The sequence below is a fragment of the Halomonas sp. ML-15 genome, from assembly GCF_014779595.1.
Taxonomy (GTDB): Bacteria; Pseudomonadota; Gammaproteobacteria; order Pseudomonadales; family Halomonadaceae; genus Franzmannia.
In genome coordinates this window covers 1664462-1722132 of record NZ_JACXZT010000019.1, presented here as the reverse complement: position 1 = coordinate 1722132, position 57671 = coordinate 1664462, and the positions used below count along the sequence as shown (strand labels likewise).

Genomic DNA, 57671 nt, shown 5'->3' with positions numbered 1-57671 from the left:
TGCTCGCGAAACTCGAGGAGGATCCCCGGCAGGTCGGCGGTGCGCTCGCGCATCTCGTCAATAATGCGCTGAGCCGGACGGCGCTGCTGCCAGTCGATAAACTGGAAGCTCAGTTGGCCGATCACGTCGGGACCCAGCTGCTCGTTGGCCATCGCGAAGGAGCGCGCATAGAGCGCCTGGACCTCGCTCATGCCGGCCAGCCGGCGTTCCACGCGGCGCACCACGGCATCCTTCTCCAGCGCCGAGAGATCACCGCGGGCGCGCACCAGGACCTGGGCGCTGTCGGGCTCGACGCTGGGAAAGAACTCGACGCCGTGGTTGAAGCGCGCATAGCCGGTGTAGACCAGCGCCATGATGCCCAGCGCGGCGAGCAGGGTGATGCCGGGGCGTGCCAGCAGCCAGCCCAGGGTGCGACGGTAGGCGCGCCCGCCGCGGCTGATGCTGGGGGCGCGTGGCTCGCCGTCGCCGGCCGGCTGGCCGCGGCTGATCACGCTGCCCAGGGTGGGCAGGAAGATCAGCGCCATGGCCAGGGAGGCGAGCAGGCACAGGATCACCGTGGCTGGCAGGTACTTCATGAACTCGCCGACCACCCCAGGCCAGAACATCAGCGGCAGAAACACCGCCAGGGTGGTGGCGGTCGACGCGATCACCGGCCAGGCCATGCGCGAGGCCGCCCCGGCCCAGGCTTCTGACGGCGACTGGCCGGCGGAGAGGTTACGGTCGGCCAGTTCGCTGACCACGATGGCGCCGTCGACCAGCATGCCGGCGACCAGGATTAGCGCGAACAGCACCACGATATTGAGGGTATAGCCCACTGCCCAGATCAGCAGAATGCCGGTCAGGAAGGCGCCAGGAATGGTCAGGCCGACCATCAGCGCGGCGCGCAGCCCCATCACGGCGAGAATTACGATCAGCACCAGCACCACGGCGGTGAGCACGTTGTTGAGCAGCTCCGAGAGCATATCGTCGACGGTCTCGGATTCGTCCATGATGGTGGTGATCTCAAGCCCGTCCGGCAGCAGCGGCCCGGCCTCCTCGAACAGCTGGCGCACGGCGTCCACGGTGGCAATGATATTGGCCCCGGCGCGCTTGGAGATCTCCAGCACCAGCGCCGGCTGGTCGTTGATGCGCGCGAAGCCCTCCGGGTCCTTGAAGGTGGGGCGGATATGCGCCACATCGCCGAAGGTGACCACCCGATCCTCCTCGACCTTGACCGGCATCCCCATCACATCCTCGAGGCGCTCGATCACCCCGGGCACCTTGAGTGCCATGCGTCCGGCGCCGGTGTCCAGGCTGCCGGCGGCGACCAGACGGTTGTTGCGCGAGACCATGTTGAACAGGCTGTCGAAGTCGACGCCATAGCTGTCGAGCACCAGCGGATCGACGACGATCTCCAGCAGATCTTCGCGCTCGCCGCCGATATCCACTTCGAGCACCTCGGGGATCCCTTGGATCTCCTCCTTGAGCTGGCGCGCCACCGCCAGTCGCTGGGTCTCTTCCAGGGGCCCGGAGAGACCGATCGAGAGCACCGGGAAGAGCGCCACGTTGACCTCCATGACCCGGGGCTCATCGGCTTCATCGGGCAGCGAGCTGCGCGCGATGTCGACACGCTCGCGAACGTCGGCCAGCGCCTGGTTGGCGTCGAACCCGGCATCGAACTCCAGCGTCACCGAGGCGTGGCCCTCGCTGGACTGGGAGGTCATCTTGCGCACCCCGACAATCGAGCGCAGCTCCTGCTCCATGGGGCGCACCAGCAGCCGTTCGCCGTCCTCGGGGCTGACCCCTTCCAGACTCAGCGACACATAGATCATCGGGATCGCGACGTCGGGGTTGGCCTCCTTGGGAATCGCCTGGTAGGCCGCGCTGCCGGCCAGCAGCAGGAATACCAGCAGCAGCAGGGTGGTGCGCGACCGCTGCAGGGCCGCCTCGATCAGACGTCGCATCAGTTCACCGCAGCGCCGCTGTCGGGCGCCTCCGGCAGGCCGTCGCCGTCAAGCAAGGCGTCGTCCTCGGCGGGCACCGGCTCGACCCGTTCACCGTCTGAGACGAAGCCGCCGCCGAGGGTGATCAGCGTGACGCTGTCAGGCAGGTCGGTCACCCAGGCCTCACGGCTGTCGGCAGCCAGCAAGCGCACCGAGTGGATGACCACGCGGTCATCATCGTCAACGGCGTAGACGCCCAATTGACCCTCGGTGTCGAGTACCAGCAGGGCAGGGGATAGCCGATGGGCGGACTGCTCGGCGCGGGTGATGATCAGGCTGGCACTGGCGCCGGCCAGGCGCCGCCGCTCGGGGTTATCGACGCGCGCTTCTACCGCGAAGCTGCGTGTGCCCTCATCGGCGCGGCTGGCCACGTAGCTGAGTTCGCCGTCAAGGGTGCTGCCGTCGAGCAGCCGCACGCTCACCGGCAGACCCGGCTCGAGGTCGAGGGCATCGCGCTGTGCGATATTCGCCGTGGCGCGCAGCCGAGAGTCGTCGACCAGCCGGGCATAGACCTCGCCCACCTGCAGCGTAGCGCCGGCATCGACATTGAGCTGATCGAGGGTGCCGGCGAACGGTGCCTTGGGCCGGGTGTGCTCTAGCGCTTGGCGCAGCTGCTCCACCTCGGCCACGGCGCCGGCCACTGCGCCAGCCAGGCGCAGCTGCTCGGTGCGTGAGACCAGATCGCGTTGGCGTAGCTGATCGGCGCCGGCCAGTTCGGCCCGGGCCAGCTCCAGATCGGCTTCGGCGCGGGCGAGCTGGGAGGGTAGATCTTCGCGAGCAAGCTCGAGCAGGGTCTGGCCGGCCTCGACGCGTTCGCCCTGGGCCACCGGCAGCGCATCGATCTGGCCTTCGCGGCGTGCGCGCAGCTCAATGTCCTGCCAGGCGCTAAGCTGGCCTTGAGCCGTGAGCCGCGGCGAGAATCGCTGCGCGTTGCTGTGCTGCACCTCGACCCGGGTCAGCGTCACATCACGGGCCGGTTCGGCCTCCGGGGCTTCGGCGCTGAAGCGCTGCAGGTCACCGAACAGCATCCACAGCAGCAGTGCCAGGCCGCAGGCCAGGGCCAGCAGAATCGAAGGGGAGGGGCGCCGCACGACCATGGGCCTTCCTTGGTGAATCGAATAGGGAGAGGACAATGCTAATCAAGCGCAGCCTAGCATAGCGTAAAAGCCATCACTTAAACGACATTCCCCGGCCGAGGCCGGGGAACAAGAGTGTAACGGTGGGCGGGTTACATCAGCGAGCTGGCCGCCGGTCGCTCGAGGTCGGTGAGCGGGATCTCACCGGTCAGCAGGTCGCGTTCAAAGGCTTCCTTGTCGACGTTGAAGCCGAGGAATTCCTGAGCCAGGTACATGTCCTTTTCGGCATTGCCCAGGCAACTGGTTCCCCCTGGCGACGGTGTCATATTGAAGACGATACCGGTGCCCGGGTTGATCTTGGCTTCGCCCATCACCAGCTTCTTCTGCTCCTTGTCGATCAGCTGCGGGCGCACGCCGCCGAAGCCCTTGGCGAAGCTGACTTCTTTGACAGTGAGGCTGGGGACGATCTTCTGCACGTCCTTGAGAAACAGCCGCTCGCGCAGGAAGGGCACCTCGAACAGGAAGTTCTTGAAGATATAGCGACGGATATCGCGCACCTTCATCAGATCCCACAGGGCCTTGACGACGTTGCGGTCGAGTCGCAGCACCTTGACGAATTCGAAGAAGGTCTTGCCGTTGTAGCGCTCCAGCAGCGGCAGCATCAAGGCGGTGGGGCCGAAGCGCGTCTTGTTCTCGACCAGCACGTCGGGGTCGCCGTGTACCGCGGCGAACGGCAGGTTCTCGTTTTGCACGGTGTAGACCTTGCCGTTGAGCACCTTGGGTGTGAAGTAGAAGGAGCCGGCCATGGGCAGGCACGACTTGTCCAGTCCGTACCCCATCTTGTGAGCGAACAGCAGCGAGTGGCCGCCGGCGCTGACCACCACGTAGCGCGCCTTGAGGGTGCCCTTGTTGGGCGTCTTGATCTTGAACAGATCACCGTCCTGCTGAATATCTTCCACCGCGGTCGAGAGGTGCACGTCGTAGGCCATGCCCTTCTCGTCGGCATTCTTGCGCCCCTCTTCGACGAACGCCTCCGAGAGGGTGGTGTAGTTCACCGCGCTGTATTCGTCGGTGGAGCCCATCGCCACGATGGGCTGCTCGGAGGGACGTCCCTCGACCAGCTTCGGTTCCAGCTCGGCGATGTCGTCACGCTCGAGCAGACGCATCTGCGGGAACAGCTCCTTGAACTTGGTGAAGCGGTTGCGAAGGAAGTCGCACTCGGTGTCGCCGACGCCGAGGACCATCTTGGGATACTTGTAGACGATCTTGTCACGCACGTCGGGGGCCAGCTTGGTGGCGAAGTTGACTACCATGCCCGCGGTGCGCTTGGTCACCTTGGCCTTGTCGAGGGTGTAGTTGGTCTCGATGTCACCGCAGTGGATCGTCTGACTGTTGTTGCGGCCGTGAGAATTGACGATTGCCACGTGATCGTACTTCTCGACCAGGCCGATGGCCTTGAGGTCGGTGTAGCGAGCCAGTTCATATAGAAGGGCGGTGCCGGATACGCCGCCTCCCACGATCAGGACATCATAGGTCGGTGTGGACATGGGGGCTCTCGCTTGCCTGGTGCGGAACGAATCCTTCGGCGGTGACCGAAGGCCCTGGCCGGTGGCGATGATCGATCGTCGCCGGCTCGACGTCATGCAGATATGGGCATTATAGACGCTTTGTCGACAAATAAAATCCATGCCAAAGCTCGACTTTATGCTCATCACCTTGGCCATAAGGAATATCTTGGGTCTGGGTTTTAGTGAAAATCCAATAAAATTCAGTAGGTTAAATAACATTGCGCCGCACCAAATAAATGGTGCGGCGCAATATTATACGTTGGTCGTAGATGTGGGCGGCGCAACTGCGCCTGGCTCAGCGCAGGCTCATTATGCGCCAGTTACGCGACTCGGCGACCTGGCGCAGGGTGTCATCGGGGTCGACTGCCACCGGGTGGTCGACCTGTTCCAGCAGCGACAAGTCATTGTGCGAGTCGCTGTAGAACCAGGCGTCGTCCAGCGTCAGGTCCTTGTCGGCGAGCCACGCCTCGAGGCGCTCGACCTTGCCTTCACGGTAGCTGGGTGTGCCCGATACGCGGCCGGTATAGCGGCCATCGACGATCTCGGGCTCCACCGCGATCAGATGGTCGACCCCAAGGCGTTCGGCGATCGGGCCGGTAATGAAGCGGTTGGTAGCGGTGATGATCAGCAGGGTGTCGCCGCGGCTACGGTGCCGCGCCAGCAGCTCTTCGCCCTTGGCCAGGATGTTGGGTTCGATCTTGCTGGCCATGAATTGCTGATGCCATGCAGCAAGCTGTTCGGGTGTATTGTCGGACAGCGGCTTGAGGGCGACCTCGAGGAAGGCATGGATATCCAGGGTGCCGGCGTCGTAGTCGCGCATGAAGCGCTCGTTGGCCTCGCGATAGCTGACTGGATCCACGGCGCCCTGCTCGAGCAGGAATTCGCCCCAAGCGTGATCGCTGTCGATACCCAACAGGGTGTTGTCGAGATCAAAGATGGCCAGGCTCAAGACGCGCTCCTAGGGTGGGGGTGAGAAAAACAGCCGCTGATTATTGCAGAGTTGGCTGCCGGGCAACAATGCCAAGCGCGGCAAGTGTATTGATGGGCTTTCCGGCTTTGTGGAAGAATGGCTGCAATAGTGGATTTATAAGGTGACGTCCGTGATCGACGCTGACGGCTTCCGCCCCAACGTTGGCATCATCATTGCCAACCGCGAGGGCCAGCTGCTTTGGGCGCGTCGGGTGGGCCAGAATGCGTGGCAGTTTCCCCAGGGAGGCATCAAGGCTGACGAGACACCACAACAGGCGCTGTATCGCGAGCTCGAAGAAGAGATCGGCTTGACGGCTGCCGATGTCGACGTGCTGGCCTGTACCCGGGGGTGGCTGCGCTATCGTCTGCCACGACGCATGATAAGAACGCATTCGCGGCCGGTATGTATCGGTCAGAAACAGAAGTGGTTTTTGCTGCAGATCCGCTGTCAGGATAGCCAGATCTGCGTGGATACGACCGCCAAGCCGGAATTCGATGGCTGGCGTTGGGTCAGCTACTGGTACCCTCTGGGTCAGGTAGTGCCCTTCAAGCGGGAGGTCTATCGCCGCGCGCTGCGCGAGCTGGCTCCTCGCGCGCAGCGGTTGGCGCTGGGTGACGATTGAACCCTGCCAGCGGCACGACACTCAGGCCCTGCGGGGCCCTATAAGAAGAACGCTTATGCTCGATGTCCTTCGCCGCATCGTCCAAGAGGTCAATAGCGCTCGCACGCTGGAGGCCGCGCTGTCGACCATGGTGCGCCGCATTCGCAAGGCGATGCGCACCGATGTGTGCTCATTCTATCTGTTCGATACCGCCCAGCAACGCCTGGTGCTCAACGATACCATTGGCCTGCACAGTCGCGCCGTGGGCCAGGTGTCGATGCGCCTTGGCGAAGGGTTGGTGGGGCTGGTGGGGCAGCGTGAGGAGCCCCTCAATCTCGAGGATGCGCCTAGCCATCCGCTGTTCCGCTACTTCGAGGAGACCGGCGAGGAGCGCTATTCGAGCTTTCTCGGCGTGCCGATCATTCACCAGCGGCGCATGCTTGGCGTGCTGGTGGTTCAGCAGCAGGACAAACGCCGTTTTGACGAGGGCGATGAAGCCTTTCTGGTGACCATGGCCGCGCAGTTGGCCGGGGTGCTGGCCCATGCGCTGGCCACCGGTGGGCTATCGCGATCCAGTCGCGGCGACGGTCAGGCGATGTTCACCGGGGTGGCGACTTCGCCGGGGATGGTCATCGGTGAGGTGCTGGTGATTGCGCCGCCGGCCGACCTCGACAGCGTGCCTGATCTGATCCCCACCGACGTCGACTATGAGATCCAGCGTCTCAAGGGGGCCATCTATCGGGTGCGCGACGAGATTCGCGCCGCCGGTGAGCGTCTTGCCAGCCGTATCAGTGCCCAGGAGCTGGCGCTGTTCGAGGTCTATCAGGAGATGCTCAGCGAGGCGGCGCTGGGCCAGGAGGTCGAGAAGCGTATCCGCGAGGGGCAGTGGGCTCCCGGCGCCCTGGCCGATGTGGTGCGCCGCCACGTGCAGTATCTCGAACGGGTCGACGACAACTACCTGCGCGAGCGAGCCGCGGACATCCGTGATCTGGGGCGGCGGGTGCTCGCCCACCTGCAGGAGGAGATGCCGAAGACCCCGGACACCTTTGCCGAACGCACCGTACTGGTCGGCGATGAGATCAGCGTGGCGACGCTGGGTGAAGTGCCCCGGGACAAGCTCGCCGGGCTGGTCTCGGTACGCGGCTCCAGTACCTCCCATGTGGCGATCATCGCACGGGCCATGGGCATTCCTGCCGTGCTGGGCATGGTCGACCTGCCGCTGCCGCGCCTGAATGGCACCAAGGTGGTGCTCGACGGCCATCGCGGCCGGCTGTTCGTTCGCCCTACCGCGGATATCGAGAGCCACTACCGCTCGCTGATCGCCGAGGAGGAGGCGCTGTCCGCGGTGCTCGAGCACGAGCAGGATCTGCCCAGCGAAACCCCCGATGGCCATGCCATGCCGCTGATGGTCAATACCGGCCTGGCGGTGGACGCTGTGGCTTCTCTCAAGCCGCGTATCAGCGGGGTGGGGCTGTACCGCACCGAAGTGCCGTTCATGATCACCGAGCGCTTTCCCGGCGAACAGGAACAGGTTCGCCTGTATCGTGATCAGCTCGAGAGCTTTGCCCCGCTGCCGGTGGTAATGCGCACCCTGGATATCGGTGGCGACAAGGATCTACCGTACTTTCCCATCGACGAAGCCAACCCCTTTCTCGGCTGGCGCGGCATACGCGTGACGCTGGATCACCCCGAGGTGCTGATGGTGCAGCTGCGCGCCATGCTCAAGGCGTCCGAGGGGCTCGACAATCTGCAGGTGCTGCTGCCGATGGTGACCAACGTCGACGAGGTCGATGATGCACTGCGGCTGCTCGACCGCGCCCTGGAAGAGATTGCCGAAGAGGGGGTCAGCGTGCCGCGGCCCAAGGTGGGGGTGATGCTCGAAGTACCGGCCACGCTCTATCAGCTCGCGGCACTGGCGGAGCGGGTCGATTTCTTCTCGGTGGGCAGCAACGATCTGACCCAATACCTGCTGGCCGTGGACCGCAACAACCCGCGGGTTGCCGAGCTCTACGACGCCTGCCATCCGGCGGTGCTCGTGGCGCTGGATCGTCTCGCCAAGGAGTCGGCGCTGCTGCAGATGCCGGTATCGCTGTGCGGTGAGCTGGCCGGTGACCCGGCCGGAGCGCTGCTGCTGATGGGGATGGGCTTCAATGCGCTGTCGATGAACGCGCCGAGCCTGCCGCGGGTGCGGGCGGCGATCCGCCGGGTGCCGCTGTCGGCGGCGCAGTCGCTGGTCAGCGAGACGCTGACGCTGGAGTCACCGGCCAAGGTGCGCGCGCACCTCGCCACGCGGTTGGGCGAGTGGCAGCTGGCGCATCTGCTCCCGCCGCGGGATTAGGCTGAGCGCCCAGCGCTACGCGTCCAGTATCAGGCGTTCGGCTGTCTCGCCGGCGGGGACTCCGCCAGGCCCAAAGCGTCGTTCGGTGATGTCGATGCGTCCGTCGGCGTGCCAGCTAAGCCAGCAGGTGGCGCGGGTGCCATACTCGTCGCCGATGATGAAGGGTGGCGACAGGAAGCGCTCCAGTGTCTCGCCGATACCGGTATCTGGAAGGCGGGAAGGGTCGCGGATCTGATGCTGCTCGGCCATGGCGGTCAGGGCGTCTTCTGGCCAGCGGCCGCCGTCGAGGCTGGTGGCGAGTCCGGCCTTGGCGAGTCGCAGTTTGGGCCAGGGTGTCTCGAGGTCGGCGTTGGAGAGCCCGTATTGCCCCGGTGAGAGCGGTTGTAGCGCGAGGCGCTGATGGCCTCGGTGGAGGTGCCACAGTCGTTGGCTGTCTCCGGCCAGCAGATTGAAGCCGCCATAGCGCCACGCTTCGCCCTCTGCGAGCCCGGCGAGCCAACCCGGTAGATCGTTACAGAGCAGCGCCTGGCGAACCAGTTCGCCACGGCTTGGCGGGTTACCCTTGAGCTGAATGCGTGGGTCGCGAACATTGGTGATGGCCGCCATGCGTCCGCCGCGGTGCAGCGCCAGCCAGCTGCCGCCAGCCACCAGATCGCGCCCGCCGAGAATGGCAGGCACATCGCGCCAGTAGGCCAGGGGCGCTGTGGGTCGCGCATGCTGCTCGTCGCGATTGGCGACAAGCCGCAGGGGCACCGGGGTGCCGGGCTGGAAGGCGAAGACGATCAGGCACATCGCACTACCATACCGCGCCGACAAGGCGTAACAAAGCGCGCCGTAGCGCGTCATGACAGGCGGCGTGCATTTTCGTACTATTTAGACCCATCGACGATTCACAGGGATGAGAATGCGAGTCGACAAAGCCTCCGATAGTCTCTGGCAGCGGGTGATCTGGCCGACGCTCTGGCCGCTGTTGCTGACCCAGCTAGGATTGATGCTGCTGTGCTTGCTGGCGTGGCTGCTGATCTGGCAAATGGATGGCCAGGATGCAACCGCCTGGCTCAACCTTAGCTGGCTGCTGCTGGCCCTGGGCGTAGGCACCAGCCTCAGCGTGGCTACTTTCCTGCTGATGCTGCGGCAGCGCCTGCAGCAGTGGGAGAATGCCCTCAGCGTGCCGTATGAGCGCCTCGAGCGCCTGCTGGGCATCATTCACGGCGACCTGCCGGTCTGGTTGAAGAGTGAGCGCGTGCTGCCTCTGGGAGGTGCTGAAGAGGGGCCCGTGCATCGGTTGCAGCGCCTGCTCGACGCCCTCGAGGACTTGATGGAGCGTGTTGCCGAGCGGCCGCGCTTCGCGACCATGCTGAATCGGCTGACGATCCCGACGTTCATCACTCGCGAGGATAAGCTGGTCGAGGCCAACGGCGCTTTCGAGCAGCTCGTGGGGCGCAGCCTGAACGAGCTGCGTGGCCTGGAGCTCAACTATCTGATCCGCGTGGATACCGGCGTCGAACCTGGCAGCCAGAGCGCCGATGTGGTTCGCATCAATGGCATTCGCGGTGGCTACCGCACCTTCCGACTGCTGTCGCTGAACGACGGCCATGGTCACTGCATGGGGTTGCTGGAGGATGTCGTCGACCAGCAGCAGCAAATGGCCCAACTGATGCTGTCGCGGGATCGAGCGCGGGAAGAGTCGCGGCTCAAGACCCACTACCTGCAGGTATTGCAGAAAGAACTCACCGGGCTGATGCAGACGCTGCAGTCTCAGCGAGAGCCGGTCCCTCAGCTTCTCGAGGGGCTTGCCGACCTGGAAACGCTGGTCACCAACCTGGTGGAGTCGCCAGAAACGCTGGCATCCGCCTCGCCCTCAAGCGCGGCATCGACTCTGGACCTTGCCTCGACGGCGTTGGACGATGAGGCGAGTGCGGCTGTTTCACGAGTGCTGATCGTCGATGACGGTCCGGTCAACACCATGCTGGCTCGCCAGGTGCTGGAGGCCGAAGGGGTCCACGTGGACACGGCCGAGAACGGTGAGCAGGCGCTGGGTCTGGGGGAGCGGTATCGCTATGACCTGGTGTTCATGGATATCTACATGCAGGGCATGGACGGTGTCGAGACCAGTCGTCGCTGGCGTGCCCGTGAGAGCCGCCAGGAGCATCGCAGCGTGCTGGTGGCGTTGACCGCCAATGCCAGTGACAGTGACCGTCATCGTTTCTTCGACGCCGGCATGGACGATTACCTCGCCAAGCCGTATCGTCCCCAGGCATTGGTCGACATGGCACGACGCTGGTTGGCAAAACATGCCTGACCGTCTCTCTTCTTATCGAGCAGGACCTAGATGAACTATCCCGATATCGATCCGGTTGCCATCTCGCTGGGGCCGCTGAGCATTCACTGGTATGGCCTGATGTATGTGATCGGCTTCGTCGCCGCCTGGTGGCTGGGCTGCCGGCGAGCGGCGCGTCTCGGGCTGACCCGCGACGACATCGGCGACCTGCTGTTCTACTGCGCCATCGGCGTGGTAGCCGGTGGCCGTCTGGGCTACGCGCTGTTCTACGGCATGGGCCGCTTGATCGACAACCCCCTGTGGCTGTTCCAGATATGGGACGGCGGCATGAGCTTCCATGGCGGCCTGATTGGCGTTCTGCTGGCGGCGCTCTACTTCGCTCGCAAGAAGCAGCTGGCTTTCCTCACCCTCACCGACTTCATTGCTCCGCTGGTGCCGATCGGCCTCGGCGCCGGGCGTATCGGCAACTTTATCAACCGCGAGTTGCCGGGGCGCGTCACCGAGCTGCCCTGGGGCATGCCGTTCCCCGGCCTCGGGCCGGAGCCGCGCCACCCCTCCGCGCTCTATGAGGCCATCCTGGAAGGACTGGTGCTGTTTACGGTGCTATGGGTGGTATCGGCGACGCCGCGTCAGCGCGGCTTGATCTCCGGGCTGTTCCTGCTGCTGTATGGCCTGTTCCGCTTCGCGGTAGAGTTCGTGCGCCTGCCCGATGCCCACATCGGCTTTATCGCCTTCGGCTGGGTGACCATGGGCATGCTGCTGACCCTGCCGATGATCCTGGCCGGTACGGCGCTGATCGCCTGGTCGCGGCGTCAGCCGGTGGACCAGCGTGTGCCGGGCTAGGCGGGTGGTTCCACTATTTCACGTCGAGTGGGCCGCCACGGCTGGTCCCTTGGCCCTTTACTCAAGATGGCAAGCGTGTGACACAAGCTCCTCAACATCCCGCATCCGAACGGCTGGCGCCTGACGCGCCGGCGCTCGAGCAGCCCTATCTCGACCTGATGCGTCAGGTGCTGGATCAGGGCGTGGCCAAGCATGACCGCACCGGGGTCGGCACGCGCAGCGTGTTTGGCCACCAGATGCGCTTCGATCTGGCGCGCGGCTTTCCACTGGTGACTACCAAGAAACTCCATCTGCGCTCGATCATCCACGAGCTGCTGTGGTTTCTCTCCGGTGACACCAATATCCGCTACCTCAAGGAGAATGGGGTGCGCATATGGGACGAGTGGGCCGATGCCAACGGCGACCTGGGGCCGGTGTATGGCTACCAGTGGCGCAGCTGGCCGCGACCGGATGGCGGCCACGTCGACCAGATTCGCCAGGTGGTCGAGCAGATCCGTCGCAACCCGGACTCGCGGCGACTGATGGTCTCGGCCTGGAACCCGGCGCTGGTCGATGAGATGGCGCTGCCGCCGTGCCATGCGCTGTTCCAGTTCTACGTCGCCGAGGGACGGCTCTCCTGCCAGCTCTACCAGCGCAGCGCCGATATCTTCCTCGGCGTGCCGTTCAATATTGCCAGCTACGCGCTGCTGACCTGCATGGTGGCCAGGGTGACCGGCCTCGAGCCGGGGGATTTCGTCCACACCCTGGGCGATGCACACCTCTATTCGAACCACCTCGAGCAGGCCGAGCTGCAGCTGTCGCGGTCGCCGCGCCCGGCGCCGCGACTGGCGCTCAACCCCGAGATCCGCGATCTGTTCGCCTTCCGCTTCGAGGACATCGCCATTCACGACTATGACCCGCATCCGCATATCAAGGCCGAGGTGGCGGTATGAGAGAGCAGCGCTTCGACACCATGGTCCCGGTGGCGATGATCGCCGCCATGTCGCGTAATCGCGTGATCGGGGTCGACAACCAGCTGCCCTGGTATCTGCCCGAAGACCTCAAGTTCTTCAAGGCCATGACCCAGGGCAAACCGCTGGTGATGGGGCGCAAGACCTTCGCCTCCATCGGCAAGCCGCTGCCGGGGCGACTGAATATCGTGGTCACCCGTGACGCCAGTTTCGAGCATCCGGGGGTGCGGGTCTGCCACGACCTGGAGAGCGCCCTGGACCTCGCCGACCAGCAGGCGATCATCGACGGCGTGGAGGAGATCATGGTGATGGGCGGCGGGCAGATCTACGCTCAGGCAATGCCCTACGCGTCGCGGCTCTATCTGACCGAAGTTGACCTCGAGGTGGAAGGCGACGCGCGCTTCCCCGAGCTCGACCCGGACGACTGGCAGGAGCGCCAGCGGGTGCCTGGCTCGCCCCGCGAAGGGCAGCCGGCCTATGCCTTTGTCGAGTATCGGCGTCGCGATGCCGGCCCCGCTCGGGACTGATCCGTCGGCAGGCCTGCGAGGAGGCGCTGTAAACCATCCCTGGGCGCTACCGATGCCATCCATGGCATCGACACCTCCTCTTCGGCCTACCCCCGGCGTCCCTCGCTGGGATGGCGCTCTGCAGGCGACGGTAAGTAGCGAGAGGCGCATTGTCATAATGCCAAAGCTGGCACACACTTGAGGCTATGATCACGTGAGATGCGCATGGAGGGCGACGCCTTGAACGAAGATCACACCGCGGCACTGCTCAACGCCCTGGAGCAGCGCGCCGAGCACGGTCTGGTGGCGCTGCGCGAGGCGCGGAGCACCATTGCCGAACTCGAGCGCCGGCTGGCCGAGCTCGAGGCCGACAATCAGCGCCTGCAGCAGGAAGTCGAGGCCCGGGAGCCGGCAGCAAGCCCGCGCAGCCAGGGCCTGGCTGCGCTGATGTCGCGCCGCCCGCGGTTTGCCGCCAGGCATCACGATCTCGCCACGGACGCCTCTACACAGCAGCCGCAAGCCACGCCCAGCGCGCCGGAGCCTAAGCCCCCAGCGGCGGCTCCAGCTTCATCAGCGGCGCCTGAGCCCGCCGCATCCGCCGAGACAACGCCAGCGGCAGAGGCCCAGGACGAACCCCAGAGCCGCCTGCCGATCGGAGAGGCGCCGTCGCCCCAGGCGCTGCTCGACGAGTGGTACCAGCGCTACCCGCAGACCTTCTTCAAGGGCCACACCCGGCCGCTCAAGGTCGGCATTCACGAAGACCTGGTGGCTCACGAGCCCTGGCCCGACAAGCTGGTACGCCGTGCGCTGGCCTGCTACGTGCATCTGCCGCGCTATCTCAAGGCGGTGCGTACCGGCGCCGAGCGGGTCGACCTCAGCGGCGCCAACGCCGGCGAAGTGAGCGACGGCGAGGCGCGCTACGCCCGCCGCCAGCTCGACGAGCTGCGTGCCCAGAACCGCACCCGCAAGGCCCAGCAGGCCGAGCGTCAGGCACAGCGCGAAAAAGACGCGCGCCTCGAGCAGAAGCTCGGCCAGCTGCTCTCCAAGCACGAGCAGCGCTGAAGGGCTCTTACGCTAACCGCTCGGATTTGCCTCCGGCGGCCTCGCTAATCATTGCCTTGATCTACGACAAGCCGTTGACAGCCGGCCACAAGGCGGACTTGCATGTCGTCCTCGACCCGGCCAAGATAGCCCACGCTAGTCGCCGCAGCCGCTGAGAAGCGTACTGTGAGCGCCTTCGAACGGGACATCGGCATGGGGCACCACGCCGCTGTATCGTCCGCGAGGCGCCGGGCGGCCCGGCGTCACGGGCTTCAAGGTGGTGGCGTGACGCTTGCGTAGGACAAAAGTTCCATGGATTCCGTGCATCGAGATTGGAAACAGTGTTTTTTCTTGTTGCGTTCCCGGAAATCCCGGTATAAGGTTTGTCCTGCGAGCATTGGAATATAACTAGGCTTCGCTCAGGTGGCAGCCCCGGCCATCATGCCTCGGCAGATTGGCCAGGCGCACCGGGAAAGCCGACTGCATATGCAGACACGATCGAAACAGTAAGCTAGTTAAGGACATATCGCGATGAAAAAGACACTGTTAGCGACTGCTATCGCCGGCGCCCTGGGCGTCTCCGCTGCTGCTCAGGCAGCTACCGTATACAGCCAAGACGGCACCGAAGTTGACGTCTATGGCCGTGTTGTTATGGCTTTGACTTCTGGTGGTGTGGAGGATACTACATTCACCACCAACGAAGATGGTGAGCAGGTACGTCGTGCTAAATCATCTGGCTCCGAGATCAACGATCTGGGCTCGCGTCTGGGCTTCCGTGCTCGTCATGAGGTCAACACTGATCTTTCCGTGTTTGCCAACATGGAATTCCGTTTCGACGCCTCTAGCCGCAACGCAGATCCGATCACCAACAACCGCCAGACTTTCCTTGGCGTCGAGAGCCAGCAGTTTGGTCGTTTCTGGGTCGGTAACTTCAACAGCATCTACTACAATGCCGTTGGTTCCGTATTCGACGTACCGGAAAACGCAGGCTGGTCTAACTTCGGTAGCGTAGATAACAGCTCCCACGGTAATGCCCTGGCGTACTCTACTCCGGTACTGGAAGGCTTCCAGGCTCATGTCCAGGTCAAGCACTACTCCGGTAATGACGAAGTTCAAGGCGATGGCGATAATAGCTCCACCACCAGCTCTCAGGCGGCGGTAAGCTACACTTGGCAGGATCTGTACGTTGCCGCTGGTTACGACCAGAACCGCGACTACAGCCGTGTCGGCCGCGGCCATACCGCTGGCGACGGCCCTGGCGACAGCCTGGCCAACGCTGGTCGCCACTCCGATGAGGGGCTGTGGGGCTTAGCTGCTTCTTACCAGTTTACCCCGGCCTTTAGCGGTCGCATCGGCTATGAGACCAGCAGCTCCAACGATTCGCGCCTGGAAGAAACCGCTGGTAGCTTCCAGTATCTGGGTCGCGATATCTTCAGCGTTGGCGGTACCTTCGACTACGGCATGGGCGAGATCTACGGCCAGTACGCTCGCGTCAGCTGGGATGACAACGAAGCGACCGGCAGCATCAGCTCTTCCAACCAGTGGATGCTGGGCGCCAACTATCGCTTCAGCCAGCCGATGTACGCTTTCGCTGAAGTCTACGACGCTGATTTCGATCGCGACGACGCCATCAGCGATCTGAACGACGATCTGCTGTACACCGTGGGCGTCCGCTACGACTTCTAAGTCTAGCCTGACCCCTCGAGTCGCCTAGCGACTCGCCAGAAGCCGGCCCCTTTGTGGGCCGGCTTTTTAATGCCTGACGTTTGGCCGCTGGAGTTCTCCCCGCCCTTACTTCTCCCATCACGCATGTAGCGTTGAAACCCGCCGCTCGCAGCGCCTCGCCTTTCGCTGGCCCGCTGCTATGCTGAACTCAGCTCGTTGAACCGTCATTCAATCGTCATCTCCCGGTCATCGAGTCGAGCAGACAATCATAGTAACAATCACTGCGTTCAGGAGAATTGAAAAATGTCGATCTCGCGTCGTCGTTTTCTGCAGGGAACGGCTGCAGCCGGGGCGGTGGCCGCTGCGCCATCTTTCTATATCAACAAGGCGCTGGCCGAGGGCGAGCCGCTACGCATCTACGCCTGGGCCGGCTACTTCAGCGACGAGATGCTTGCCGACTTCACCGACAAGACCGGCATCCGCGCCACCTTCACCCCCTATGGCACCAACGACGAGCTGATGAACTCGCTGCGCGCCACCGACGGCTCCGGCTTCGATGTGATCATGCCCACCGTGGACCGGGTGCCGGGCTACCTCGACTACGATCTGATTCAGCCGCTGGACGAGTCGCGCATCAACTGGGATGGGGCGCTGGCCAGCGCCATCGAAGGCTCCGAGGTGGGCGGGGTGGTCGACGGCCGTCGCTACTTCGCCCCCAGCGACTGGGGCACCGAGGCGATCGCCTATCACCGCCGCTTCGTCGATATCGACCGCGAGACCCTGAGCTACGCCGACCTGTGGAACCCGGACAACGGCCAGGGCGTGACCGTGCGCGGCCACTCGGCGCTGGTGGGTATCGGCCTGTGGCTGGAGCGTGAAGGCCGGCTGCCGTTCCCGATGCTGGAGTCCTACCGCAGCGAGGAGGCGATGCGCGCCAACTTCGACGTGATCGTCGAGGAGGCGGTCAAGCACAAGGATCTGCTGGTGCAGTTCTGGGATACCGAGAACGAGGCCCAGGCGGCGTTCCGTACCAACGGCGCGATCATCGGACAGACCTGGGACAGCACCGCCTTCCGCCTTAAGCAGGAGGGCGAGGACATCGCCTATGCGGCACCCCGCGAAGGCGCGCTGGCGTGGATGGAGGGCTTCGTGATTCCCAAGAACGCTCGCAACGTCGATGCCGTCTACGAGCTGATCAACTGGTACTACACCCCGGAAGCTGGCGCCATGTTCGTCGAGGCCACCGGCTACAACTCCACCTCGGTGGGCGCCGAGGAGCTGCTGCCGGAGGAGACACGCCAGTTCTTCCTGGATTCCTACACCGACGCAGACCTCGAGAACCTGTGGTGGTGGCCAATCCAGGAACCGTGGTACGTGACCCTGCGCAACGAGTATCAGGATCGTTATCTATCGGCGTGATCGGATTTGGCGCCAAGGCAAAAGTGGCAGCGGCTTCAGCCGCGATGGGGGATCTCGGCAGCGCTGCGCGCTGCAATCGCGAATAAATTCGCTCCCACAAGAGCAAGGCGCCATGGCCAAAGTGGGAGCGACTTCAGTCGCGATGGGCTTGGTTGGCAGCGCTGCGCGCTGCATCGCGAATAAATTCGCTCCCACAGATTCGCGAATGAGTTCGCTCCCACACTTATCTGTTTTTTGAGGTCCTCCATGGACGGTTCCGTCTCACTGGAAAACGTGGTGATGCGCTTTGGCGATTTCACTGCGATAGAACCGACCTCGCTGGAGATCCACTCCGGCGAGTTTTTTAGTTTCCTGGGCCCCTCGGGCTGCGGCAAGACCACGCTGTTGAACATGGTCAGCGGTTTTCTGACCCCCAGCGAGGGGCAGATCTTCATTGGTGGAGAACCGATGGCCGGGGTGCCGGTCAACCGCCGCCCCACGGCGATGATCTTTCAGAATCTGGCGCTGTTCCCGTTGATGAGCGTCTATCAGAACATCGAATTCGGTCTCGAGGTACGCGGAGTCGACCGGCGTACGCGGCGCGAGGCGTCGGAGCGGCTGCTTAGCCTGGTGGCGCTGGAGGGCAGCGGTGACAAGCAGGTCGCCGAGCTTTCCGGCGGCCAGAAACAGCGCATCGCCATTGCCCGGGCGCTGGCGGTGGAGCCGCGGGTGCTGCTGCTCGACGAACCACTCTCGGCGCTGGACCTCAAGCTGCGCCAGCATATGCGTGCCGAGCTCAAGGCGATCCAGCGCAAGACCGGCATCACCTTCATCTATATCACCCATGACCAGGGCGAAGCGCTGACCATGTCCGACCGGGTGGCGGTGATGTCGGCGGGGCGTATCCAGCAGGTCGCTGATCCGATGACCCTCTATCGTACTCCCCAGACAGGTTTCGTGGCGGCCTTCGTCGGCGAGAACAATCGCCTCGAGGTCAGCGTGGCCGAGCGCGACGGTGAGCGCCTGACCCTCGACGCCGGCCTGCTGGGCCGGCTGCAGGGGAGTGCGGTGCCGGGCGCCAGTGACGGCCTGGCCGTGGGTGATCGCGCGGCACTGTTCGTGCGCCCCGAACAGCTGCGCCTGCTGGGGCCAGGCAGCAGCGGCCCTGGGCTGGAGGCTGAGGTCGAGGCGGTGCACTTCGAGGGTGCCTGGTTGATGCTCGAGACGCGGCTTGCCGCCAGCGCCGAGCGCTTGAGAGTCCAGCTCAGTGGCGAGCAGGCGCGTGGTGCGGCCAGCCGCCTTGTTCGTGGGGAGCGGGTCCGGCTCGGTTTCGATCCTGCCGAGGCGGTGGTGCTGCCCAACGACGGCAGCCCAGTGGTCGACGAGGAGACCGGCGAGGTCAAGGAGGCGTCCGATGTTTCGGCAGCTTAGCGCGCGCTTCGGCTCTCCGGTGGCGATGGCCATCGTCACTCTGCTGGGCATGTGGCTGATCATGATGGTCACGCTGCCGCAGCTGCAGATGATCGAGTACTCGCTGCGTCCCAATCTGCTGCCGGCACAGATCGGCGGGCCGGACGACCGTCTGACCATGGCCAACTACGTGACGCTGTTCAACAACGACATCCACCGTGCGATCTTCTTGAAGACCATCTGGTCGAGCGTGATAGTCACTCTGCTGACCCTGGCGGTGAGCTACCCATTGGCATGGTACCTGGCCAAGGTGGCCACGCCGCGTCAGGCCGCGCTCTGCATCCTGCTGTTGATCGTGCCGTTCTGGATCAACGAGATCCTGCGCACCTATTCTTGGTTCATTCTGCTGGCGTTCCGCGGTCCGCTCAACGAGGTGCTGCTGGCGCTGGGGCTGATCGATCGGCCGATCCGTTTCCTCAGCGGTGACGGTGGCGTGATGGTGGGCATGGTCTACGCCTATATCCTGTTCATGGTATTTCCGCTCTACAACGCCATCGAGAGCCTCGACGGCAATCAGGTGCGAGCGGCGCGCGATCTGGGTGCCGGCACCCTGCGAACCCATCGGCGCATCGTGATCCCCCACGCCAAACCGGGCATCGCCACCGGCTGCATCATGGTCTTTATGCTCGCCGCCGGCAGTTATGCGGTGCCGGCGCTGCTAGGCTCGCCAGGCAGCCGTTGGTTCACCCAGATCATCTACAACTGGTTCTTCGAAGGTGGCAACTGGAACCAGGGCGCGGCCTACGCCTTCCTGCTACTGGTGCTGTGCATCGGCTTTATGTCGCTGGTGATGAAATTATTTAAAGTAGGCTTGGGGGATATCGCTAAATGACCTCTCAGCGGCTGCTGGCCTTCGGCCTCAAGTTCTACATCGTGGTGTTTTTCGCCTATCTGTTCCTGCCGCTGATCATCATGTCGCTGGCGACCTTCAACGACAGCCGCTTCCCCACCGTGACGCCTTGGGGCGGTACCACGCTGCGCTGGTTCGGTGAGCTGTGGCGAGACGGCGGCATGTGGCAGGCGCTCTCCAACAGCCTGATGGTGGCGGCGGGGGTGCTGGTGCTGGCGGTACCCATCGGCATCTCCAGTGCGCTGTTCCTGAACACGGTGTCGAGCCGCGCCAAGCCGTTCATCTATGCGCTGATTCTCTCGCCGTTGCTGACGCCGGGGGTGATCATCGGCATCTCGACGCTGATCTTCTGGCGCCAATTCGGCGTCAGCGGCGGGATCTTTCTTACTGTGCTGGGCCAAACCACCTTTATCGCGGCCTATGTGATGCTGATGGTGATGGCGCGTCTGCAGCGCTTCGACCGCACCATGGAGCGTGCCGCGCTGGACCTGGGGGCCTCTCAGTGGCAGATGTTCCGGCGTATCCTGCTGCCGTATCTCAAGCCGGCGATTCTGTCGGCGGCGGTGATCGCCTTTCTACAGTCGTTCGAGAACTACAACACCACCCTGTTCGTGGCTGGCTATGACACCACGCTGACGGTGTATATCGCCTCTCAGGTGCGCACCGGCTTGACCCCGGCGGTCAATGCGCTGGGGCTGATTCTGATCCTGTTCACGGTAGTGCTGGCGGTGGCCTACGAACTCAAGCGGCGGCGCGAAGTGGCGGCCATGGCCAGACTCAAGGGGGCGTAGCGAGGGGCAGGGTTAGTATCGGGCGTCGTACCAGGCGCTGAGCTCGCCGGCCGGCATCGGCTTGGCCAGGTGGTTGCCCTGGGCCAGTTTGATACCCTGGCGGCGCACGGCGTCGGCGATCTCCTCATTCTCCACGCCCACCGCGATGCACTCGACACCGAGCGTCTCGAGGAGCCGCTGGATGCCACCCAGCAGGGCCTGGCTGCGGGGATCGTGGGCGATACCTTTGATCAGTACGCCGTTGATCTTGGCCTGGTTGATTGGCAGGTGTGACAGATAGGCGAAGTTGACGTGGCCATCGCCGAGTTCATCGAGGGCCAGGTTGACTCCAAGCCGCTGCAGGCGTTTGAACAGGTGCTGAGTGCTCTCCGGTTCATCGGCGAGGCTGTCGCAGGCGATCTCGAGGGTTAGCCAGGAGGCATCGTCGGTATGCTGGCGGAGGAAGTGATCCAGCGGTACGCGATCAGTGGCGTCGCCGCGCAGGTGGTCATCGACGATGTTGACGGCGATCGGCATCTCGGCCAGCGTCGAGCCGATATCTCGCCAGGCGCGCTGCTGGGCGATCACCTCGCCGATCACCCAGCGGTCAAGGCGTACCGCCAGCCCCAGCTTGCGCGCCAGCAGGATGCAGTCGCGGGGTGAAGGTTGTCCCGGCTGCGCGGCGTGCCAGCGTAGCAGTGCCTCCAGCCCGATCACCTCGCCGCTGACCAGATCGCACTGCGGCTGGTAGACCAGATGAAAGGCGCTATCCGGATCGGCGATGGCCTCGCGCAGCGCCAGCTCGATGGCCAGCTGGTGCTGCAGCTGTTGGCTGAGGAGCGGGTCGACGAAGGCATGACAGCCGCCGCCGGCATGCTTGGCCGAGTACATGGCGCCATCGGCGCTGCGCATCAGCTCCTCGGGGCTGTCGCCGTCACGGGGATAGAGCGCAATGCCGATGCTCGCCGACATGGGCAGGCGCCGGTCGCTGACCTTGAACGGCGCCTCGAGCGCTTCCTGCAGCCTCAGCGCCACGGCTTGGGCGCCGTCGACGCCGGCCTCGTGCTGCAGCAGTACCAGGAATTCATCGCCGCCGAAGCGGGCTAGCATATCGTCGCTGCGCAGCGCCTGGCTCAAGCGCCTGGCGACCTGCTTGAGCAGAGTGTCGCCGGCGCTGTGGCCCAGTGAGTCATTGATTGGCTTGAAGCGGTCGAGATCGATGAACAGCAGCGCGACCTCGCCATCCTGGCGCTGGGCGTGGTGTAGCGCGCGCTGCAGGTAGTCATCGAACAGTGAGCGATTGGCCAGGCCGGTCAGCGGGTCGTGGTGGGCCTTGAGCTGCAGATGGCTCTGATGGGCCTTGAGAGCGGAGATGTCGATGAATACCCGGACGTAGCCGCATGCCTGTTGCTGTTCATCGTAGAGAGTGTTGATGGTCAGCAGCTCAGGATAGTGTTCGCCGTTACGACGCCGGCATGTCACTTCGCCTTGCCAGTGGCCCAGCTGGGCCAGGACGTGGCGCTGATGATGATAGTCGTCGTTCTGCTCTATGTGATGGAATCGCTTCACGTCCCAGCCGACAACCTCATGACGGCCATATCCGGTGATCTTCTCGAAGGCCGGGTTGGCCAGCAAAATGCGCTGCGCCAGGTCAGTGATGATGATGCCGGCATGGCTATGCTCGAAGGCCGCTGACGTCCACGCAGATGATGCTGCAGCAAGTGCCGCCACATCGGGCGGCGTCACAGCAAGCGTGAGCGGCGGCGGGCTGCCGTTGCCATCGTCCTGCATAGGATCTTGCACCTGTCAGTGAGCGGAGAGTTACCTAACTATTATGGGTTGCGGCGGGTGCGTCAATTACATGAACCATGTGAGCTGAAATAAGCGGTAAAATAAAGTGATAAGCTATCAAGTTTTCCAATTCAATAGATAAAACCTTAATATGCCCACTAGTGGTCGCTGATCGGAAGATGGTGCGCGCTGAGTCGCTCCAAGCGGCATGATAGACTATCCACAATGACACGACAGACTCCCAAGGCACTCCCTCACAGAGTGCTTTACTCCCTGCATTCGCGCTTGGTCATCGGCATCAGCATCGGCTGGCTGTTGCTGATCGCGGCGATAATTCTGGTCGCGTCGCGCACAGGCGACCATCTGGCCGAACAGACCAATCGTTACCATCTGGAGTACGAAGCGGAGCTGATCGCCCGCCATATCGAAGAGGCCGTCGAGGTGCGAATCGATGCCCTTCAGCGCCTCGCGTCGAAGGTGCCGGAGGGGCCCGAGCAGGCCGCGGCACTACTCGATGAGAACGTCGGGCTACTGGCGCTGTTCGATGTGCTGGTGGTTATTTCGGCCGACGGTGAGGTGCTGGCCGATGTTCCCGAGTTGTCCGGTCGCCGCGGTTTGGATGTCACTGAACGTGAGTACTTCCGGCATATCCAGCACGTGCGCCGCCCCTATGTCTCCGAGCCCTTCATCGGTGCGGCAAGCGATGTGCCGCTGGTCACGATCGGCGTGCCGGTGTTGGAGCAGGGGCGCTTTCTGGGCATGATTGGCGGTGTGGTCAGTGTCGAGGATGGCAGCTTCTTTTCCGGCCTGCGGCGCATCCGCATCGGCGAAGCAGGTTTTGCCGCCTTGTCGACGGCGTCGGGACGGGTGCTCTCCCACCCCGATCATGCGCTGATCATGCAGCCGGTGCCTGGCGCCGATACCCACCCCGAACTCGATCTGGCGCTGTCTGGTTGGCAAGGGGCAGCGGAAGGGCGTCTGGTCGATGGAACGCCCGCGCTGCAGGCCTATCGACAGGTTTGGTCGGCCAACTGGGTGGTGGGTGTCTATCTACCTCGCTCGCAAGTGATTGGCCCAGTGAAGGCGTTCTTGCGACAGCAGCAGTGGGTAGGATTACTCACTGTGCTGTTGATGCTGCCGCTGCTGTGGTGGGGCCTCAAATGGCTGCTGCGCCCGCTGCATCGTCTCGAGCGGCAGATCGCTCGGGTAGCGCAAGGGGCCGCCAGACGCGTCGATCTGCGCACCGGGATGCGCGAGCTGCAGGAAGTGGCGGATACCTTCAATAGTCTTGAACACCAGCGCGAGCAGGCCAAGGCGATGCTCCAGGACCGCCAGGCATTTCTCGACGCAGTGCTCGATTCATCCCCGACCGGGCTGTTTATCTGCAACCTGAGCGGACAGATGGACTATCTCAATCCCGCACTGCAACATCTCACCGGTTATGGCCTGAATGACTACCGTGACGGGGGGATCTTCGATCACCTGCACGTCGACGAGCGCGATGACGTGCGTGATCTGTGGCGACATACGCTGGACAGCGGTCACCCTTTTACTCGGCAGATGCGCTACCACGCGGCCAATGGCCAGACGCTATGGCTCGAGGTGAACGTGAGCCGGGTCGATGATGGCGAGGCGCCGCTGGGCTATGTAGGCACCGTCAAGGACATTACCGATAGCCGCCAGCGCGAGGCACTGCAGCGCTGGGAGGCCGAGCACGATCCGCTTACGGGGCTGCTCAATCGGCGCGGCTTCGAGCGCCGGCTCGAGGAGGCTCTCGCCGATTGGAAGAAGGCCGGTACCCCGTCGGCGCTGCTGATGTTCGACCTCGACCGCTTCAAGCCGATCAACGATGAGGGGGGGCATGCCCTGGGCGACGAGATGCTGCGGCGGATTGCCCAGGTGCTGGCCTGGGAGGTGCGCAACAGCGATCATGTGGCGCGCCAGGGCGGGGACGAGTTTGCCGTGCTGTTGCCCAGCTGCAGCCTCAGCCAAGCGCAACGCCTGGCCGAGAAAATTCGTAAGGCGATCGGCGAGATCTACGTCGAGCAGAACGGTAGCATCTATCATGTGACGCTCAGCATGGGGCTGACCGCCTTGCTAGAGAGTGACGAGGACATCGAAACCGTGCTGGCAAGGGCCGACGCAGCAAGCTATCAAGCCAAAGCTTCGGGGCGGGATGCCGTGGTCCAGGCCTAAACGACGGAGTCATTCGAGCTCGATACATAAGAGCCCGGCTATGCGAACTCACTGCTCAAGCGTGCAGTGGAAGGGTTAAATGCCCGGCCCCATCGCAACTATCCTGTGCATCGAATACCACGCACATGGGCTCGCCGTTGATATTCTCATTGCGCTCCGGTAGCCATTTCAGCAGTAGATATTCCCGGATCCAGGGAATATCTTCCGCTTTTTTGAAACGTGTCCTCACGGCGCGGTCCGCCCTTATCATTGTGTGACGAAATAAGCGTGTATTAATGCCCGGACGCCGTTGATTGCAGCGAAAGCCGAGATCGAGCTTGAAACGCCCCTTAGGCGTAATGTAACTGTCGCCGTGCCAAATCCATGCCGCTTGACCGTACTCGACGCTGGGCGATAGGTGGCTACTCGTATAGTAATGCCATGCTTTCTGCTGTGTGCCGGTCGCGAGATGGCCGTAATGCCGCGCAAGGAAAAATTCATACTCAATATCTTGAAAGATTTTTATGTCGTAGCTGACACTATCTGGTATGCAAGAAATTTTGCTATTTCCCATGCGAAGATGCCGCCATGCCTCCATGCGATAGGCGCGGGGAGAGATCCCCCGTTTTTGACGAAAAGCACGAGTAAAAATCGGGTGACTCGTATAGCCGCAAAGGTTGGAAACCTCAATGATAGGAAGCCCCGTTCTTGCCAGAAGAAGAGATGCTTTTTCTACCCTCAACAGGTCTCGGTAGCGTCCAGGGCTATAGCCAAATTCACGCAAAAAAATTCGTCGCAAATGCGATTCAGAATACCCTAAATGATTGGCCAGGTTCGCCATGGAAATGTTGCGGGACGCATTGTCATGCAGCCATATTTCCGCAAATCTCAAGTCGGCTGGAGTTTCATCCATGATCAAGCTCCCATGTTTCCCAAGATGATGCTGTTCATTGTTACTAGGCCGGTGCCATGAGATACGGAAGCAGCGATAGCTATCGCATGCGACATGCCTCTGAGTTAAATAATGTGGTACATAAGACACTGATTTTGCAAGCAAGATGGTCGTTTTTGCAAAAAAAACGTGCTTAGTTGTTGAAAATGCAAAGAAATTTACATTGGCTTATACTAGAGTCTCGGGCTGAATATTACGACACCTCTTTAGGCGCCAAAAAACATTGCTCTCTGTAAGGTTATTGCCACATGCGCTGCAAGATTTCACTGAGTCATTCTCGCCGGATGCTCTATAACGTAGTTCCTCAAGCAAGAGAGAGCCACCTGCTGGAAGGAGGTATAGCTTTGCGGAGTAATATTATTCCGCATGTCTCGCTTTCATCCTGGCCGCCACGTCGACTGGCCACATCGATAGTGTTAGGGGGCTATCACTACTGTTGCCTGTCGCCGCGGCGCAGTCTCTGCCAGAAGGCTTAGCCTCGCAGGGTTCTGAAAACCTGCATGATGTGGTTCAACGTTCTATCTCGACCAACCCTGAGGTGCGTGCTGCATGGAATGGGTTTAATGCAGCGGGCCATATGGTGGACTCCGCGCGCGGCAGTTATTTGCCGAGCATCGACGTCTCGGCCGGTGTCGGTCGTGAGGATCGCGAAGGGGATGGTCGAGGTAGCTATGACACCAGTTTCGCAGAGTTGACTCTCAACCAAATGATTTATGACGGCTTCGCCACGCGCAGCGAGGTAGAGCGTCTAGATCGGGCCAAGCGGGTCAGCTACTACGAGTTGCTGGGCGCTAGCGAGGACATGGCACTAGAAGCGACCCGCGCCTATCTGGATGTGCAGCGCTATCGTGAGCGGGTGCGCTTGGCGCAAGAGAACTATGTCGATCATTAGCGGGTGATCGATCAGCGTGAATTGGCCTGGACCAACGTTCGCCATACAACCCAGGTTGCCTATAACGATACGCAAAGACTGTTTGAGCAGCTTGAGTGCCTCAATCAATATCGTCAGTCGATCGATCGCTTCCGCAGTGTCTATCAGCAGCAGTTCGATATCAGCGAGCACACACTGCTCAACGTGCGCAGCGATAGAGTACCGAGCCTGGCGGAACTGGGTGCCGATGCTGAGATTGACCTCTGAGCGATCTGACGGTAGACGGTGTGATCGATGTGCCCGACGACAACAATGCGCTCTTCATCTACGGTGACGAGGGCGATAGCGTTGAGTTGGGCAGTGGCTGGTCTGCGAGCGGTAGCGTCACGGAGAGCGGACGTGAATTCACCGTGTACCACGGAAATAGTGAGGAAGAAGAGTTCAAGATCGAGTCGGCCATTACCGTCGATCAGTAAGGTAATGTAAGTCACTCGGCTGGCGCAGGCATGATAGCCAGTGTCGGCCGTTTCTTTGGTTTGTTAGTGAAATCAGCACTATATTATTTTTACCTGAGATCGAGGAATGATGGTTTAGGATGTTGTTTCTGTTTGTTAATTTTTCTGTTACATGGCCTCGCATTTGTTGAATAACGATATTGGCAGGTATGTTCGGAGAGGTATGTAAATATCTTTGCGTTTTCGATCATGCCATTTGCGCCCTTTTGAATTGCTAGCTATTACTCAGTTTAAGATTCGCTAATAAAAATAGATGTCGCGCACTGTTGAGTGATATGCCGTCATGTTTCGACCCAATTGATGGGGTCTGACGCTAGCGTCAGCATACGGAGAGTGCGCGGAGTATCTCGAGGGGGCCCAATGAATAAGATATACCGCGTAGTATGGAACCGTGCGCTGGGGCGGCCAGTGGTGGCATCGGAAGCGGCACACAGCCGCAGTAAATCCTCCACACAACAGGGGCCGGTTGGGCATAGAGCCGTTGCCCAGACGTTACGGTTGTCTCCAACTTGTGCACGGCCACTATTTTCTCTACCACTCGTGGTACTGGTGGTGGCAGCGGGGGTGACATTGCCATCGTCCAGTTTCGCCGCACAGAGTGCAGTGCTCGAAGGTAGCGGTGATGGTTTGCAAGTGGGCGATGGAACAGAGGCAACTGACTCAGGGTTAACAACGCTCTACTGGTCGAATCCTTTCGTGTTGGACGATGATGTGCCAATTGATTACTCGGGTGGTTTAAATGTCACCGGAGCGGTTGCCATTGGTACCAATGCCCAGGCAACATCTTTTGGATCCGTTGTCCTTGGGGCTAATTCGATTGCTGAATCTCCCGCAAACAACCAAGGTGCGTCGACGGTTCTCGGTGCCTATTCGTACGCTGGTAGCAACAATAACGTCGTGCTGGGCAACCGTGGGGTAGCTACCGGCTGGGCTGCGATGGCGATAGGGCGGGAGTCAGCCTCTACCGGCAGGAACGCCATTGCCTTTGGCAATGTTTCGGCTGCCATCGGTGATGGCGCTTTGGCCATGGGGCAGTCGTCTCTTGCCTCTGGGCAGCGCGCCATTGCTATCGGCTCTGCTGATTCCACGCGCGACTACTCCACCGAGAACACGCAGGCAAGTGGTGCTGACTCCCTCGCTTTCGGTACACAGGCCGTGGCAAGCGAGCAGGGGGCCGTGGCCTTTGGCCTGGAGGCTGGTGCCGCCGGCGAACAATCCGTCGCAATCGGGGCACTGGCTGATGCAGCAGCTAATCGCGCAGTGGCGATTGGCAACGATACCCAAGCCGAGCTGAGTGCCACTGCCATTGGTGATCAGGCGACGTCAATCGGCGAAGGCTCTACGGCAATTGGTTTCTTGGCCAACTCTCAGGGTGATGACTCGGTGGCAGTAGGCAATCAAGCCGCTGCAACAGGTATTAACAGCTTGGCCATGGGGGGAGGGAGTCAGGCGTCTGGGGAAGACTCGTTAGCCTTGGGCACGGGGGCGGTCGCGTCCGGCGAGCAAAGTATCAGTATCGGCTACCAAAACGAGGTCAGCGGCGACCACTCAGGGGCCGTCGGTGATCCTAATGTCATCACCGGCACAGGCAGTTATGCACTGGGGAACGATAATACCATCGACGCCGACGAGGCCGGCGCCTTTGGTAACGACAATACTCTTGGGGCTGGTGCGACAGGAAGCCGGGTGATCGGTAACGACAACGCTATCGATGTCGCCGATGCCTTCGTGCTGGGCAATGATGCGGACGTGACGGAGGAAGGGGGCGTCGCCCTGGGCTCCGGTTCGGTAGCGAGCACGGCGGCTGGCATTGCCGGCTATGTACCCGAGGGTGCCGATGACGATGCCATCCTGGCGACGACATCGACTCGCTCGGCGATCAGTGTCGGGGATGCCGACAGTGGTGAGTATCGTCAGATCACTGGAGTAGCCGCCGGTACCGAGGACAGCGATGCCGTCAATGTGGCGCAGCTGCAAGGTCTCGCCGATACGCCGCTCACCTTCGGCGGTGAGGTCGGCGACACCGAGCGCCGGCTGGGCGAGACCCTCAACATCGTCGGCAGTAACGCCAACCTCAGCACTGAGGTCACCGACGACGACGAACTGCAGATCGCCCTCAACGACGACCTGGCGCTGGATAGCGTGACCATCAACGACGGTGGCCCGGTGATCGACGGCGGCGGTATCGACATGAACGATACCCAGATCGTCGGCCTGGCCGACGGCAGCGAGGACGACCACGCGGTCAATCTCGGCCAGCTCAATGAAGTCAGCGACGTCGCCAACCAGGGCTGGGACGTACAGACCAATGCCGATGCGTCGACCAATGTGGCGCCCGGGGATACGGTCACCTTCCTGGATGGCCAGAACATCGAGATCACCAGCGATGGCCAGGAGATCAGCGTGGCTACCGCCGATGATGTCGCGTTCAGCAATGTCGAGATCAGCGAAGATCTTACGGTGGAAGGCGATACGCTGATGGAAGGCGATCTCAGCGTCACGCACGACGGCGACGAGGTGTTCAATATCACCGAGGGGGACACCGTCTTCGGTGGTGATAGCTTCACCATTGCCGAGAACACCGAGATCGACATGAGCGACAACCGTATCACCAATGTCGGCGACGCGATCGAGGAGGGTGATGCGGTCAACCTGGGGCAGGTCACCAACCTGACCGAGGAGGTCGCCGATACCCCACTCACCTTCGGCGGTGAGGTCGGCGACACCGAGCGCCGTCTGGGCGAGACCTTCAACATCGTCGGCAGCAATGCCAACCTGAGCACCGAGGTTACCGATGACGACGAACTGCAGATCGCCCTCAACGATGATCTGGCGCTGGATAGCGTGACCATCAACGACGGTGGCCCGGTGATCGACGGCGGCGGTATCGACATGAACGATACCCAGATCGTCGGTCTGGCCGATGGCACCGAAGGCGACCACGCGGTCAATCTCGGCCAGCTCAACGAGTCCATTGATGAGAGCACGATTCGCTACTACAGCGTCAACGATGGCGGCACCCAGCAGGACAACTTCGACAACGATGGCGCGACCGAGGTGAATGCCATCGCTGCCGGTGTGGGGGCCAGTGCCACGCAGGAAGATGCGGTGGCCTTCGGGCGGGAGGCGCAATCGAATATCGTCGGGGGCGCGGCGTTGGGAGCCGAGTCCATCGTCGATCGTGAGACGGCGCCGACAGACGGTGTGATTGATGCGGGCACGGCGACCATTACCTATAACACCAACGATCAGGAATTGCTCGGTGCGGTCTCCTTAGGTCGTGATGGTGAGGCGTACCGTCAGGTCACCAACGTGGCGGATGGGACGCAGGATCAAGATGCCGTGACCATTCGCCAGTTGCAGGGCGCGATCTCTTCGGTGACGCAGACCGGCACCCTCTACTTCCATGCAAATTCCGCCGATGAGGATGGCACCAACGACTCGATAGCGGCCGGCGAGGAGTCCATCGCCGTCGGTCCCGACACCATCGTCAACGCCGATCATGGCATCGGTATGGGCGATGGGGCGCTGGTCGAGGCCACGGCCCCGGGGGGGACGGCGATCGGCCAGCAAGCCTATGTCTCCTTGCCCGATGCGATTGCCATGGGTACCGAGTCCGAAGCCACCGGTGAACAGTCCATTGCGCTGGGGGCCGGGGCGGTAGCGGGTGATCCCAGTAGCGTGGCGCTGGGCGGTAACGCCGTGACGTCGGCCCCGGTGGGGACCGCCGAGACTACCATCAATGGCATCACCTATGACGTTGCCGGTAGCGATCCGGTGGGTACCGTCAGCGTGGGCGATGCAGACCAAGAGCGCACCATTACCAATGTGGCTGCAGGCCGCGTCGAAGAGGAAAGCACCGATGCGGTCAATGGTTCTCAGCTGTATACCATGCAGCAAGCCGTTGAGGATGTCGGCGATACGTTCACCGACATCGCGGGTGACACCAGCGAGGAGTATATCGACGACAATGGTCGCGGCATTCGCTACGTGCGCACCAACGAGAGTGGCCTGGCCGAGAGCGATGCCTTCGCCCAGGCGCCGGGTGCCACGGCGGTGGGGTATGACGCGCAAGCGACGGCGGATGACGCCTTGGCACTGGGGCGCGATGCCCAGGCTGACCATCAGGGCAGCGTTGCCTTGGGCCAGGGGGCGCAAACCAGTGAGGCGGTCGCCACGGCGGATATCGAGATCGCTGGCCAGAGCTACGATTTCGCCGGTGCCGAGCCCGTCGCCACCGTAAGCGTGGGAAGTAATGGCGCTGAACGTACCATCACCAATGTCGCCGCGGGCCGTGTCAGCGCCGATAGCACCGACGCGATCAACGGTTCGCAGCTGCATGCCACCAACCAGGCCGTGGAGAGCATCGATGGCCGGGTCGGTGAGGTGGAGGGTGATGTCACCGAGCTCGATAATCGGGTGACAAACGTCGAGGGAGACGTCGCGAATCTGGGTGATAGCTTCGACGAGTTGAACGACCAAGCCGTGAAGTACGACACCAACGAAGACGGCAGCGTGAATTACGACTCCATTACTTTGGAAGGCGACGAAGGTACGAGCATCACTAATGTGGCGGCCGGCGAAGTGTCGGAACAGAGCAGCGATGCGGTCAATGGCAGCCAACTATGGGAGGTGCAGAATCAGGTCAGCAATATCGAAGAGGGAGGTAGCAAGTACTTTACCGCCAACTCCGAGGCTGCGGCGGCCGAGGCAGACGGTGTCGAAAGTGTGGCAATGGGCCCTGAAAGCGTTGCGGCGGGCGACCACAGCGTCGCTGCGGGGGACGGTGCCCGCGCTGAGAGCGAAGGCGGCGTAGCGCTGGGGGCGGGCTCAGTGGCTGAGCGTGAAGGCTTGGCCGGCCAGGAGGAAGCTTTCTCCGGCGAGTCGGTGGCCTCGACCCAGGGCGCGGTGTCGGTGGGCAGCGAAGGCGGCGAGCGGCAGATCACCAACGTAGCGGGCGGCACGGAATCGACCGATGCGGTCAACGTACGGCAGCTGGAATCGGTGCAGGCCGGTGCGGTGAACTACGACCGGGATAGCGACGGTAACGTGGACTACAGCTCGGTGACGTTTGGCGAGGAAGGCACCTCTACGCGGCTGCGCAATATCTCGGCGGGTGTCGAGGATAGTGACGCGGTGAACCTGGGGCAGATGCGTGAGCTGAGTCATCAGTTCGAGCAACAGATTGGCGATGTACATGGCCGCATCGACGATGTGGAAGATCAGGCTAATGCCGGCACTGCGAGTGCCATGGCGATGGCCTCCATCCCGCAAGCGTACCAGCCAGGCAAGAGCATGTTGGCCGCGGGGGCTGGCACCTACAACGGAGAGTCGGCGGTTTCCGTTGGCGCCTCGCGACTTTCTGATAATGGGCGCTGGGCGGCAAAGCTCAACGTTTCCGGTGACTCTCAGGGTAATTTCGGCGCCGGGGTTGGTGCGGGCTTCCACTGGTAAAGCAAAGGGGCATACGATGTTGAAAAGACGAACAGTTCGCGGCATGCCTCTATACCTTGGCCTTGTAGGTATGTTGGCCTTGGGGATGCAAGGGTGCGCTTCTCCCGGGAGCTTGGACGAGGAGAGTGAGGTACATTTCCCCGATCTCGACAGCTCCTACCTCGATACCGGGGATTTCATCAACCCTGAGGCCATTCACCGCATCTCGGAGGGGCAGAGCAAGGATCAGGTCAGGCTACTGCTTGGCGACCCGCACTTCAGTGAAGGTTTCTTCGCGGTTAGAGAGTGGGACTACGCGTTCAACTTCTATACTGGCGAAGGGACGGACTATATCACTTGCCAATACAAGCTGTTTTTCGATCAAAGCATGCGGGTGAAGGAGACGCACTGGCAGCGTCCCGAGTGTGCGAGCTTGATTTTTCCAGTCGAGGTCGATGCGCCGGATGTCGGTGAACGGGTGCATGACGTGACGCTCTCCTCAGACATCCTATTCGCTTTTGATAGTAGCGACCTGAGCCTGGAAGGGCGGCGTGGCCTGGATGAGTTGGCGAACACACTGGCGCATGATTTTTCCAATCCTGGAATCGTGATTGAAGGACACACCGACCGTTTAGGAGAGGTCGCCTACAATCAGGCATTGTCCGAGCGCCGTGCCGCAGCGGTGAAAGCTTATCTGATAGCGCAGGGGGTGCCGGAGGTGGCGATTGCAAGCCGCGGTCGTGGGGAGCGCGACCCGGTCGCAGAGTGTCCAGGTCTGAGTACGACGCCTGAGCTCAAGCAGTGCTTGCAGCCCAATCGACGGGTCGAGATTAACATTACTGAATAGTCGCGAGCCATATGTTGTAAATTAAGCTCAATATGTTCTTCAATAACAATCAGGGATTGGGATGATTATTGACATGAAACGTATCGCTCTATGCTTCATGGCACCTTTTTTACTGACGGGCTGTCTTCCGGAGCAAGAAAGCTCCGCTGTGGATCAATCAGAGATTTGTATCGTCAGTAGTGATGAGCAAGCCTTGGAATGTCCTGAAGGAGAACTTTTCTTAGCACGCTTCGCTGATATGGCCAATGCTCACAGCGCCTATCGGACACTGAATACAGCCGCCTTGTACTGTGATACCAATCACTCCATTTTCAAGACGGATGCCGGTGTGCTATGCGTGCTGACGCATCAGCGCCTAGATCTTTTAGTCGCGAATAATGACATGCCCTCCGTACCTCCTGATGGCATAGAGAGTGAAGGGCCGGTAGATAGGCATGAAGAGGAATGAGTGAGTAAGCACGCATCTTGGCGTAAAGGGTTCCCATGAAGTTGATTCTGATCTTATGTATGGTAGTAGGTTTATACCCTTCTCTGTTGTTAGCAGATTATGAGCAAGGTGCTCTGGAATATAGAAGGGGTAACTATGCATCTGCTATTCATGAGTGGCGTCAGGTAGCCGAACAAGGATATAGCAGAGCACAATACCGCCTCGCGATGATGCATGAAAATGGCCGAGGGGTGGCGGCCAGCGAAGAGGAAGCGAAGAAGTGGTATCGATTGGCGGCTGACCAGGGATATATGCCAGCGCAGCTTGGCTTGGCCGAATTACATATGCGTAGACAAGAAGATGACGTACATGTTGAAGAGGCCGCGCTTTGGTATCGCCGTGCTGCCGAGGAGGGCAGTGATGAGGCTCAGTTCCAGCTGGGACTTTTCTACCTGGAGGGGCGTGGTGTTGAACAGGATGATGCGCGAGCTGCTGCGTGGTTCGAGGCCGCTGCGCAGCAGGGTGTCACAAACGCTCAGAATAATGTGGGCAGCATGTACGAAAACGGGCGCGGTGTCGAGCAGGATTATGCCAGGGCTTTCGAGTGGTATGAACGTGCTGCCAGAGCCGGCGATGCTTATGCGCAGAATAACCTGGGGGCCCTATATGCGCAGGGCCGGGGAGTCGAGGAGAATCATGCATGGGCCGTCTTTTGGTTTGCGATGGCGCTCCAGAATGGCAATGAAGTGGCAAGAGATAATATAGCGTCAAGCTTGGATAATTTAGCAGTGCGTCAAGTTTCTAGCACGAGAGCCAATATTCGAGCGGGGAACTCCACGGAGCATGAGGTGGTAAGCCGTATGGAGCAGGGCGATGAGTTGCATGTTTTGGGGGAGTATGAAGAGTGGGTGCAGATTTACTTAAAAGATGAGGAGATGCTAGGATGGATAGCGTCCTCTCTCATGGAGTGAGGCGGTTCTCTAATAGTTTCTTTCTTAGTGAGTGGTTTGCTTATGGCTGCTCTATGTTGAGATCATCTATTAATTGGTCGCGTTGGGCGAGTTCGTGTTCGGCCTCACTACCTGCAGTTGTTGCACACGCATTTATCAAGCACTCTGCGATGGAGATGTATGCCACCATGCTATTGGAAATAAACCTTGAATCGTGGGGCACTAGCACGGCAATGTCAGAATGTGTCACTAAAGGTGAGCTGGCGTAATCCGTGAAAGCGATAGTTGTTATTTTGTGAGACTTGGCAACTTTGCAAACCTCAGCGACATGTCTGGAATAGGGCTTGCAGCTGGCTGTAATTAGGACATCCTGCTCTGTCATGGTGGCAAGGCGCTCTGCTACGTTGAGGCTGGCATCACACAGAAGGCTTACATCATCATGAATCATGCCCAAGCCATAATTCATGAAACTAGTGAAGGCATGAAATTGCCGAATGGCATGAAGCCGTACGTGCCGTGCACCCATGATAGTGCTGGATAATTTTTCAAAATCTTGCGTTTTAATCAAGCCTTGGGCTAGATCGATATTTCTCTTGTGCTCTTGGGTAAGTGCATGTGACTCTGCAATCAGGTGGTATTTGTCGGCGTCCAGCGCTTTCCCTGCCTGATGGCGATAAAAGTCACTTGGAGCATAAGTCCGAGGCTGTATCAATACTTTTTGTAGATCTCCAAAGCGCTTGTACCCCAGCGACCGGGCTAACCGTGAAATTGTCGAGGGGTTTACATCTAACTTTTCGGCGATGCTTGAAATTGAAAGAAGCGACTGGTCCCCTTGTAACTCGATGAGTTTGGAAAGGACCCGTTGAGTTTTGGAGCCAAGGTAAATCGAGCTTTCTCCCCGCGCTATGGCGATTGATAACGCTCTTAATCCCTCAATATCCGGTGGTGCTGCATAAGTATTAGCGCCTTTTATTCCTTTTTTCATGATAGGGTCCTTTGATCACGGTGGGCTAGATCGTGGTAAAAGCTTTGTTAATATAAGGCATATAGAAAGGGCAAGGGAAGTCGTCGCTCATGGCGAGATGAAGTCACCGTCTGGAGGCGAGCGATCAATTTTGTTGGCGCCCCCTTCAGGATTCGAACCTGAGACCTATCCCTTAGGAGGGGATTGCTCTATCCAGCTGAGCTAAGGGGGCGTAGAGGCGGCATTATAAGCCTCTGATGCGCCGAGATAAACCCCAGTGCTCAGTGCGTCAGCAGGAAGTCATGCGGCGCTTTGTCGGTGAGGTAGCGCGCAAACAGCGCTGCTTCTGCCATCGGCTTTCCGATGTGGAAGCCCTGGCCCAGATCGCAGCCCAGGGCACTCAATGTCTCGAGCTGAGTCTGGGTTTCGATGCCTTCGGCGAGCACGTGGCGCTGCATGGCGTGGCCCATATGGATGATGCCGCTGATGAACTGCTGACGGTCCTGGCGGAGTTCGACATGGCGCGTGGCCATGCGGTCTATCTTGATGGTATTCAGTGGCAGTTGGCTGGCGTAGGTGATAGACGAGATGCCGGTGCCGAAGTCGTCGAGGGCGATCTTGGCACCCAGACCTCGGGCTTCCTGCAGCAGGCTGTTGGCCAGCTCCAGGTCGTGGAACTGGGTGGATTCGAGCACCTCGGCGACCAGAAAGGGCTCATCCAGGGAGTACTTGGCGCGGGTCGCCGACAGCGCCTCGATAAAGGCTCCCGTCTCGATCTGGTCCTGGGACAGGTTGACGGCGATCATCACCTGGTGACCGGCATCGCGAAAGCGCCGCGCCACGCGTCCAGCCTGGTCGACCAGCCAGCGGCCGAACGGCAGGCTCAGCGATGACTGGGTGATCACATCGATGAAATGCTCCGGGCCGAGCACGCCCTTGACGGGATGTTGCCAGCGGGCCAGTGCCTCGAAGCCGACGATTTCGTGGCTCCTCAGGTCGAGTATTGGCTGGAAGTGGAGCACGATTTCGGCGGCCTCGAACGCCGCCTTGACCCGCGTGTAGGCATCCTGAGTGGCGTCCTGGCTACCGCCGCTAACGGCCAAGGCGATGCGGTTCTTGCCTAATTGCTTGGCGTCGTACATGGCGGCGTCGGCGGCGTCGAGCAGGGCGCTGCAACTCAACCGATGGTCGGTGGTGAAGGCGATACCGATCGAGGCCGAGATCTCGACCCGCTGACCGTTGTCGAGGTGGAAAGCCTGAGTCAGGTCGGCGAGCACTTTCTCCGCGACCTTGCCGGCCTTGGCCAGGGTGCCGAGCCCCCCGAGTGCAATCACGAATTCATCGCCGCCGAAGCGTGCGGTAAGGTCGTTGGCGCGCATTAGACGCTTCAGGCGCCGGCTGATCTCTACCAGTAGCTCGTCGCCGCTGGCGTGACCGTAGGTGTCGTTGATCGGCTTGAAGTCGTCGAGATCGAGAAACAGCACCGCCAGGCCGCTCTGGGTGAACTCCAGGCTGGCTAGCTGGCGCTCGAGCAGGGTATTGAAATGCTCGCGATTGAACAGGCCGGTAAGCGGATCGTAGCTGGCCATACGCTCGAGGCGGGCCTGATTGAGCCGGCGCTGGGTGATGTCGCGAAACACGCCGATGTAATTGACGATCTTGCCGCTATCGTCACGGATCGCCGAGATCGTGGTGTTCTCGATCAGCTGGCTGCCATCCTTGCGGGTGTTCCAGATGTCGCCGGTCCAGAAGCCGCGCTCTTCCACGGCGGCGAACATGCTCTGATAGAACCCTGAATCGTGCTTGCCTGATGAGAGTAAATTGGGCTTCTTGCCCAGCACCTCCTCTTGGCGATACCCGGTCAGCTCACTGAACGCGGGGTTGGTATCGATGATGTGCTTGTCGGCGTCGGTGACCAGGATGCCGTCGTGGGTGTTGCGAAATACCGCGTCGGCGAGCTTCATGCGCTGCTGCGAATGCTCGCGCTCGGTGACGTCGCGCTGGATGCCGACCAGGTAGCGACGCCCACCCTGGCTGAACAGCGGTGCCAGACTGAGCTCATTCCAGAACGGCGTGCCGTCCTTGCGGCGATTCTCCAGGGTCACCGTGACTGGCTGGTTCTCGTCCAGGGCCCGCCGAATCGCGGCGAGTGCCTCGGGGTCGGTACTGTGGCTCTGCAGCATGCGGCACGAGCGGCCGATTACCTCCTCGTAGCAGTAACCGGTGAGGCGTTCGAATTCGCGATTGACGAACAGCAGCGGGTACTCGCGGCGTTCGCCGTCGGCGAGGGAGATGGCAAGCCCTGGAAGATCGAGCAGGCTGGCAAGAGACGCAGGCAAAGCGGCAAGATGGCCCAATGGAGTGTCCTGATCCGAGCGTACGTAGTTATAGTAAGTTCTAATCTAAACAGCGTGTTGCGAGAAGCGCATAGTAAAACATTGCAGCCGGCGTATGAAGGATTTGCTTGGCCGGGCATGATCCATGTCATGCTGCGGGGCGAGAGCGCCATCGGGAGGGACTATGCAGCTGGACGACTATCGGCGCTACGACGCCACCGGGTTGAGCGAACTGATTCGCCACGGCGACGTCAGCCGCGAGGAGGTGGTCGCCGCCGCCTGCAGCCAGATCGAGACGGTCAATCCCGGCCTCGGCGCGGTGGTGCGCACCCGCTTCGATAAAGCACGTCGGGAACTCGAAAGAGTGCCTGCCGAGGCACCGTTTGCCGGTGTGCCGCTGTTGACCAAGGATCTGCTGATGGCCATTCAGGGGGAGCCGATGGCCTGCGGCTCTGCGGCGCTGCGCCACTGGCGCGCGACGGATGACTCGACCCTGGTAAGCCGGCTGCGCCAGGCGGGCTTTGCCATTCTCGGCCAGACGGCGACCCCGGAGCTGGGGCTGATGGGCATCACCGAGCCCAAGGCCTTCCCTCATCCGCGCAATCCCTGGGACCCACAGCGCTCTCCGGGCGGCTCCAGCGGCGGGGCCGCCGCCGCGGTGGCCGCCGGACTGGTACCGCTGGCGATGGCCGGCGACGGCGGTGGCTCGATCCGGATTCCGGCCAGCTACTGTGGCCTGTTCGGCTTCAAACCCTCGCGAGGTCGGGTGCCGCTGGGACCGATGTATGCCGAGGTTTGGGAGGGCGCGGTGGTCGAGCATGCGCTGACCCGCAGCGTTCGCGACAGTGCGGCGCTGCTCGATCATATCAACGGCATGGATGTCGGCGCGCCGATGCCGATGGGACGAGAAGAGGGGTTTCTCGAGGCCACCCGGCAGCCACCAACGCGCTTGCGCATTGCGGTGTCGCTCGGCGAACCGCTCGGTCGCTCGCTGGGCAGTGTGCTCGACCCGCAGGCCAGGCAGGCTATCGAGGCCGCCGCCCAGCGCCTCGAGGCGCTGGGCCACCACGTCGAGTGGTGTGAGCCGCCGGTGGACGGCGAGGCCCTGGCCGACAGCTATCTGACTCTCTACCTTGGCCACCTGGCGGCGGATCTGGCCTGGATCGCGGAGCAGACCGGCGTGGCAGTCGGAAAGCTCGACATCGAGCCGTCGACCCGCGCCGTCGGTCGTTTGGGGCGCCAGCTCAAGGCCCGTGACTATGTGCTGGGTAAACGCCACTGGAACCGGGTTGCACGGGATATGGGCGCCTTCCACCAGCGCTTTGACATGCTGCTAATGCCGGTCGCCGCGGGGACGGCGCCGCGTCTTGGCGAACTCTATCCGCCCCCGGCCCGCGAGCGTTTGATGTCGCTGCTGGCGCTGCCGGGCGTGCCCCAGCTGGCGCTCAAGCTCGGCCTGCTCAAGCGTCTGGCCAGCGACGCTCTACGCCATACTCCCTATACCCAGCTGGCCAACCTTACCGGTCAGCCGGCCATGTCGCTGCCGATGCATGTGACGCCTGCCGGATTGCCGGTGGGTGTGCAGGTGCTCGGCGCAATGGGCGATGACCGCCGCCTGCTGAAGCTCGCCGCCGAGCTGGAGAGCGAGGTGCGCTGGTCCGATCAGTTGCCCCGGCCGTGGCCGGTGGACAAGGATGAACAAAGCGCGACGGCCCGCTAGAATGCGTTCTCAACCTCCCTGCTCGGACCCTTGATGGCCTCTCGACCCACCGGCGCCTCACCCGCGCCGCTCTCTGCTGACGGCGACCGCTACTTCGATGGATTGGTCGAGAAATTCTCGGCCAGCCTCTATGGCCATCCCAGGGGTGAACTGCGCCTGACGCTGCTCGATCACCTGCTGCCCGAGCTGCTCGACCTCCATCGGCAGCCGGTGCTGGATGTGGGTGCTGGGCTCGGCCAGATGGGATGCTGGTTTGCGCGCCGCGGCCACGCCGTGACGCTAAGCGAGCCCTCTGCCGAGATGCTCGATGAGGCGCGCCGGCTGCTCGCCGCCGAGGTCGTCTTGCCGGCGCCGCGTTTTGTGTCGTTGCCGCTGCAGTCGCTGCCTGACGAGGCCCCTGGGCCCTGGCCGCTGATCGTCTGCCACGCGGTGCTGGAGTGGCTGGGCGATCCGCGCCAGGCGCTGCATACCCTGAGCGGTTTGCTGGCGCCCGGTGGCCAGCTGAGCCTGATGGTGTTCAATCGCGATGCGCTGAGGCTCTCCAATATCGTCAAGGGCAATCTCGACAAGGCGCTGGCCGACCGCCTGGCCGGGACCGGTCAGCGGCAGCGGCTGACGCCGATCTCGCCGGTCGCCCACGCCGAGGTGGTCGCCTGGGCGGAAGAGTGCGGTCTTACCGTTGACGGCGTGGCCGGCATTCGTGTTTTCCACGACTACCTGCGCCAGCGCGATCCCGATCCGGAGACGCTGGCCAAGCTCACCGCCCTGGAACTACGCCACTGCCGCGACGACGCCTACTGGCGGCTAGGCCGCTATCTGCTCTATACCCTGCGCAAGCCCGAGGAGCCTGACCTATGAGCGCCGAGACGCCTGTCTGCCAGCTGCTGGCGCGCCAGGACCACGACTATCGCGACTGGCTGTGGGTAGCGCCGCCCCGGGACGCCTGGCTGGAGAGCGGCAGCGGCCGGCTGCTCTCCGCCGATCACGGCGTGCTGGCTGCCTGGCAGGCGCTGGGGCGGCCGGCCTGTGGGCCTTTCGATGCCTGGGGCGAGCCGCCGGGAGCGGTGCTGTTCTGGCCCAAGAGCCATGCGCTGGGCGAGTGGTGGCTGCTGGCGCTGTGCCAGCAGCTGCCGGCGGGCACGCCGCTGCAGGTGGTAGGGGAGAACAGCGGTGGGGTAAAGCGCGCGCTCAAGGTACTGGCAGCGCTGGGATTGGGTTGCCGCAAGCGCGATAGCGCACGACGCTGCACGCTGTTCGAGACGCGCCTTGGCCGGGTGTCACTGGACCCTGAACTGGCCTGGCAGCGGTTCGAAGCGGCGGGACTCACCCTGGTCAGCCATCCCGGCGTATTTGGCCATGGCAAGCTCGACGACGGCACCCGGCTGCTGCTCGAGGTCCTCGAGCAGCAGCCGGACTGGGTCGATCGCCAGGTGCTCGATGTCGGCTGCGGCGACGGCATCCTCGCTGCCTGGCTGGCGACCCGCGGGGCCACAGTCAGTGCGCTGGATATCAACGCCTTCGCGGTAGAGGCCACGCGGCGCACCCTGGCCGCCAACCGCGTGGCCGGCCAGGCGATCGGTAGCGACGTCTACGCGGCACTACCGGCTGCGGCGCGCTTCGAGGCGATCATCAGCAACCCGCCGTTCCACCAGGAGCGCGATATTGACTATGGACCGGCGGCGCGGCTGATCGGCGAGGCCCCGGCGAGGCTCACCGACGGTGGCAGCCTGACCCTGGTGGCCAACGCCTTCCTGCCTTATCCAGATCTGCTCGAGCGCGCCTTCGGCGGCTTCGAGATCCTCGCCGACGATCGGCGCTTCCGGATCTATCGCGCCATCCAGCGCTAGGCAACACTTCGCGAGGGACGGCCCACCGCCCGGATGGCGTTCCTGGTCTACTCTGATCAGGGACACCCTACGGGCTCCAGGGCAGGTGGACGAAGTGCATGGAGTCCTCTTATAGGAGGATTTCATGTCGATCCGACTGACTGACCCCCTGCGTCGCGAGTACGAGCAGCTGTTCGAGAGCTGCGACATCCTTCCCCAGCACCAGGCCGAAGTGGAGCGCAGCGTCGACCGCCTGCTCTCCCATCGCGACCGCTATCGGACCGTCACCGAGCGCCGCGGGGTGCCCTGGCACTTCGTGGCGCTGGTGCACAGCATGGAGTCGGGCTGCAGCTTCCGCTGTCACCTGCACAATGGCGATCCACTCACCGCGCGCACCGTCCAGGTGCCTGCAGGCCGGCCAAAGCGCGGTAGCCCGCCTTTCGACTGGGAGGTGAGTGCCGCCGATGCCATGGCACTAAAGCGCCTGGATGGCGACACCGACTGGAGCCTGGCCGGCACCCTCTATCAGCTGGAGCGCTATAACGGCTGGGGCTACCGGATGTACCACTCCCACGTGCTTTCGCCCTATCTGTGGAGCTTCTCCAATCACTACACCAGCGGCCGCTATGTGGCCGATGGCCGCTGGTCCGACAGCGCCGTCTCCCGCCAGTGCGGTGCGGCGGTGATGCTGCGGCGATTGGTGGAGCGCGGCGAGACGGATCTTACCGACCAGCCGGCGGCCACGCTCTATGCCCAGGTGGCCGCCGAACCAGCTGGCGATAAGGACAGCAAGCGCCCTCTGGTGTCGCGCCATCGCATGCGCCGCAGCCGCCGCGATGCAGAGACCGAGAAGGCCCAGCGGCTGCAGCGCTGGCTGACCAGTTTTCCGGGGATTTACCTGAAGGCCGACGGTATCCCCGGGGATCGCACCTCGGACGCCTATCGCCTGGTCACCGGCCATTATCTGCCCGGCGACAAGCGCGGTGAGTGAGCTTATACCGCGGCGCTCCGCGGAGAAGCGGCTACCCTTGAGATAGCGCGAGCGCCAAAGCATCGCTGGCCGGGCGGCCGCCTCCTGGCGGCATATAACAACAATAGTGAGGCCGTAATATGAACCATCGTCCCCTGGTACTGCTGCATGGCTGGAACGACGAGGGCAGCTCCTTCGAAAGGCTGATCGGGCATCTGCGCAAGCGACTCGGCGACGAGCGTATTCAGCGCATCGCCATCGGCGACTACCTCTCCAAGGACGATGCACTGCGCTTCGATGACCTGCAGGCGGCGCTGGATCGTGCCTGGACCGCGCAGGGACTGCCCCGGGAGGTGGCCAGCGTCGACCTTATCGTGCACTCCACCGGTGGCCTGGTGATCCGTGATTGGCTGGTGCGCCACTTCGCCCCCGACAAGGTTCCGGTCAAGCATCTGGTGATGCTGGCGCCGGCCAACTTCGGCTCGCCGCTGGCCCACGTGGGGCGTTCGATGCTGGGACGTATCACCAACGGTTTCTTCAGCCGCCAGGCGGGGCAGGCGGTACTGGAGACCGGGGCCAATATCCTGCGCGGCCTGGAGTTGGCCAGCCCCTTCAGCTGGGCGCTGGCCATGCAGGATCGCTTCGCCACGGGGGAGAGCATGTATGCCTCTGGGCGAATGCTGTGCACGGTATTCTGCGGCAACGCCGGCTATGGCGGTATCCGTTCGCTGGCCAACGAGGAGGGCGGCGACGGCACCGTACGCCTCGCCACGGCCAACCTCAACTGCGGCCATATGCAGATCGCCTTTCGCGAAAAGGAGCGCGACGGGGTTCGGGTCACCGTGCCCGAGGTGGTCGACTATCGGGCGTCCAGCGGACGCTGCGCCTTTCGTATCCTCGATGGGCTGGATCACTCGGCGATCAAGCTCGACGCCGCGGAAAGTCGACTGAGCCATGGTCAGCAGGAGGCCCTGGCACTGATCGAGCGCGCCCTGACCATCGAAGACGACGTGTTCGGCGACTTCTGCGACGAGTGCGACGCGGCCAACCAGGCGCTGACCCGTCAACCGGGTGAGAGGCGCGGCAAACCGGGCTTCCAGAATACCGTGGTGCGGGTGCGCGACCAGTTCGATATGCCGGTGACGGACTACCTGATCGAGTTCTACGACCCTAGCCGTCCAGACGGTGGCCCCCTGGCGCGAAGCATTCACGAGTCGGCGATTCGCAAGGTGCACAACTACCGGGCCGATACCTCGCTGCGCAGCCTCTATATCGACACCAATCGACTCTGCGACGCCGTCGAGCGTGCCGATACCCGGCTCGGCATGTCGATCACCGCCGAGCCGATGCTGGATGAGGACGAGCACAATGCCCGCTACGCCCCGGTGGGGTTTCGCACCCTGGCCGACGAGGATATCGAGGACCTCTGTCTGAACGTCGAGCAACTGAGAGCACTGTTCCAGCCCCATCGCACCCTGCTGATCGAGATCTGTCTGCACCGCTCCCAGGCCGACAACGTGTTCCGATTGAACGATCCGCAGAATTGACTCGCCGAGGCGTCAATGGCTGCACAGTCGCCCATCCGAGCTCTCGCGCTGGCCCACCAGCTGCTGGAAGCAGGGCGACTGCTCCAGAAGCTCGGCGCCGATATGGCGCAGCGCATCCACCTCCTCGCTGGGCAGGCGGAAGCGGGTGGGAATGCGCTGGAAGCGCTCCCGCTCGGCGTCGTCCTGCAGCTGATCGAATCCGACATAGATGTAGTAGAGATCGATCTGATGCATTCCGGTGCCGGCGTCCAGAGAGAGGCGCTGAGCGTCCGCGCGGTCGCGCAGGGCCTCCCTGAGCAGCTCCACCGTATCGAAGGAGTAGTTGGCCAGCGGTGTGGTGGAGATGGTGTTGATCACCTGCCTGGGCCCGGGAGAGCGGGGCGAGGTGTCGAAGTCTGCCGCCATGTCATCCGACTTGGCGTCGACCACGATCACCACCAGCTTGTCGACGATTTCCCGGTTCATCTTGTTCAGCACGCTCCACTCCACCTCCTGCAGGGTGGGCGCGCGCAGGGCATCGAGGGCGGGACGCAGGCCGATATTGTCGGAGACGCCGCCATCGAGCAGATGCACATGGTCGCGCTCGGGCTCCTGGTAGCGCTGCCAGTGGCGCGCGCGGTAGTAGCGGCGGGGGTTGGTATTCAGGCCCTCCAGCGCGTTGGCCACCCAGGGTGGCTCCTGGTAGCCGCAGCGACCGGGGTAGCTGTTGAGGGTCAGCGGCGTAAAGGCGATCGGGAAGTTCGACGAGGCCGCCACGGCCCGTGACAGCGGGATGCTGTCGAGATCGACACACATCGGGTCGAGCTGCGACTGTACGAAGGTGAACTGGGACCCCTTGTCCATGTCGGTGGAATTGATCAGCAGGAAGGGCTTGCGGCCGTTGTCCGCCAGGTCGGCGAAGGTCGCCTGGTCGAAGAGCCGTTCCTGATAGACCTCCTCGGCGAGTTCGATGCGCCCGAAGGTGGGCGAGGCCAGTCTGGCCCAGTTATAGGGGCTGAGCAGCCGACGCTTCAGGTCCGATTCGACGTCACGGTAGAGAAACTGGCGCTGAAACCGGCCCCCCTCCTCGAAGATGGCGTCGCGATTCAGCCCATAGTAGGCCGCCGTAAAGCTGCCGCCGGATACCGACGAGATGACATCCACCTCATCCAGCAGGTTGCGCGACTCCCCGTCCAGCTCGACCCAGCTGTCGCGCAGTTTTTCCAGCACGCCGTAGGCGAGGGCGGCAGCCCGCGTGCCGCCACCGGAGAAACTGAGGATCACGAACAGCTCCTCGCTGTTGTCCGCCCCCTCCAGGTTGGCATAGCGGTAGCCGCTGCTGGTATCGATGCGCTCCAGCGGCTGATTCTCGGGGAAGGCGGCACAGCCGGCCAGCAACGTCAACGACAGCAGCAGGCCGAATGCTCGCGTCACAAGGGAGCTCACGGGCCCGGCTCCTTGAGGGTGAACTCGACGATCAGCGGCGCCGAGGGCAGGGTATCGATGACCTCGACTCGCTGGCACTCGGGCGCAAAGTCCTGCGGCGGGGCCAGCGTCACCGTGTACCAGCCGGCATCGACCTGGCACACCGACTGGGTCAAGGCGGCGGGCTCGCCGTCGAGCCAGACCTCGCGGCGCTCGGGGAAGACGACTTTCAGATATTCGGCCACAATTTACTCCCAGCGCCTAGAGCGTCTTCAGGTATTCGATTAACGCCGCCTTCTCCTCGTCATCGAGCTGGGTGCCGAACGCGGCTCCCTCGTGTCCCTGATGGCTGTTGCCCGGCTCGGCGGTGTCGTACAGGAAGCCGTGGCGCTCGGCGGCCTCGCCGTCATGGATAAAGCCCATCAGCTCGGGGTGGTAGACGTCGTAGCCGCGGTAGAAGCGCTCGGGGCGCTCCTCGGCAGGCTGGAGCAGGTCTTCCAGGGTGGGGACCGAGCCGTTGTGCAGGTAGGGCGCGCGCAGCCAGATGCCGGTCAGGGGTTTGGCCACGTAGCCGTCGGTCTTGACGAAGGCGTTGAAGTCCCAGGGGTACTCCTCGGCGTAGGCGTTGTAGCGCTCGGCGGCCTCGCTGGTCCACATCGCGAGGCGGTGGGGGTCGGTACCGATCTCGGTCTGGGGGATCACCGAGCCAGTGCGTGCGCCCTCCAGGCTGTGACAGCCGGCACAGGTCTGCTGGAACAGCGCCTCGCCTTCGGCGGCCAGGTCGGCGTCGAGATCGTCGAGGAAGGGGTAGGGCGGCGGACGCTTGGTCAGCAGGTAGGCTTCCAGGTCGGCGAGGTCGGCCACGGGCAGCGAATCGGGACGGGCGCCGTCACCGATGGCGCCGCTCAGCACCACTTCGGTCAAGGAGTCGTTGAGGCCATCCCAGTGCAGGGCGAAGCCCTTCTGCTCGTCCATCGCCCACAGCGGCATGATGTCGGAATTGCCGATGGTGTCGTCTTCGGCGGGATCCAGTGCCAACAGGTCGGGGTGAAACTTGACCGGGTTGAAGGGGTCGATGCGCCCCGGCCCCCAGCGCGGGCGCTCCTCTGTCCAGGTGAAGCGTGTCGCCTGCTCCTGAAGCCCATCCCGGGTCCGCGGAATGATCAGGAAGCGGTAGAGCAGGCGGTCGAGCAGGGAGAGATCGGTCTCCTCCTCGATAGCCGACAGCAGGGTCGCAGCGGTGAAGTCCGGGTCATTGGCGGCATCCCCCAGGAAACCCAGGTAGGCCTGGGGGTCGAAGGTCTGATGGGGGCCAGTGGGGACGATCTGGCGTTCGCCGTCTTCTGAGGTGCGATAGCTGGCGGTGTGGCAGGCGGCGCAGTTGATGGCGATGCGCGGGAAGCCGATGGTCTTCTTGGAGAAGCCGGCCGGGGTTGGCTCGCCCTCTTCCCAGAGTACGCCCAAGGCCTCGTAGCCACCCTCTCCGGGCAGGTGCTGGGGAAAGACATCCGGCAGTACGCGCCAGATCCAGTAGGGGATGCCCTCCTCCTGCTCGGCGCCGATGGAACCGTACAGGTAGTAGGCCTCGACGCTATCGAAGCGCTGCGGCTCCTCCCGAAATAGCTGGTACCAGCCGACTGCCCCGAGCACCCCTGCGGAGATCAATAACAGCAGCAGCCATATCCACCAGCGCCGCGAAGATTTGGAACTCCCTGGGTGTGTGGATGCCATGAGCGTCTCTCCTCGAGTTTTATTATGTCGTTTTTTCGGCGCGGCGAAGCAGCAACAGCAGGGCGCCCTGGGTCACGCCGAAGAACAGGTCGATCAGGGCGAAGAGGGGAAATTGTGGATACAGCAAGGTGAAGAACACCACCCCGGCGAAACGCGCCAGGACCGCCAGCATGGCGATGGAGCGGTAGTGATAAGGATCGAATGCCGCCGGCAGGTAGAACAGGCTGAGCAGAATCAGCAGCCAGGCGGCAAAGGCGGGCCACACCGGCTCGGCAACCGGGGCGCCGCCCACCAGGCTGATCACCGCGTTAGGCGCAATGACCGCCGGCAGGGCGAAGAGGAGGTTGGCCACCACCCCCAGCAGTACCATGGCACGAAATCCCGCGGCGTATCTGCTCATCCCCCGGCACCCCCCCCCTGCGCGTTTAAGGGTCTGATGCGCCCGCTCCCTTGCTGGTGGGAACTCGGACCCTGTGCTAGAGGTTAGTAGTCAAGTTCGGTGAGGTCACGTCACTCTTGTGTAACTGAGATCTCTAGGAGCCTGTCGGATTTGACCGATCGTCACGAGAGATTTGGATTTCGAGCCAAGTTTATCGATCTGATGAGGCGAATAGCCCGCTATTTAACGAATCAGATCGAATGAAATTGGCCGAAAGACCGGATCTCGCAGTGGATCAGCGTTAAGTCCGACAGGCTCCTAGGCCTTGGGGGAGATTGGGTGGGTAGCGACGGCATTGTTCAGGGGGGAGTCTCATGTTCGGTCAACGTGGAAGTGGTTTGCTCGGTCGGGTGTTTCGGCGCATCAACAGGCGCCGCCAGTGGTATCGGTTTCCCTTCCCCATCGCCGTGATCAATCTCGTTGCCCTGCGCCGCAACCTGCGTTGGCACAATCTCTACTCGACCGAGCGGGAGCCCCTCGAGAAGCCCGAGCGGGAAGCGATCGACGTCCACCAGTTCCGCACCGCCGACGGCAGCTACAACGACCTGGCGGAACCCGCCATGGGCAAGGCGTATACCCGCTTCGGTCGCAATGTGCCGCCTGCCGAGACCTTCGGCGAGACCGGCGACAGACTGATGACGCCCAGCCCCCGGGTGATCAGCCGGCGCCTGATGACCCGCAACACCTTCGTGCCGGCGACCACGCTCAATGTTCTGGTCCCCGCCTGGCTGCAGTTCATGGTCCACGACTGGTTCAGCCACGGCTCCAACGACACCGAGGCCGAGCGCCACGAGGTACCCCTGGACGAGGACGATGACTGGCCCTGGGAGAGCATGACGGTGCTACGCAGCCGTCGCGATACCACCCGCTCCTCCGCCGATGAGGGGCACCCCGATACCTTCCTCAACACCGAGACCCAGTGGTGGGACGCCTCCCAGATCTACGGCAGCAGCCTGCGCCGTCAGCGCCTGGTGCGCACCGACCCCGACAGCGGTGAACTGCTGGCCGATGGCAAGCTCTACCTCAAGCCCGATGGCCACCTGCCGCTGGATGAACACGGCATCGAGCTGGCGGGCGCCAACGGCAACTGGTGGATTGGCCTGTCGCTGATGCACACCCTGTTCGCCATGGAGCACAACGCCATCGTCGACCGGCTGCGCATCGAGCACCCCGACCGTGACGGCGAGTGGCTGTTCCAGAAGGCTCGGCTGGTAGTCGCGGCGCTGATTGCCAAGATCCACACCGTCGAGTGGACCCCGGCGCTGCTCGACACGCCGGAGCTGCGGCTTGGCATGCGTTCCAACTGGTGGGGGGTGCTCGACGAGCACTTCTACCGCAGCCGGGGGCGTGTCAGCGACAGCGAACTGTTCAGCGGCATCGTCGGCTCGCCGGTGGATCACCATGCCGCGCCCTACGCGATTACCGAGGAGTTCAGCGCCGTCTACCGCATGCATCCGCTGATTCCCGACGATTTCAGCTTCCGGCGTCTGGACGACGACGGCCTGATCAAGGAGTGTGGCCTGACCGAGGTGGCCGGCTCTCTGACCCAGGCGCTCTATTCGGAGATGTCGCTCAGCGATGCGCTCTACTCGCTGGGCACCAGCCACCCCGGCGCCCTGGTGCTGCACAATTTTCCGAGTCACCTGCAGCAGCACGAGAAGCAGGCGCCCCATCATCGAACGATCGACCTGGCCACGGTGGATGTGCTGCGCGACCGCGAACGCGGGGTGCCGCGCTACTGCCGCTTCCGCCGCCTGATCGACATGCCGGCCCCCGCGAGCTTTGCAGAGCTGACCGACAACCCCGAGTGGCAGCGCGAGCTGGAGGCGGTCTATGGCGACGTGGAGGAGGTCGACCTGCTGATCGGCTGTCTGGCCGAGACCCCGCCGCCCGGCTTCGCCTTCAGCGATACCGCCTTCCGCATCTTCATCCTGATGGCCTCGCGACGCCTCAAGAGCGACCGCTTCTTCACCGACGATTATACCCCCGAGGTCTACACCCGGGCCGGGATGGAGTGGATCGATAACAATGATATGAAGTCGGTCATCGGCCGCCACTTTCCCGAACTGGCGCCACGGCTGGAGGGCGTGCGCAACGCCTTCTTCCCGTGGAACCGCGGCTAATGCGGAAAGAGTTCGGATTAGTAGAGCAGCGGGATCGATAGCGGACCAGCGGCATGAGAGAAGGAGATAGCGTGGCCAGACGCCTGCATATTCCCGGGCTGATCAACGTTCTGGAGGTCACCGACCCCGGAGAGATTCGTCTGCTCGACGGTGATTCGCGTCTCGACCGCTCCTTGGCCCCCAGCGGCGGCCTGATCAATCGCTCGCGCCTGGCCCGACTGCGCGGTGCCTTCGTCTTCGACGGAGAGCCGCTGCCGGCCCTGCTGGGCCGCGAGGCCAAGGGGCGCGAGTCGTGCCACGCCGAGCTGGGGCGGCGGCTGGACGAGGGCGCCGAAGCGGCGATCTGGCGCCAGGATCCCGCTTTCAAGGCCCTAGTGGACGTCGTGGCCGGCCAGGCTGAAGCCGAGGCGCTGGGGCCTGCCGCCCAGGGGCTGCTGGGGCGGCGGTTTCGCGACGATTACCGGGCCGACGAGGCAAGCTTTGCCGCCGCCCGGCGGCTTAACGACTATCCGCGCGTCAATGCCCTCAAGGCGCTGCTCCAGCGCCTCAGTGGCCAACTTCGCCGAGATCGCCAACTGTTGTATGAGCGCGCCCAGGGCGACCCCATGACCCTGCATGCCACCAGCGTGGCGGTGCATAACCTGGTGGCGGCGCTTGTGTCGATGAGGATTCTGGCCGCTACTCGGGAGGCATCAGCGCTGTCCCAGGCGGCGGTGCTGGCGCGCTGCCTCAGCGTACCGGAAGCGCTGCTGCGCCAGGTGCTGGCGCCGCTGTCGACACCCTGCTCGCCGCGTCGCCTGGTGCCCGGCGATCTGGTGTTGCTGCGACTCGCCGAGAGTGTGCGGAGCAGTGGCGACCGGGAGTTGGCCTTCATGGGCGATAGCTGGGGGCGTTGTCCGGCCCAGCGTTTCATCCTGGCGCTGCTGGCCGATATCTGGGAGCAGGCCATGGCATCTAGGTCAGGGGAGGGCGGACGATGAGCGAGGATGTGATCTTCTCGCCGCTCAAGTGGCGCAACCTGGCGGTCAAGAATCGTCTCTTCCGCTCGAACATCTCCGGGCGCTTCGATAACGAAGACGGCAGCCTGACTCAAACGCGCATCAACTGGGAGTGCCAGTTCGCCCGGGGAGGGGTGGGCGCCATCATCTCCTCCTTCGTGCCGGTGCAGATGGAGGGGCGCATCATCGCCGGCTATGCCACCATCCACCGCGATGACTTCATTCCACTATGGCAGCGGCTCGGCGAGGCGGTGCACCGCTTCGACTGCAAGTACATCCTGCAGCTCAGCCACTCCGGGCGGCAGATGGATCTTCCCGGGGTCCATAACCAGCATCGCCGGTCGCTCAGCGCCACTCACCACAAGGAGCCGCTGCACGGCTTCCTGTGCCGGGCCATGAGTGAGCATGAGATCGAACGCACCATCGAGGCTTTCGCCGACGGGGCCTGGCGCGCCCGGGAGGCGGGCCTCGACGGCGTGGAGCTGCACGCCGCCAACGGCTACCTGTTCACCCAGTTTCTGAGTTCTGCCATCAATGACCGGCGCGACCGCTATGGCGGGTCACTGGCCAACCGGGCGCGCTTCCTGCTGGAGGTGATCCACGCCATTCGTGAGCGAGTGGGCCCCGACTTCCACCTGCAGGTGAAGATCAGCGTCGTAGACCATAACGACATCCTGCCCTGGGAACGCAAGGGCAATACCCTGGCGGAGAGCCTGCAGGTGTGCCGCTGGGTGGAAACGGCGGGTGCCGATGCCCTGCACGTATCGGTCGGCAGTCTCTTTCCCCATCCCCTGAATCCGCCGGGGGAGTTCTCCTTCGAGACCATCGCCAGCAGCTACGATGCCATGCTCTCCGCCGGGACCAACACCTTCCGCAATTACCTGCTGTTTCGCTATTCGTCGCTGCGCTGGATATTTCGCTGGCTGTGGTCTCGCCACCAGCGCGGCCATGTGGTGGAGGGTGTGAGCCTCGACGAGGCGCGCGCGGTGCGCCAGGCAGTGGGCATTCCGGTGATCAGTACCGGCGGCTATCAGCGCGCCGCTCTGGTACGCGAGGCCATCGACAGCGGGGCCTGCGACGCCGTCTCCAGCGCCCGCGCGCTGATCGCCAACCCCGACCTGCCCCGGCTGTGGCAGGCCGGGCACGACGCCCCGGCACGCCCCTGCACCTTCTGCAACAAATGCCTGCTCAACGCGCCGAAGAATCCACTGGGTTGTTATGAGCTGTCCCGCTTCGATGGTGATCACGAGCGCATGATCGCGGCCCTGATGGCCATCTACGACACCCGCCCCGAGCTGCGCCTGCCACCGGTGCCGCCGGCGAAGCATACGTGAGGCTGCCATGAGACCACAGGAGCCCCCGGTCACTGCCGTGCAACAGGAGGCCCGCCGCCGGCGCTGGCTGCGTCTGCCACTGGCGCTGCTCGCCATGGCCGTGGTGGTGATCGGTCTGCTGGCCCTGGTGATCGGCGTGCCGACGCTGTGGCGCTATAGCGGTGAGTCGGTGCAGCACTACGCCGACCCGGAGACCCACTTCCTGCACGGCTCCATCGGCAGCGAGGTCAGCGGCCTCCCGGTAAGGCTATGGCGGGTGCTCCCGGCGCTGTTCCCGGACGTCTTCGACGACCGGCACTACGAGGTCTTCGGTTTTCTCTACGCGCCGGGCGACGACGCGAGCCGGGGGGATCTACCGATTGGCCTCGGCACTCGGGAAGTGCGCGGCGTGGAGATCGCCTGGTTCAACTGTGCGCTCTGCCACGTGGGAACGGTCCGCGACTCGCCGGAGGCCTCCCCCCGGCAGATCTCCGGCATGCCCTCCAATAACCTCGATCTGCATGGGTTTATCAGCTTCCTGCTGGAGGCGGCCGATGATCCGCGGCTGGCGCCGGAGCGCGTGCTCGACGAGATGGATGCCCAGGGACAGCGGCTGGGCTGGATCGAGCGACAGGTATGGCGCTATGCGGTCCTGCCCCAGGTGCGCGAGGGGCTGCTGGAGACCCGGGCGACACTCGCGCCACTGCTGGACAAGCAGCCCCCCTGGGGCCCAGGCCGCGTGGACACCTTCAATCCCTACAAGCTGCTGCAGTTCGATATGGATGTTGCTGAGCTGGATGAGGCGGAGCGGATCGGCACCAGCGACTTCCCGGCGATCTTCTTGCAGCGCCCCCGTCAGGGCATGGACCTGCACTGGGATGGCAACAACGCCTCGTTGCAGGAGCGCAACCTGAGTGCCGCCATCGGCGCCGGGGTAACAGAGGAGAGCGTCGACCACGCGGGCATCGAGCGGGTGGCCGACTGGCTGCTGGACCTCGAGCCGCCGCCCAGCCCTTATCGTCCGGACCCCGAGGGGGTGGCCGCCGGCAAGCCGCTCTATATGCGCCACTGCGCCGATTGTCACGGCTACCAGGACGGCGAGCGCTACGTCTTCGCAGGGGAGCGTCTTGGCCAGGTGGTGCCCAACGATCTACTGGGCGTCGATCCGGCTCGCCTCGATAGCTACACCGAGACCCTGCAGCGCTATCAGATGACTCTGTTCGAGGATGACGAGCGCTACCGCTTCCGGCACTTCCGCAACACCGACGGCTACGCCAACCTGCCCCTCGACGGGCTCTGGCTGCGGGCGCCTTACCTGCACAATGGCGCCGTGCCGACCCTGTATGACCTGCTGCTGCCACCGGCGGAGCGCCCGCCAGCCTTCGTGCGCGGGCTGGACGTGCTGGATGAGGAGAAGGGCGGTTTCGTGGCGCCGGACTGCACGCCCGGCGAGCCTCTGGCAGAAGGCTTCTGTTTCGACACCAGCGAGCCCGGCAACGGTCGCCAGGGGCATCTCTACGGCACCGAGCTGACGGCGCAGGAGCGCTCTGACCTGCTCAACTACTTGCTGACGTTTTAAACGTTTGGCTAAGGAGTAATGTAATGCAGACCTCACACGATATGTTCGCGACCTATCGACGGGTGATGCAGGTAGGAATCGCCCTCAATGTGCTGCTGGGCCTATGGCTGTGGCTCTGGCCGGTTAGCCTGCTGGGCGTGATGGGCGCCGATCTGCCGTACCCACTGACCTGGGTACGCTATGCCGGCCTGGCCATGGTCGTGGTGGGGCTGCTCTATCTGCCGGCTGCCCTGGCACCGCTGCACAATCGCCTGGTGGCGCTGCTGTCGATCCTGTGCCGGGGGCTGTTTGCGCTGTTCTTCCTGTTTGCCACGGGCTGGCTATGGCTACCGGCCCTGTTCGAGGCGCTGTTCGCGGTGCTGCAGGGCGTGACCTTCTGGCGGGCCTGGCGCGGCGACCTGATGGCCAAGCCCTAGGTTCTGTACGAAAACTGTCTGCGCTCGCCCATACGGCGTTAAAAATCGGCTCAAAGTACTCATTTACACCCCGTAAACTCGTGCGCGAGCCCGGTCCGTTTTCGTCGATTTTTGCCTTGTCTGGCCATCGCTCGCCGACTTTTCGTACAAAACCTGATACGCGGCTATTTTGCGCTCGGGTCGCGGTAAGCGATAGCGGTGATGATATAGGTGGTTTCGCCACCCGGTGCGGCCACCGTTGCCTCGTCGTCCAGCGCCTTGCCGAGCAGGGCCTTGGCCAGCGGCGCATCGACGCTGATCCAGCGCTTGGCGGTATCGGTCTCGTCGTGGCCGACGATACGGATCTCGAGCTCCTCGCCGTCGTCGTCCTCGAGGGTGACGAAGGCGCCGAAGTAGATCCGGCCGGTGTCGGCCGGCAGCCGGTCGACGACCTGCAGTTCGTCGAGGCGCTTGCCGAGATAGCGAATACGCGCGATGACGCGGTTGAGCTCCTTCTTGTTGTAGGTGTAGTCGGCGTTTTCGCTGCGGTCGCCGAGGGCCGCGGCCTCGCCGACCTTGGCCGAGAGCTGCGGGCGCTTGACCCGTGACAGGTGCTCATGGATGCCCTTGAGGCGCGCAAAGCCCTCAGCGGTAATCAGGTGGCTCTTGGGTTCCTGGCGCGGGTCCTTGGCGGGGTCCCGCCAGCGAGTCATATTGCGGCCTTTCATTACGGCTCCTCCTGCGGCTTGCCGCTACCATACGCAAGCCGGGGCAAGCGGCCAAGTTGCAGGATGTGCTCTGCAGCACTATCGCGGTTGCCTCTACTCGGCGAAGGACGCCGGGGACAGGTCGTAGAGGGGGGGCTGCGCCATGGGTGAGGAGCACTGCTCTGAACGGGCTGGCCATGGATGGCCAGCACCGGTCCTGCAAGCGGAGCAGGATGCGAGAGCGCAGCAGGGCGCAGGTAGCGCCCAGGGAAGGTTTACAGCGCCCCCTCGAAGGCCTGTCGACGGCAGTCCTTGAAGGGCTGGGCAGTCAAGTGGATATGCGACGGAAGTCTGCCTAGGCGTTCATTCAAACGTTCGTTACATTGTCTGGGTGACCCATCAATAATAATGCACCAGGAGTATTCGCCATGATCCGTCGTTTCCCTAGCCTCGCTGCCTGCACCCTGGCCGGTTTGCTGGCACTTACCAGCGGGCCGCTGCTGGCCTATCAGGATGAGGTGGCTGCACTCAAGTCCCAGTGGGAGAGCGCTACCACTGAGCTGCGCGGCAGCGAACGCCGCGATGCGCTGTCGCGGCTTGCCGATGAGGCCGAGGCACTGGCCGGTCGCCATGCCGATCAGGCCGAGGTGCTGGTATGGCAGGGCATTATTCTGGCGTCCTATGCCCAAGAGCGCAGCGGGCTCGGCGCACTGGGCAACGCCCGGGATGCCCGCGACGCCCTGGAGCGGGCGGTGGAGCTCGATCCGGACGGCAGCAACGGCTCGGCCTACGTGACCCTGGGCGCGCTCTACGACCGTGTACCGGGCCGCCCGCTGGGCTTCGGCAACAGCAACACCGCCGAGCAGATGTTCCAGCGCGCCCTGGAGATACGCCCCGACGGCATCGACGTCAACTACTACTATGCTGCCTTCCTGCAAGAAGAGGGGCGTAGCGAGGAGGCCCGCGAGCACGCCCAGCGCGCCGTCGACGGCGAGGCGCGAGTCGATCGCCCGGACTCCGATGAGGCGCTGCGCATCGAGGCCAGAACCCTGCTGTCGCGGCTGACTTGACAAGCGCGAGGCGCACGGGCGGTTGGCAGAGAGGGGCGAGGTCGTGATAATGGCTCATTCATCCGAGCCGGAGTCACGATGTCTGATTCGCCTACCGCGCCCCTAGGCGGCGCCGAGCGCGCTGCGCCAATCGTCGACACGCCGCGTTTTCACGCCGCCGACGTCGAGCGCCAAGACGATGAGTGCCTGTTCCAAGGCTTCTTCCGCCTGGAGCGGCGTACCCTGCGCCATCGCCTGTTTCAGGGTGGCTGGAGCGCGCCAGTGGTGCGTGAGGTGCACGTGCGCCGCGACGCCGTGGGCGTGCTGCTATACGACGTCAACTGTGATGCGGTGGTGCTGGTCGAGCAGATTCGCGCCGGCGCTCTGGATGACCCGCTGAGCCCCTGGAAACTCGAGCCGGTGGCTGGCCTGATCGAGGCCGGGGAGGACCCCGCCGAGGTGGCGCGGCGCGAGGCCATAGAAGAGGCCGGCTGCGATATCGACGAGCTGATCGAACTGCACACCTATTATCCCAGCCCCGGTGCCTGCAGCGAGCGGGTGACCCTCTATTGCGGGCTGGTCGACAGCCGTGATGTAGGCGGCGTCCATGGCCTGGATGAGGAGCACGAGGACATTCAGGTCCACGTGCTGCCGTTTCTCAAGGCCTGGGAACTCCTCGAGGCTGGTCGACTCGACAATGCCATGTGCCTGATCGCCTTCCACTGGTTGGCACGAGAGCGGGCCTCACTGCGTGCAAGGAGGTAAGCCTGTGGCCAGAACCGCCTATGTCACCGATCTCAAGACCCTGCAGGGTGAATGCACCGCCAACTACCTGCGCCTGACTCGACTGCTGGGCGATCTCGAGGCGGGAGACGTCCGCGAGATTGCCCTGCAGGGTCGAGAGTCGCGCTTCGGCTCGCTATGGCTCGAGGTGCTCGAGCGCGCCCCCTACACCACCATCCTGCGCGTATCCCAGAGCGGCGTGCTGGACGACTTTATCGATCCGCCGCGCATGCGGGTGCACCTCTATCACGACGTACGCATGGCTGAGGTGACCGATTTCCAGCGCCAGCGCCATTTCCGCGGTCGCTACCGTTACCCCAATCCGCGTATGCACCAGCCCGATGAGAAGCTGCAGCTCAACCGCTTTCTCGGTGAATGGCTGGAGCATGGCCTGGCCCACGGTCACTCCCTCGACCTGCCGATCATGCGTTGATCCACTACCTTGTCCAAGGAGCCTCGCCGGATGCGGCTGGTCCAGATCACCGATTGCCATCTCAACGCCGACCCGCTGGCGCGTTCGCGCGCGGGTTTCCCGTTGCGCCAGCTGCAGGCGGTCGTCGAGCACGCGCGCCGTCAACGCCCCGACGCCCTGCTGATCAGCGGCGATATCAGCCAGGATGCCACGTCTGCCTCCTACCGCCATGCCCTGGAGGCGTTTGTCGACCTCGACTGCCCGTGGTACTGGCTACCCGGTAACCACGATCATCCCCAGCTGATGGCCGAGGCTCGGCCGCTGCTCGATGAGGTGGAGCTCGGCGATTGGCGGCTGCTATTGCTGAATACTCAGGTGGCGGGGCAGCCCCATGGCGAGGTGGGCGAGGTCCAGTGCCAGTGGTTGGGCGAGCAGTTGGCCGACGACCCACGGCCGACCCTGATTGCCATGCATCATCCGCCGCTCGAGGTGGGGGCCACCTGGATGGACGCCATTGGGCTGCAGGACCGGGAGCGCTTCTGGACAACGCTGGGGCCTCATGCGCAGGTGCAGGCGGTGCTCTGCGGGCATATCCATCAGGCCTTTGCCGCGCACCATGCCGTTGCGATGGACAGCGACGGAGAGCGCAGCATTCCCGTCTACGGCACGCCGGCGACTGCCGATCAGTTCCTCCCCGGGGCTGACGCCTTCGCCATCGATCAGGCCTCGCGGCCCGGTTATCGCATCGTCGACCTTAGCTACGACAGCCTTGCCACCTGGGTAGAACGTGTAACGCTCTGACCTTGTATTTCCCTATGCGTTATTCCATTAAGAGATAAAAAGATATTTCTTGATTCTTTGACGTTATGGTTGGCTCCTCGTTACCCTACCGGCACCGTTATCGCTACCGCGATACAGTGCTTATTGAAGAGGTTGCCAGCCGATGCTGTCCCCCGAACGCCAGACCCACCTCAAGCAACTCGAGGCGGAATCGATCCATATCATTCGTGAGGTGGCCGCCGAGTTCCGTCATCCGGTGATGATGTACTCCATCGGCAAGGACTCCTCGGTGATGCTGCACCTGGCGCGCAAGGCCTTCTATCCA

At 62.9% G+C, this 57671-nt stretch carries 49 protein-coding genes, 1 tRNA gene and 1 pseudogene (1 of these 51 cut by a window edge); 36 read left to right on the top strand and 15 right to left on the bottom strand.

Going from position 1 to position 57671, the window contains the following annotated elements; all coding sequences use genetic code 11:
• The 4 genes from IEI94_RS19755 to IEI94_RS19740 all read right to left on the bottom strand — a co-directional run.
• Nucleotides 1–1943 carry the 5' portion of an efflux RND transporter permease subunit gene (locus IEI94_RS19755; RefSeq protein ID WP_191168926.1) on the bottom strand. Its footprint begins 1126 nt before the window's first position, so 1943 of the gene's 3069 nt are visible here — the first part of the coding sequence; it begins with the start codon at nucleotides 1941–1943; its stop codon lies beyond the left edge, outside the window.
• Nucleotides 1943–3079: an efflux RND transporter periplasmic adaptor subunit gene (locus tag IEI94_RS19750; RefSeq protein WP_191168925.1), complete on the bottom strand. Its 1137-nt coding sequence runs from the start codon at nucleotides 3077–3079 to the stop codon at nucleotides 1943–1945. Before IEI94_RS19750 ends, IEI94_RS19755 begins: the two co-directional genes overlap by 1 nt.
• A gap of 131 nt (nucleotides 3080–3210) precedes the next feature.
• Complete coding sequence (locus tag IEI94_RS19745; protein WP_191168924.1) at nucleotides 3211–4605, bottom strand: FAD-dependent oxidoreductase; 1395 nt, start codon at nucleotides 4603–4605, stop codon at nucleotides 3211–3213.
• A 316-nt stretch (nucleotides 4606–4921) separates the two neighbouring features.
• The gene (locus IEI94_RS19740) at nucleotides 4922–5575 is read right to left on the bottom strand and encodes an HAD family hydrolase (protein WP_191168923.1); all 654 of its coding nucleotides are present in this window, start codon (nucleotides 5573–5575) and stop codon (nucleotides 4922–4924) included.
• A gap of 151 nt (nucleotides 5576–5726) precedes the next feature.
• Between IEI94_RS19740 and IEI94_RS19735 the strand changes: the two genes are divergently transcribed.
• A complete protein-coding gene (locus tag IEI94_RS19735) occupies nucleotides 5727–6218 on the top strand; it encodes an RNA pyrophosphohydrolase (RefSeq protein WP_191168922.1) in 492 nt (163 codons plus the stop codon).
• A gap of 55 nt (nucleotides 6219–6273) precedes the next feature.
• A complete protein-coding gene (gene ptsP / locus IEI94_RS19730) occupies nucleotides 6274–8535 on the top strand; it encodes a phosphoenolpyruvate--protein phosphotransferase (protein ID WP_191168921.1) in 2262 nt (753 codons plus the stop codon).
• A 15-nt stretch (nucleotides 8536–8550) separates the two neighbouring features.
• Here the strand turns inward: ptsP and IEI94_RS19725 are convergent, their stop codons facing one another.
• Nucleotides 8551–9327 carry an NRDE family protein gene (locus IEI94_RS19725; RefSeq protein WP_191168920.1) on the bottom strand — a complete coding sequence of 259 codons (777 nt, stop codon included), beginning with the start codon at nucleotides 9325–9327 and terminating at the stop codon, nucleotides 8551–8553.
• A gap of 112 nt (nucleotides 9328–9439) precedes the next feature.
• On the opposite strand from IEI94_RS19725, the gene IEI94_RS19720 reads away from it, so the two are divergent.
• The 10 genes from IEI94_RS19720 (at nucleotide 9440) to IEI94_RS19675 (ending at nucleotide 20330) form a co-directional block, all read left to right on the top strand.
• Entirely contained in the window at nucleotides 9440–10837 is a 1398-nt protein-coding gene (locus tag IEI94_RS19720; protein ID WP_191168919.1) for a response regulator, read from the top strand.
• 30 nt (nucleotides 10838–10867) lie between these two features.
• Nucleotides 10868–11659 carry a prolipoprotein diacylglyceryl transferase gene (gene lgt / locus IEI94_RS19715; RefSeq protein ID WP_191168918.1) on the top strand — a complete coding sequence of 264 codons (792 nt, stop codon included), beginning with the start codon at nucleotides 10868–10870 and terminating at the stop codon, nucleotides 11657–11659.
• Nucleotides 11660–11817: 158 nt separating this feature from the next.
• Nucleotides 11818–12591 carry a thymidylate synthase gene (locus IEI94_RS19710; protein ID WP_191169680.1) on the top strand — a complete coding sequence of 258 codons (774 nt, stop codon included), beginning with the start codon at nucleotides 11818–11820 and terminating at the stop codon, nucleotides 12589–12591.
• The gene (locus IEI94_RS19705; RefSeq protein ID WP_191168917.1) at nucleotides 12588–13136 is read left to right on the top strand and encodes a dihydrofolate reductase; all 549 of its coding nucleotides are present in this window, start codon (nucleotides 12588–12590) and stop codon (nucleotides 13134–13136) included. Before IEI94_RS19710 ends, IEI94_RS19705 begins: the two co-directional genes overlap by 4 nt.
• A 219-nt stretch (nucleotides 13137–13355) precedes the next feature.
• On the top strand, nucleotides 13356–14177 hold the full coding sequence (locus tag IEI94_RS22695; RefSeq protein WP_224750205.1) for a ProQ/FINO family protein: 822 nt from the start codon (nucleotides 13356–13358) through the stop codon (nucleotides 14175–14177).
• A 510-nt stretch (nucleotides 14178–14687) separates the two neighbouring features.
• Entirely contained in the window at nucleotides 14688–15842 is a 1155-nt protein-coding gene (locus IEI94_RS19695; RefSeq protein ID WP_191168916.1) for a porin, read from the top strand.
• 282 nt (nucleotides 15843–16124) lie between these two features.
• A complete protein-coding gene (locus IEI94_RS19690; RefSeq protein ID WP_191168915.1) occupies nucleotides 16125–17240 on the top strand; it encodes an extracellular solute-binding protein in 1116 nt (371 codons plus the stop codon).
• Between the two features lie 246 nt (nucleotides 17241–17486).
• Nucleotides 17487–18650, top strand: a complete 1164-nt coding sequence (locus tag IEI94_RS19685; RefSeq protein WP_191168914.1) for an ABC transporter ATP-binding protein — start codon at nucleotides 17487–17489, stop codon at nucleotides 18648–18650.
• Nucleotides 18634–19521 carry an ABC transporter permease gene (locus IEI94_RS19680; protein ID WP_191168913.1) on the top strand — a complete coding sequence of 296 codons (888 nt, stop codon included), beginning with the start codon at nucleotides 18634–18636 and terminating at the stop codon, nucleotides 19519–19521. Before IEI94_RS19685 ends, IEI94_RS19680 begins: the two co-directional genes overlap by 17 nt.
• The gene (locus IEI94_RS19675) at nucleotides 19518–20330 is read left to right on the top strand and encodes an ABC transporter permease (RefSeq protein WP_191168912.1); all 813 of its coding nucleotides are present in this window, start codon (nucleotides 19518–19520) and stop codon (nucleotides 20328–20330) included. The genes IEI94_RS19680 and IEI94_RS19675 overlap by 4 nt, the downstream gene beginning before the upstream one ends.
• A gap of 12 nt (nucleotides 20331–20342) precedes the next feature.
• On the opposite strand, the gene IEI94_RS19670 is transcribed toward IEI94_RS19675, so the two are convergent.
• The gene (locus tag IEI94_RS19670; RefSeq protein ID WP_191168911.1) at nucleotides 20343–22100 is read right to left on the bottom strand and encodes a putative bifunctional diguanylate cyclase/phosphodiesterase; all 1758 of its coding nucleotides are present in this window, start codon (nucleotides 22098–22100) and stop codon (nucleotides 20343–20345) included.
• 225 nt (nucleotides 22101–22325) lie between these two features.
• Here IEI94_RS19670 and IEI94_RS19665 point away from each other — a divergent pair, with 225 nt between their 5' ends.
• On the top strand, nucleotides 22326–24296 hold the full coding sequence (locus IEI94_RS19665) for a diguanylate cyclase (protein WP_191168910.1): 1971 nt from the start codon (nucleotides 22326–22328) through the stop codon (nucleotides 24294–24296).
• Between the two features lie 55 nt (nucleotides 24297–24351).
• Here the strand turns inward: IEI94_RS19665 and IEI94_RS19660 are convergent, their stop codons facing one another.
• Nucleotides 24352–25188, bottom strand: a complete 837-nt coding sequence (locus tag IEI94_RS19660) for a helix-turn-helix transcriptional regulator (protein ID WP_191168909.1) — start codon at nucleotides 25186–25188, stop codon at nucleotides 24352–24354.
• Between the two features lie 475 nt (nucleotides 25189–25663).
• On the opposite strand from IEI94_RS19660, the gene IEI94_RS19655 reads away from it, so the two are divergent.
• From IEI94_RS19655 to IEI94_RS19630, 8 genes and pseudogenes are all read left to right on the top strand, one after another.
• Nucleotides 25664–26119 (top strand): TolC family protein, encoded by a 456-nt coding sequence (locus IEI94_RS19655; protein ID WP_318153427.1) that lies wholly within the window; start codon nucleotides 25664–25666, stop codon nucleotides 26117–26119.
• A 3-nt stretch (nucleotides 26120–26122) separates the two neighbouring features.
• Complete coding sequence (locus tag IEI94_RS22900; RefSeq protein ID WP_318153426.1) at nucleotides 26123–26365, top strand: hypothetical protein; 243 nt, start codon at nucleotides 26123–26125, stop codon at nucleotides 26363–26365.
• A gap of 20 nt (nucleotides 26366–26385) precedes the next feature.
• Nucleotides 26386–26574, top strand: a complete 189-nt coding sequence (locus tag IEI94_RS19650; protein ID WP_191168908.1) for a hypothetical protein — start codon at nucleotides 26386–26388, stop codon at nucleotides 26572–26574.
• Nucleotides 26575–26913: 339 nt separating this feature from the next.
• A pseudogene (locus IEI94_RS23000) lies at nucleotides 26914–28167 on the top strand (ESPR-type extended signal peptide-containing protein); the annotation flags it as partial.
• Nucleotides 28168–28299: 132 nt separating this feature from the next.
• Complete coding sequence (locus IEI94_RS22830) at nucleotides 28300–32067, top strand: YadA-like family protein (RefSeq protein ID WP_318153425.1); 3768 nt, start codon at nucleotides 28300–28302, stop codon at nucleotides 32065–32067.
• Between the two features lie 112 nt (nucleotides 32068–32179).
• On the top strand, nucleotides 32180–32893 hold the full coding sequence (locus tag IEI94_RS19640; RefSeq protein ID WP_191168906.1) for an OmpA family protein: 714 nt from the start codon (nucleotides 32180–32182) through the stop codon (nucleotides 32891–32893).
• 73 nt (nucleotides 32894–32966) lie between these two features.
• Nucleotides 32967–33341: a hypothetical protein gene (locus tag IEI94_RS19635; protein WP_191168905.1), complete on the top strand. Its 375-nt coding sequence runs from the start codon at nucleotides 32967–32969 to the stop codon at nucleotides 33339–33341.
• 35 nt (nucleotides 33342–33376) lie between these two features.
• Complete coding sequence (locus IEI94_RS19630; protein WP_191168904.1) at nucleotides 33377–34291, top strand: SH3 domain-containing protein; 915 nt, start codon at nucleotides 33377–33379, stop codon at nucleotides 34289–34291.
• Nucleotides 34292–34331: 40 nt separating this feature from the next.
• On the opposite strand, the gene IEI94_RS19625 is transcribed toward IEI94_RS19630, so the two are convergent.
• The 3 genes from IEI94_RS19625 to IEI94_RS19615 form a co-directional block, all read right to left on the bottom strand.
• Nucleotides 34332–35255: a MurR/RpiR family transcriptional regulator gene (locus IEI94_RS19625; RefSeq protein ID WP_191168903.1), complete on the bottom strand. Its 924-nt coding sequence runs from the start codon at nucleotides 35253–35255 to the stop codon at nucleotides 34332–34334.
• 134 nt (nucleotides 35256–35389) lie between these two features.
• Nucleotides 35390–35466 (bottom strand) — tRNA-Arg (locus tag IEI94_RS19620).
• 49 nt (nucleotides 35467–35515) lie between these two features.
• Nucleotides 35516–37591 carry a putative bifunctional diguanylate cyclase/phosphodiesterase gene (locus tag IEI94_RS19615; RefSeq protein ID WP_191168902.1) on the bottom strand — a complete coding sequence of 692 codons (2076 nt, stop codon included), beginning with the start codon at nucleotides 37589–37591 and terminating at the stop codon, nucleotides 35516–35518.
• Between the two features lie 163 nt (nucleotides 37592–37754).
• Between IEI94_RS19615 and IEI94_RS19610 the strand changes: the two genes are divergently transcribed.
• The 5 genes from IEI94_RS19610 (at nucleotide 37755) to IEI94_RS19590 (ending at nucleotide 43633) form a co-directional block, all read left to right on the top strand.
• Nucleotides 37755–39290 (top strand): amidase, encoded by a 1536-nt coding sequence (locus IEI94_RS19610; protein ID WP_191168901.1) that lies wholly within the window; start codon nucleotides 37755–37757, stop codon nucleotides 39288–39290.
• 33 nt (nucleotides 39291–39323) lie between these two features.
• Nucleotides 39324–40148: a methyltransferase gene (locus tag IEI94_RS19605; RefSeq protein WP_191168900.1), complete on the top strand. Its 825-nt coding sequence runs from the start codon at nucleotides 39324–39326 to the stop codon at nucleotides 40146–40148.
• Entirely contained in the window at nucleotides 40145–41137 is a 993-nt protein-coding gene (locus tag IEI94_RS19600) for a class I SAM-dependent methyltransferase (RefSeq protein WP_191168899.1), read from the top strand. Before IEI94_RS19605 ends, IEI94_RS19600 begins: the two co-directional genes overlap by 4 nt.
• A gap of 124 nt (nucleotides 41138–41261) precedes the next feature.
• Nucleotides 41262–42107, top strand: a complete 846-nt coding sequence (locus tag IEI94_RS19595) for a hypothetical protein (protein WP_191168898.1) — start codon at nucleotides 41262–41264, stop codon at nucleotides 42105–42107.
• Between the two features lie 119 nt (nucleotides 42108–42226).
• Nucleotides 42227–43633 carry an esterase/lipase family protein gene (locus IEI94_RS19590; protein ID WP_191168897.1) on the top strand — a complete coding sequence of 469 codons (1407 nt, stop codon included), beginning with the start codon at nucleotides 42227–42229 and terminating at the stop codon, nucleotides 43631–43633.
• A gap of 12 nt (nucleotides 43634–43645) precedes the next feature.
• Here the strand turns inward: IEI94_RS19590 and IEI94_RS19585 are convergent, their stop codons facing one another.
• From IEI94_RS19585 to IEI94_RS19570, 4 genes are read right to left on the bottom strand one after another with little or no spacing between them, the layout of a single operon-like run.
• Complete coding sequence (locus IEI94_RS19585; RefSeq protein ID WP_191168896.1) at nucleotides 43646–45058, bottom strand: patatin-like phospholipase family protein; 1413 nt, start codon at nucleotides 45056–45058, stop codon at nucleotides 43646–43648.
• Entirely contained in the window at nucleotides 45055–45282 is a 228-nt protein-coding gene (locus IEI94_RS19580; protein ID WP_191168895.1) for a hypothetical protein, read from the bottom strand. Before IEI94_RS19580 ends, IEI94_RS19585 begins: the two co-directional genes overlap by 4 nt.
• Nucleotides 45283–45298: 16 nt before the next feature.
• The gene (locus IEI94_RS19575) at nucleotides 45299–46768 is read right to left on the bottom strand and encodes a c-type cytochrome (RefSeq protein ID WP_191168894.1); all 1470 of its coding nucleotides are present in this window, start codon (nucleotides 46766–46768) and stop codon (nucleotides 45299–45301) included.
• A gap of 22 nt (nucleotides 46769–46790) precedes the next feature.
• Nucleotides 46791–47168 carry a hypothetical protein gene (locus tag IEI94_RS19570; RefSeq protein WP_191168893.1) on the bottom strand — a complete coding sequence of 126 codons (378 nt, stop codon included), beginning with the start codon at nucleotides 47166–47168 and terminating at the stop codon, nucleotides 46791–46793.
• A 353-nt stretch (nucleotides 47169–47521) separates the two neighbouring features.
• Here IEI94_RS19570 and IEI94_RS19565 point away from each other — a divergent pair, with 353 nt between their 5' ends.
• The 5 genes from IEI94_RS19565 (at nucleotide 47522) to IEI94_RS19545 (ending at nucleotide 53636) form a co-directional block, all read left to right on the top strand.
• The gene (locus IEI94_RS19565) at nucleotides 47522–49330 is read left to right on the top strand and encodes a peroxidase family protein (RefSeq protein WP_191168892.1); all 1809 of its coding nucleotides are present in this window, start codon (nucleotides 47522–47524) and stop codon (nucleotides 49328–49330) included.
• Nucleotides 49331–49401: 71 nt separating this feature from the next.
• Nucleotides 49402–50310 (top strand): hypothetical protein, encoded by a 909-nt coding sequence (locus IEI94_RS19560; RefSeq protein WP_191168891.1) that lies wholly within the window; start codon nucleotides 49402–49404, stop codon nucleotides 50308–50310.
• Complete coding sequence (locus IEI94_RS19555; protein ID WP_191168890.1) at nucleotides 50307–51662, top strand: NADH:flavin oxidoreductase; 1356 nt, start codon at nucleotides 50307–50309, stop codon at nucleotides 51660–51662. The genes IEI94_RS19560 and IEI94_RS19555 overlap by 4 nt, the downstream gene beginning before the upstream one ends.
• 7 nt (nucleotides 51663–51669) lie before the next feature.
• Nucleotides 51670–53220 (top strand): hypothetical protein, encoded by a 1551-nt coding sequence (locus IEI94_RS19550; RefSeq protein ID WP_191168889.1) that lies wholly within the window; start codon nucleotides 51670–51672, stop codon nucleotides 53218–53220.
• A gap of 23 nt (nucleotides 53221–53243) precedes the next feature.
• Nucleotides 53244–53636 carry a hypothetical protein gene (locus IEI94_RS19545; protein ID WP_191168888.1) on the top strand — a complete coding sequence of 131 codons (393 nt, stop codon included), beginning with the start codon at nucleotides 53244–53246 and terminating at the stop codon, nucleotides 53634–53636.
• A gap of 164 nt (nucleotides 53637–53800) precedes the next feature.
• Here the strand turns inward: IEI94_RS19545 and greB are convergent, their stop codons facing one another.
• Entirely contained in the window at nucleotides 53801–54343 is a 543-nt protein-coding gene (greB, locus tag IEI94_RS19540; RefSeq protein WP_191168887.1) for a transcription elongation factor GreB, read from the bottom strand.
• Nucleotides 54344–54750: 407 nt separating this feature from the next.
• Here greB and IEI94_RS19535 point away from each other — a divergent pair, with 407 nt between their 5' ends.
• The 5 genes from IEI94_RS19535 to IEI94_RS19515 all read left to right on the top strand — a co-directional run.
• On the top strand, nucleotides 54751–55392 hold the full coding sequence (locus tag IEI94_RS19535) for a TRAP transporter TatT component family protein (RefSeq protein ID WP_191168886.1): 642 nt from the start codon (nucleotides 54751–54753) through the stop codon (nucleotides 55390–55392).
• Between the two features lie 78 nt (nucleotides 55393–55470).
• The gene (locus IEI94_RS19530) at nucleotides 55471–56136 is read left to right on the top strand and encodes an NUDIX domain-containing protein (RefSeq protein ID WP_191168885.1); all 666 of its coding nucleotides are present in this window, start codon (nucleotides 55471–55473) and stop codon (nucleotides 56134–56136) included.
• A 4-nt stretch (nucleotides 56137–56140) separates the two neighbouring features.
• The gene (locus IEI94_RS19525; RefSeq protein WP_191168884.1) at nucleotides 56141–56587 is read left to right on the top strand and encodes a DUF1249 domain-containing protein; all 447 of its coding nucleotides are present in this window, start codon (nucleotides 56141–56143) and stop codon (nucleotides 56585–56587) included.
• 30 nt (nucleotides 56588–56617) lie between these two features.
• On the top strand, nucleotides 56618–57367 hold the full coding sequence (locus tag IEI94_RS19520; protein ID WP_191168883.1) for a phosphodiesterase: 750 nt from the start codon (nucleotides 56618–56620) through the stop codon (nucleotides 57365–57367).
• A gap of 142 nt (nucleotides 57368–57509) precedes the next feature.
• The coding region (locus tag IEI94_RS19515) for a phosphoadenosine phosphosulfate reductase family protein (RefSeq protein ID WP_224750321.1) at nucleotides 57510–57671 on the top strand (162 nt) is incomplete at its 3' end.

What these genes read in the sequence shown, in the direction of transcription:
- IEI94_RS19750 (WP_191168925.1), bottom strand. Translation starts at nt 3,079, where the DNA reads ATGGTCGTGCGGCGCCCCTCCCCTTCGATTCTGCTGGCCCTGGCCTGC.
- IEI94_RS19745 (WP_191168924.1), bottom strand. Translation starts at nt 4,605, where the DNA reads ATGTCCACACCGACCTATGATGTCCTGATCGTGGGAGGCGGCGTATCC.
- ptsP (WP_191168921.1), top strand. Translation starts at nt 6,274, where the DNA reads ATGCTCGATGTCCTTCGCCGCATCGTCCAAGAGGTCAATAGCGCTCGC.
- IEI94_RS19725 (WP_191168920.1), bottom strand. Translation starts at nt 9,327, where the DNA reads ATGTGCCTGATCGTCTTCGCCTTCCAGCCCGGCACCCCGGTGCCCCTG.
- IEI94_RS19720 (WP_191168919.1), top strand. Translation starts at nt 9,440, where the DNA reads ATGCGAGTCGACAAAGCCTCCGATAGTCTCTGGCAGCGGGTGATCTGG.
- lgt (WP_191168918.1), top strand. Translation starts at nt 10,868, where the DNA reads ATGAACTATCCCGATATCGATCCGGTTGCCATCTCGCTGGGGCCGCTG.
- IEI94_RS19710 (WP_191169680.1), top strand. Translation starts at nt 11,818, where the DNA reads ATGCGTCAGGTGCTGGATCAGGGCGTGGCCAAGCATGACCGCACCGGG.
- IEI94_RS19705 (WP_191168917.1), top strand. Translation starts at nt 12,588, where the DNA reads ATGAGAGAGCAGCGCTTCGACACCATGGTCCCGGTGGCGATGATCGCC.
- IEI94_RS19695 (WP_191168916.1), top strand. Translation starts at nt 14,688, where the DNA reads ATGAAAAAGACACTGTTAGCGACTGCTATCGCCGGCGCCCTGGGCGTC.
- IEI94_RS19690 (WP_191168915.1), top strand. Translation starts at nt 16,125, where the DNA reads ATGTCGATCTCGCGTCGTCGTTTTCTGCAGGGAACGGCTGCAGCCGGG.
- IEI94_RS19685 (WP_191168914.1), top strand. Translation starts at nt 17,487, where the DNA reads ATGGACGGTTCCGTCTCACTGGAAAACGTGGTGATGCGCTTTGGCGAT.
- IEI94_RS19680 (WP_191168913.1), top strand. Translation starts at nt 18,634, where the DNA reads ATGTTTCGGCAGCTTAGCGCGCGCTTCGGCTCTCCGGTGGCGATGGCC.
- IEI94_RS19675 (WP_191168912.1), top strand. Translation starts at nt 19,518, where the DNA reads ATGACCTCTCAGCGGCTGCTGGCCTTCGGCCTCAAGTTCTACATCGTG.
- IEI94_RS19670 (WP_191168911.1), bottom strand. Translation starts at nt 22,100, where the DNA reads ATGCAGGACGATGGCAACGGCAGCCCGCCGCCGCTCACGCTTGCTGTG.
- IEI94_RS19665 (WP_191168910.1), top strand. Translation starts at nt 22,326, where the DNA reads ATGACACGACAGACTCCCAAGGCACTCCCTCACAGAGTGCTTTACTCC.
- IEI94_RS19660 (WP_191168909.1), bottom strand. Translation starts at nt 25,188, where the DNA reads ATGGATGAAACTCCAGCCGACTTGAGATTTGCGGAAATATGGCTGCAT.
- IEI94_RS19635 (WP_191168905.1), top strand. Translation starts at nt 32,967, where the DNA reads ATGAAACGTATCGCTCTATGCTTCATGGCACCTTTTTTACTGACGGGC.
- IEI94_RS19630 (WP_191168904.1), top strand. Translation starts at nt 33,377, where the DNA reads ATGAAGTTGATTCTGATCTTATGTATGGTAGTAGGTTTATACCCTTCT.
- IEI94_RS19625 (WP_191168903.1), bottom strand. Translation starts at nt 35,255, where the DNA reads ATGAAAAAAGGAATAAAAGGCGCTAATACTTATGCAGCACCACCGGAT.
- IEI94_RS19610 (WP_191168901.1), top strand. Translation starts at nt 37,755, where the DNA reads ATGCAGCTGGACGACTATCGGCGCTACGACGCCACCGGGTTGAGCGAA.
- IEI94_RS19605 (WP_191168900.1), top strand. Translation starts at nt 39,324, where the DNA reads ATGGCCTCTCGACCCACCGGCGCCTCACCCGCGCCGCTCTCTGCTGAC.
- IEI94_RS19600 (WP_191168899.1), top strand. Translation starts at nt 40,145, where the DNA reads ATGAGCGCCGAGACGCCTGTCTGCCAGCTGCTGGCGCGCCAGGACCAC.
- IEI94_RS19595 (WP_191168898.1), top strand. Translation starts at nt 41,262, where the DNA reads ATGTCGATCCGACTGACTGACCCCCTGCGTCGCGAGTACGAGCAGCTG.
- IEI94_RS19590 (WP_191168897.1), top strand. Translation starts at nt 42,227, where the DNA reads ATGAACCATCGTCCCCTGGTACTGCTGCATGGCTGGAACGACGAGGGC.
- IEI94_RS19575 (WP_191168894.1), bottom strand. Translation starts at nt 46,768, where the DNA reads ATGGCATCCACACACCCAGGGAGTTCCAAATCTTCGCGGCGCTGGTGG.
- IEI94_RS19570 (WP_191168893.1), bottom strand. Translation starts at nt 47,168, where the DNA reads ATGAGCAGATACGCCGCGGGATTTCGTGCCATGGTACTGCTGGGGGTG.
- IEI94_RS19565 (WP_191168892.1), top strand. Translation starts at nt 47,522, where the DNA reads ATGTTCGGTCAACGTGGAAGTGGTTTGCTCGGTCGGGTGTTTCGGCGC.
- IEI94_RS19555 (WP_191168890.1), top strand. Translation starts at nt 50,307, where the DNA reads ATGAGCGAGGATGTGATCTTCTCGCCGCTCAAGTGGCGCAACCTGGCG.
- IEI94_RS19550 (WP_191168889.1), top strand. Translation starts at nt 51,670, where the DNA reads ATGAGACCACAGGAGCCCCCGGTCACTGCCGTGCAACAGGAGGCCCGC.
- IEI94_RS19545 (WP_191168888.1), top strand. Translation starts at nt 53,244, where the DNA reads ATGCAGACCTCACACGATATGTTCGCGACCTATCGACGGGTGATGCAG.
- greB (WP_191168887.1), bottom strand. Translation starts at nt 54,343, where the DNA reads ATGAAAGGCCGCAATATGACTCGCTGGCGGGACCCCGCCAAGGACCCG.
- IEI94_RS19535 (WP_191168886.1), top strand. Translation starts at nt 54,751, where the DNA reads ATGATCCGTCGTTTCCCTAGCCTCGCTGCCTGCACCCTGGCCGGTTTG.
- IEI94_RS19530 (WP_191168885.1), top strand. Translation starts at nt 55,471, where the DNA reads ATGTCTGATTCGCCTACCGCGCCCCTAGGCGGCGCCGAGCGCGCTGCG.
- IEI94_RS19520 (WP_191168883.1), top strand. Translation starts at nt 56,618, where the DNA reads ATGCGGCTGGTCCAGATCACCGATTGCCATCTCAACGCCGACCCGCTG.